Raw genomic sequence first — 55,934 nt, 5'->3', positions numbered from 1 at the left:
TATGTCCGCAAATCGTGCAATAATGAATATGCCGCTTGACATCAACGAGCGCTTTGGCAAACTCAAGCACGGTGTCTTCTTTCATCGCCAGCACATGAAATGCAAGGCGGGCAGCCGTTTTCGGGCCGATGCCGGGCAGTTTCATAAAACTGTCAATCAACTTCGATAGCGGTTCTGGATAATGCATACGCCCCCCCTAGAACAACCCTGGAATGTTAAGTCCTTTCGTAAACTGCCCCATCATTTCATTAGCCAACTCATCCGCTTTTTTCAACGCATCGTTTGTCGCTGCCAAAATCAAATCTTGCAGCATTTCAATATCGTCTGGGTCGACGACTTCCTCTTTAATTTTTACTTCCAAAATTTGTTTATGACCGTTAGCGACAACGGTCACCATGCCTCCGCCCGCCGTGCCTTCCACCGTTTTTTCCGCCAACTCTTCCTGCGCTTTTTGCATTTCTTTTTGCATTTTTTGCATTTGTTTTAACATTTTTTGCATATTGCCCATTCCGCCACGCATCATCTTGGCATCCTCCTTTAAACGGTTTATTCTTTAATTTCGATCAGCTCTTCGCCAAACAGCCGCTTCGCTTCGGCGATTAACGGATCTTCTTCGCTTTTTTCCACCATGGCGTCCTTATTGCGGATGAACTCTTCTCTTATTTTTCCCCATTCTCCCTCCGGAATGGCTACCATTTCAAAGCGGCGGTTTGTCAGCTCAAACAAAATCGCTTCGACGTTTTCTTTGACCGAACTTGTGGGATCGGTCGCCATTTTGCAGTGGATTTCGTATTTGAATTTTAATACAAACGCTGAGGCGCTCGCTGCAACCGGCTCGCTCTCTTGCAGCAAGGCAGCGTGCGACACTTTATGCTGCCGTTTCAACGTGTCGAGCACATCCGCCCAGCATCCTTTCACCAAAGCTAAATCTTCATGCGTCGCCTGTTTCAACAGCTCGTAAATGCGGCCAACCGGGGCTTTATATCCCCCCGTTTTCATCGGTTTGGACAGTTTTTTCACCGGCGCGGCGGTCGACGGAGGGGCAGGCGGTTGTTCCTTCAGGCGCCGCAATTCCGCCTCCAGCGTTTCAATCCGCTTTATCAACGGTTCCAACTCGGAAGCCGACAGCGACGGGGCGGCGGCTGATGGATGGCAAAGTTTCACAAGCGCCACTTCCAACAGAAGGCGCGGGTGGTTTGTCCACTTCATCTCTTGCTGGCTTTTGTTCAGCAACTCGATGGCCTCGTATAAATTGGAAACCGGAATCATTTCCGACAGTGAAGTGAACGCTTCGTCAACGACAGCAATTTGAATCGCTCCCTCCACATAGGGAGCGGTTTTGTACAGCAATAAATCGCGATAGTACAAAATCAAGTCTTCAACCAAACGATGCGGATCTTTCCCTTGCGCCATCATCGTTTCCAACTGCTGAAGAACCGCCGCTGTATCTTTGCGGTGGATGGCTTCGATGAAGCTCGATAAGGCGGCAAATGATGCAGCCCCGGTCATCGCCAGCACGTCGTCGAGCCGAAGTTTCCCGTCGCTGAACGAAATGGCTTGATCAAGCAAGCTGAGCGCATCGCGCATCCCCCCGTCTGCAGCACGGGCGATGGCGGACAATGCCTCATCGGACGCCTCGACACCTTGGGCGCTTGCGACATACTTTAGCCGTGAAACGATCGCCGGAAGCGGGATGCGGCGAAAATCGAACCGTTGGCAGCGGGAAATGATCGTCGTCGGAATTTTGTGCGGCTCGGTCGTGGCCAAAATGAAAATGACGTGTTTCGGCGGCTCCTCCAACGTTTTCAACAGCGCGTTAAACGCACCGATCGACAGCATATGCACCTCGTCAATGATATACACTTTGTAGCGGGCCGACGTCGGCGCAAATTTCACCTTCTCACGGATATCACGAATTTCATCGACGCGGTTGTTGGAAGCAGCGTCAATTTCCAGCACATCGGGAACCGTTCCATTCGTAATGCCGAGGCAAGCTGGACACTCATTGCATGGCTCCGCCGCTGGCGCCTGTTCACAGTTGACCGCCTTGGCGAAAATTTTCGCTGCGCTCGTTTTTCCTGTACCGCGCGGGCCGGAAAATAAGTAAGCGTGCGATATTTTATGTTGAAGCAGGGCGCTTTGCAACGTCTTGGTCACGTGTTCTTGGCCGACCATGTCCGCAAAGCGCTGCGGCCGAAACACGCGATATAACGCTTGGTATGCCACGGAAAACGGCCCTCCTCTTTCTCTTGTCCTATCTATTATATAACTTCCTATTGCAATTTGAAATAACAAAAAACCCACTCGCCATGAGTGGGTTTTGTTCCCTATCGCTATGTAAGGCCGTGCACCTTCTGTCGATTAGCTGCCCCGAGCGTTGCTCAAGCAGTTAGCTCAGCCCAGGCGTCCCCGCGGCACATGGGAGCATCCGCTTACTGCTGCTTCCTTCCGGACCTGACAGGGTTCACGGAATCCCATTGCGCGGGACCCAGACGTCAACACCACTTGCTTGAGACAGGCCTCGCAACAGACTAACCTCGAGAAGGAATTCAGCCTCGCTAGAGCGGATTGCGAGTACAGGGCACCGCTACCTCCCCGCTTAGCACGGCACTATCAGTATAGCTCGTTAGCGGAAAAAATGCAATGTCAATCGACGGAATTTTCGTTGGCACTCCCGCCAACATTTCTCTTTTGTTCGCGCAATCGTCGAAAAAATTGGCTCAACAGCGAACCGCACTCGTCAGCAAGCACCCCGCTTACCACCTTAACCTGATGGTTAAATCGGCTTTCCTGCAATAAGTTCATCAATGTCCCAGCGCACCCTCCCTTTGGGTCAAACGCGCCAAATACAACCCGTTCGATGCGGGAAAGAACAATGGCGCCTGCGCACATGGCGCACGGCTCAAGCGTTACGTACAACGTCGCCCGCTCAAGCCGCCATGAACCGGTTGCCCGGCATGCTTCATCGATTGCCAAAATTTCTGCATGAGCGATGGCGCGTTGTTCGGTTTCCCGCAAATTATGAGCGCGGGCGATGACGCGGCCGTCTTGAACGATGACAGCGCCGATCGGCACTTCGCCGATCTGCTCCGCTTTTTTTGCTTCTTCCATTGCCAATCGCATGTAGTACTCGTCGGTGTTCATCGTATACCCCTTCACACAAACGGTCATTTCTCCTTTCTTTTCATCATAGAATATGGAGAATAAAGACGCAACTAGGAGGTCAAGTATGCAAATCCACGTAGTGCAGAGTGGACAAACGTTAAGTGGAATTGCTGAGGCATACGGGACCACGGCGGAAGACATTGTCCGGGCCAACAAGCTTCCAAACCCTGATAAACTCGTTGTCGGTCAGGCGCTCGTGATCCCGATCGTCGGTCGTTTTTACTGGGTGCAGCGCGGCGACACGTTATGGTCGATTGCACGCCGATTTTCGATTCCGATGCAGCGGCTTGCCGAAGTGAATCGCCTCTCCTTAAACGCTCCGCTTAAGGTCGGGCAGCGGCTTTATATACCGCCCGGCGCCAAGCGAAGAGCGGAGTTTAACGCCTATATTGAACCGCGCGGCGCGACTGTCAGCCCAGCGCTGGAGGCGAGCGCTCGCGAAGCCGCTCCGTATTTGACTTATTTGAGTCCTTTTTATTTTGCGATCCGACGCGACGCGACATTGCAAGAGCCGCCGCTTGACGACTTTCCGGATATTGCCCGCGCCAACCGCGTCACGCTCGTTATGGTTGTCGCCAACATTGAAAACGGGCAGTTCAGCGACGAGCTCGGCGCGCTTATGTTAACAAACGAAACGCTGCAAAATCGTCTGCTCGACAACATTGTCGCGACCGCTAGACGGTATGGCTTCCGCGACATCCATTTTGATTTTGAATATTTGCGCCCGGAAGACCGTGAGGCGTATAATGCGTTTTTGCGCAAAGCGAAACGGCGGTTTGCACGAGAAGGGTGGATGATGTCGACCGCCTTGGCGCCGAAAACGAGCGCGACCCAGCGCGGACGTTGGTACGAAGCACACGACTACCGCGCCCATGGACAAATTGTCGACTTTGTCGTGATCATGACGTATGAATGGGGCTACAGCGGCGGGCCGCCGATGCCGGTGTCCCCGATCGGTCCGGTCCGCCGCGTTCTCGAGTACGCCATCTCTGAAATGCCAGCCGGAAAAATTTTGATGGGGCAAAACTTGTATGGCTACGACTGGACGCTGCCATATGTACCCGGCGGCCCGTACGCCCAGGCCATCAGCCCGCAGCAAGCCATCGCCCTCGCCGCAAAGTATAACGTTGCCATCGAATACGATACGGAGGCGCAGGCACCGCATTTTCGCTATCGCGACGAAAACGGACGCGAGCATGAAGTATGGTTTGAGGACGCCCGCTCCATTCAAGCAAAATTTAATCTCGTGAAGGAACTTGGTTTGCGCGGGGTCAGCTATTGGAAACTTGGCATTGATTTTCCACAAAACTGGCTGCTGATCGCTGATCAATTTACTGTTGTAAAAAAATAAAGGCATAAAAAACCCGCCGGTCAACGGCGGGTTTTTTTATGATGGGAAACGGCTTTCGGCGGTCAGCCGTTTCAGATGACAATCTCCTCTTATGCGCGTCAGTCCTCTTCATCATCGTCTTGGCCAAGAACAAGACTTCTTGTTCCTCATTGCCAACGTCATTCACTATAACACGGCAGTCGGGAAAAGTCAACCAACGATTTGCCTCAAGCACCTTTTTTTCAGCGAATGACGTCCCGATTCCCCATGTAAGGACGAAGCGCTTCCGGAACGATGACCGAGCCGTCTTCTTGCTGGTAGTTTTCCAAAATGGCGGCGACCGTCCGCCCAATGGCTAGCCCCGAACCGTTTAATGTATGCACGTACTCCGGTTTCGCTTTTGGATCCCGACGGAAGCGGATGTTGGCACGGCGCGCTTGAAACGCCTCAAAGTTGCTGCACGACGAAATTTCCCGGTACGTTCCGTAACTTGGCAGCCAAACTTCAATATCGTACGTTTTCGCCGCCGAGAATCCAAGGTCTCCGGTGCACAAGGCGACAACGCGGTACGGAAGCCCGAGCCGCTGCAAAATCGTTTCCGCCTGCCGTGTCAATTTTTCCAGTTCCTCGTATGAATCTTCCGGTTTGACAAACTTAACAAGCTCCACTTTGTTGAACTGATGCTGACGGATGAGCCCTCTTGTGTCGCGGCCGGCCGAACCAGCTTCAGCGCGGAAACAGGCGCTGTACGCTGCATAGTAAAGCGGCAAATCATCTGCAGATAAAATTTCATCGCGATGCAAGTTCGTCACCGGCACTTCCGCTGTCGGAATGAGAAAATAGTCTTCGCTGTCCAAATGAAACGCATCCTCGGCAAATTTCGGCAATTGCCCGGTTCCAATCATGCTTGCCCGGTTCACCAAATAGGGGGGCAGCACTTCTTCATAGCCGAATTCATCGAGATGGATGTCAAGCATAAAGTTGATTAACGCCCGCTCAAGCCGAGCGCCCAACCCTTTATAAAACACAAACCGGCTTCCTGCCACTTTAGCCGCCCGCTCAAAATCAAGCAGACCAAGCTGGTCGGCGATATCCCAATGCGGTTTCGGTTCAAACGAAAACGAACGCGGCTCCCCCCATCTCCGCACTTCGACATTGTCCTCTTCCGACTGGCCGACCGGTACGGATTCATGCGGAATATTTGGAATCGATAACAACAGGGCGTTGAGTTCCTCTTCCAGTTGGCGAATGTGCTCATCCATTTGCTTAATGCGGTCGCCGACTTCGCGCATTTGGACGATCAGCGGCTCCGCATCCTTTTTCTCGCGCTTTAGGACAGCGATTTGCTGCGACACATCATTGCGTTTGCTTTTTAGCTCTTCCACCTCAGCAATCAAACGGCGGCGTTCTTTGTCCAACTGTTCAAACCGGTCGATGTTCGCCAAATCTCCGCCGCGCTGCATTAGTTTTTCTTTCACTTCTTCAAACTGGGCGCGCAATATTTTCACATCCAGCATGGCTTTTACCTCCTTTTCCATTCAATATTATACATAAAAAAGCCCCCGTCCCCAAAAGGGACGGGAGCGACCCCGCGGTGCCACCCTTATTGAAGGTTTGCGATGCCTTCCCTTTTTGCCGTTCACGGCGGCTGCCGAAAACGCCTACTGACCCGCTTTGGCGTTCAACGTTTTGCTCGAGGATGGATTCACAGGCGCTTCCTGCCGGTTTGCACCACCCACCGGCTCTCTGAAAGAAAGGGGGTCTGCTGCTTGTTCCTCTCATCGCTTTCGCTTGATCACTTTACTTAAGGCTTGACGTCATTTTCGCTTCTTTGACCATGTTGAGAAAGTATTGCATCAATCGATGATCGTCGGTCAGCTCTGGATGGAACGAGCAACCAAGAAACTGGCCTTGCCGGGCCGCGACAATGCGGTCATTGTATGTCGCGAGGACATCGACCCCGTCGCCGACCTCGACAATGTGCGGAGCACGGATGAAGACGCCGACAAACCCGTCGCCAACCCCCTTGATCGACAGCTCCGCCTCAAAGCTTTCCCGCTGCCGCCCAAACGAGTTCCGCTCGACCGTAATATCCATCAGGCCTAAGTGCGGCTCATCATACCCGACGATTCGTTTCGCCAGCAAAATGAGCCCGGCGCATGTCCCAAACATCGGCTTGCCATCAGCGGCAAATTGCTTGAGCGGCTCCATCAGCCCATAGCGGTCGATGAGCCGCCGCATTGTTGTGCTTTCGCCGCCCGGGAGCACGAGTCCGTCGAGTCCCGAAAGCTGCTCCGGTTTCTTCACGACGACCGCCTCGGCGCCGCACGCCTCGATGGCGCGGACATGTTCCTGCACAGCTCCTTGCAGTCCAAGTACACCTATTTTCATTGTGATCTTGCTCCTTTGTCCGGCTTACCAGCCTCGTTCTTGCATCCGATGCTCCGGCAACAATGTCGCGACATCGATGCCGCGCATTGCGCCGCCCAGCCCTTTCGATAGATGGGCGATCAGCTCATAGTCTTCATAATGAGTCGTCGCTTCAACGATCGCACGAGCGTATTTTTCCGGATTTTCCGATTTAAAAATGCCCGAACCGACGAAGACACCGTCGGCGCCTAAGTGCATCATGAGCGCGGCGTCAGCTGGTGTCGCGACACCGCCAGCGGCAAAGTTGACGACCGGCAGGCGGCCAAGCCGTTTGATTTCACGCAGCACTTCAACCGGAGCCCCAAGCTGTTTCGCCTCGGCGACAAGTTCGTCTTCGCTCATGCTGACAACTTTGCGGATTTGCGCGTTGACTTTGCGCATATGGCGAACGGCCTCGACGATGTTTCCTGTCCCTGGCTCCCCTTTTGTCCGCAACATCGATGCCCCTTCAGCAATGCGGCGGGCGGCCTCTCCTAAGTCGCGGCAACCGCATACAAATGGGACCGTAAACTGCCGTTTGTCAATATGGAACTCTTCATCAGCCGGCGTCAATACTTCACTTTCGTCAATATAGTCGACGCCGAGCGCCTCAAGGACGCGCGCTTCCACATAATGCCCGATGCGCACTTTTGCCATGACTGGGATTGATACAGCGTTCATCACTTCTTCAATGATCGTCGGATCAGCCATGCGCGCGACACCGCCAGCGGCGCGAATGTCTGCCGGGACGCGCTCGAGCGCCATGACTGCGACAGCCCCTGCCGCCTCAGCAATCTTCGCTTGCTCCGCATTGACGACGTCCATAATGACGCCGCCTTTTTGCATTTCCGCCATGCCGCGTTTGACGCGGTCTGTACCTGTCAATGCCAACGTTGATTCCCCCTGTTCCTATCCTTATGCTTTGCTATATACGCAAAAGGATGATTCCACTGTTTTATTTTACCTCAATTTTTACAAAAATCACAATGGAAAAAAGCTCCCCATCAAGGGGAGTCGATTTTACAGCCAGCCTTTCACTGTTTTGGCGACGCTTGTCCATAAATCAACAAACAGTCCGCCGACCGCGCGCATCGAAAGAACAAACCAATTGGCTTTTTCGACTTCAGCTGTTGTGACAAGCGGCACACGGATGTTTTTTTGCATGTCTGGGCTTAAGAAGGCAAGGGAGTCGTCCCCTTTATATTCGAGCGTCATATATCCAACCGTTTCCCCTTTTTTCAAAGGGGCGACTAGCTTTCCTTCTTTTGTCATTTTTTTCTTGTCCAACACATATACAGGTTTGTATTGTTTTTCCTCGCCGTTTTTCACAAGCAGATCCAGATTCTTTCCTGTCGCGACACGAACCTCTTTTTCTTTCCCTTTCACGACCGGAAGTGTTTCTTTTCCTTTCAGCTGGTACCCTTTTGGATAAAGCGTCTCGAGGGAGTATTGGTTGAATCCGTAGTTAAATAGTTTTTCTGTCTCTTTAAAGCGCGCCTCTTTTGTTGTTTTCCCACTCGCATCTTTCGCGTTCATGACAACCGAAATCAAGCGGACGCCGTTTCGTTTCGCCGTCCCGGTGAAACAGTTGCCGGCAAATTCCGTATAGCCGGTTTTCAACCCGTCTACACCTTCGTATCCGTACACAAGCCCAGGCAGCATCCAATTCCAGTTGTCCATTTTGATTTCATCTTTTGTTCCTTCCCGGAATACTTTATGAGGAATGCTCGCTGTTTTCAGCACTTCGGGATGATCTTTCAGCAACCGGTAGGCAAGCATCGCCATCGCACGTGCGGACATGACGTTTTCCTCATTTGTGCTTGTCCCTTCCGGATGGAATCCTTTTAAATCCTTATTGCTCAACCCTGTGGCATTGACAAACTTATAATCTTTCAGCCCAAGCTCTTTCGCTTTGTCGTTCATCATTTTCACAAAATTTTTCTCCGATCCAGCGATGATCTCAGCAATTGCGACCGTTGCCCCGTTCGCCGAATAAATGGCCATTGCCTCGTACAGCTCACGCACCGTATACTTGCCATCTTTTCGCAACGGGACATTGGACAGCGCCCGGTCTTGCGACAGCCGGTACACGTAATCGCTTGGCGTGTACATTTGATCCCATTTGACGCGCTTCGCCTTAATGGCGTCAAGAAGCAAATACTCGGTCATCATTTTCGTCATGCTGGCAATCCCAAGCACCGTATCGATATTTTTTTCATACAAAATTCTTCCCGTTTGTGCATCCACTAAAATCGCAGCGTCCGCCCGGATGTCAAGCGGGGCGCTTTCCGCCTTCACCGTCTGTTGAAACGGACCAAACGTTAAACAAAGGCAAATCGACAGCAACCAAAACAACCAGTTTTGTTTTCTCCTCCTCACAATGACACCCTCCTCACACAACCGTTATTGTAACATACCGTCGGCCAAAAAAATAGACGGAGGACATGTCTCCGTCAAAGTTGAGCCGATCGGCGCAACTCCGATCAAAAAGCAGAGTAGTTCGGCGCTTCTTTCGTAATTTGCACGTCATGCGGATGGCTTTCACGAAGCCCCGCGCTCGTCATGCGGATAAACTGCGTTTTTTCGCGCAGCTCTTCCAAATTGCGGGTTCCACAATAACCCATGCCGGCGCGCAACCCACCGACAAGCTGATAAATCGTGTCGGCAAGCGGCCCTTTGTATGGAACGCGTCCCTCGATGCCTTCCGGGACAAACTTTTTCGCATCTTCTTGAAAATAGCGGTCTTTGCTGCCGCGCTCCATGGCTGCGACCGATCCCATGCCCCGGTACACCTTAAAGCGGCGGCCTTGGTAAATTTCCGTCTCACCCGGGCTTTCGGAAACACCAGCAAGCAAGCTGCCGAGCATAACCGCATGCGCCCCAGCCGCGATCGCCTTCACAATGTCGCCGGAATATTTGATCCCGCCGTCAGCGATGACCGGGACGCCATGTTTGCGCGCCTCAGTCGCACAGTCGTAGATCGCCGTAATTTGCGGCACACCAACCCCGGCGACAACCCGGGTCGTGCAGATGGACCCCGGACCGATTCCGACTTTAATAATGTTCGCCCCAGCCTCAATCAAGTCGCGCGTCCCTTCAGCTGTCGCGACATTGCCGGCGATGATGTTCAAGTCCGGGTATTGGCGTCGGATGTTGGCCACCGTCTCTAGGACGCCTTTCGAATGGCCGTGCGCCGTGTCAACGACAATGACATCAACCCCTGCCTCAACAAGCTTTTTGACGCGAATCATCGTGTCCGCCGTCACCCCGACGGCCGCCCCGACAATCAGCCTCCCTTTCGCATCTTTCGCCGAATTCGGGAACTCAATGACCTTTTCAATATCCTTGATCGTAATTAATCCCTTCAGCACACCGTTTTCATCAACAAGAGGCAGTTTTTCGACCTTGTGTCGCTGCAAAATTTTCTCTGCTTCCTCCAACGTTGTCCCCACCGGAGCAGTGATCAAGTTTTCCTTCGTCATTACCTCGGAAATTTTAATCGAATAGTCTTGAATGAAACGCAAGTCACGGTTCGTAATAATGCCGACCAATTTTTGCTCCTCGGGGTTGTTGACGATCGGCACCCCCGAGATCCGATATTTACTCATTAAGTGTTCTGCATCATACACTTGATGATCCGGCGTTAGGAAAAACGGGTCCGTAATGACGCCTCGTTCCGACCGTTTCACCTTGTCGACCTGCTCGGCCTGCTGTTCGATCGACATATTTTTGTGAATGATGCCAAGGCCTCCCTGACGCGCCATCGCAATTGCCATCTCCGCTTCGGTGACCGTATCCATCCCAGCGCTGAGAATCGGGATGTTCAACTGCAGCGTATCGCTCAACTTCGTGGTTACATCAACATCGCGCGGCAATACGTCCGACTTCGCTGGGATGAGAAGAACGTCATCAAACGTCAATCCTTCCTTGGCGAATTTCGCTTCCCACATGTTTTCTCCCCCTTGTCCGGAAATATTATTAGTAGCTTAACAACTGGTTAAACTACTGTCAAGGAATCAAGAAAATGTCCAACTTTTCAGTTATTTCAAGACAATTCTATGTAAGGGGGGTAAAAATGTTCGGAAATCACGGTCAACTGTTTCGCCTTTCTGTTTTCCGCTCGGCCGATACTGCGCAGCAATTTTTGCGGCAATGCTATCAACAGCTGCAGCGGGATGACGCCGTCCAACGCAGTTATGCAAACTGTTACCCATTTTTATATTATCTGGAACACGGGCAAAACTTTTACGCCGCTGCCCAGCAGGCGCCGCTGTCCATCAAGCCAGTTCTCTTGTTTTACGGCATGGTGCAGCTCTTAAAAGCATGCCTGCTCACTGTCGACCCCGACTACCCGGAATCAACATCGGTCTTGGCCCATGGTGTATCAGCAAGAAAACGAAAAAAACAGGGCTACGAATTTTTAGATGATGAAGTGAAAATACAAAAAAACGGTTTATTCGCACATTTTTCTGAAAAAATGTTTCATGTGAAACAAGAAGCTGGGGAAAAATTTCGCATGGGCACGCTGTTGCAACGAATTGGCGAGTTGCATGAAACGTTTTTTCTTCTAAGCGGGCGAAAAAAACCGTTATCCTTGCCTGTTGTACATACTGCTTCGCCGCCGATGCTCGCCATCCCAAAAGTGATTTTGGACCACTACCATATGTCGTTGTCCCGCTTTGTCCAATATCTCTGTGAAGAAGGACAAGGAAAGCGGCTTTCGTTCGCCAAAGAAGAAGGAGAATTTCTGTATTTTCATATAGAATCGCCGCTGTCGCCGGCCGGAGAAGGTCCGTTTTTATTCCATCTTGACGGTACACTCCGAATTCCAGTCAAGAAAGAGAAAACATTCTCTCTTCCAGAAATACACGCCCATTACTTGTTGCTGTATAACTTGAGCATGATTTCGCGCTATGAGACGGAATGGTGGAGCGAGCTTCTCCATTCTTACCCAAGCAAGGCATACACTTTTATTCTTGAGTTTCTCTCCGTGTCGGCGGAAAAAGTGCCGTTGCTGCTTCATGAATACTTAATGCGGAAATTTTTGGGTTGAATCAAATCAAAAATCCCCTGCTGTATATACAGCAGGGGATTTTCGCCTAGCAACGACCTACTCTTGCAGGGGCGCTGGCCCCAACTACCATCGGCGCTGGAGGGCTTAACTTCCGTGTTCGGGATGGGAACGGGTGTTTCCCCTCCGCCATAGCCACTAGGCAATGATGATCATCTTGGACAGTAATTATTATATCCATCCTGTTGGATTTGTCAACAGGATGTTCATTCCCTCAAAACTAGATAACCGTTGGAAGAAGCCGCTCGCCTGCGCTTTTCGCATTGTCCAGCTCCGGCTCGCCGCCGCTCGGGGTCAAATAACCTTCGCCTTCGGGATCGGAAATCCCTGCAGGCGAAGAACATTTGCCCGTCGCGGCGACCCGCTCGCCTGCGCTTTTCTTGGTTAAGCCCTCGATCGATTAGTATCCGTCAGCTCCACGTGTCGCCACGCTTCCACCTCGGACCTATCGACCTCGTCATCTTCGAGGGATCTTACCCGCTTTGCGCGGTGGGAAATCTCATCTTGAGGGGGGCTTCACGCTTAGATGCTTTCAGCGCTTATCCCGTCCGCACATAGCTACCCAGCGGTGCCCCTGGCGGGACAACTGGTACACCAGCGGTGCGTCCATCCCGGTCCTCTCGTACTAAGGACAGCTCCTCTCAAATTTCCTCCGCCCGCGACGGATAGGGACCGAACTGTCTCACGACGTTCTGAACCCAGCTCGCGTACCGCTTTAATGGGCGAACAGCCCAACCCTTGGGACCGACTACAGCCCCAGGATGCGATGAGCCGACATCGAGGTGCCAAACCTCCCCGTCGATGTGGACTCTTGGGGGAGATCAGCCTGTTATCCCCGGGGTAGCTTTTATCCGTTGAGCGATGGCCCTTCCATGCGGAACCACCGGATCACTAAGCCCGACTTTCGTCCCTGCTCGACCTGTCCGTCTCGCAGTCAAGCTCCCTTGTGCCTTTGCACTCTCCGAATGATTTCCAACCATTCTGAGGGAACCTTTGGGCGCCTCCGTTACCTTTTGGGAGGCGACCGCCCCAGTCAAACTGCCCACCTGACACTGTCTCCCACCCCGCTAAGGGGTGCGGGTTAGAATTTCAATACCGCCAGGGTGGTATCCCACCGTCGCCTCCACCGAAGCTGGCGCTCCGGCTTCCCAGGCTCCCACCTATCCTGTACAAGCGATACCAAAATTCCATATCAGGCTGCAGTAAAGCTCCACGGGGTCTTTCCGTCCTGTCGCGGGTAACCTGCATCTTCACAGGTAGTATAATTTCACCGGGTCTCTCGTTGAGACAGCGCCCAAGTCGTTACACCTTTCGTGCGGGTCGGAACTTACCCGACAAGGAATTTCGCTACCTTAGGACCGTTATAGTTACGGCCGCCGTTTACTGGGGCTTCGGTTCGCACCTTCGCTTCCGCTAAGCGCTCCCCTTAACCTTCCAGCACCGGGCAGGTGTCAGCCCCTATACGTCGCCTTTCGGCTTCGCAGAGACCTGTGTTTTTGATAAACAGTCGCTTGGGCCTTTTCACTGCGGCTCTTCAGGGCTCTTCACCCCAAAGAGCACCCCTTCTCCCGAAGTTACGGGGTCATTTTGCCGAGTTCCTTAACGAGAGTTCTCCCGCGCGCCTTAGGATTCTCTCCTCGCCTACCTGTGTCGGTTTGCGGTACGGGCACCTCTTCCCTCGCTAGAGGCTTTTCTTGGCAGTGTGAAATCGGGGACTTCCGGATCACTCCGTCGCCGTCACCGCTTAGCCTTATGATCCGCGGATTTGCCTGCGGATCAGCCTCACGGCTTGGACAGGCTCTTCCAGCCGCCTGCTCGCCCTATCCTCCTGCGTCCCCCCATCGCTCAAACGGGAAGAAGGTGGTACAGGAATCTCAACCTGTTGTCCATCACCTACGCCTTTCGGCCTCGGCTTAGGTCCCGACTAACCCTGAGCGGACGAACCTTCCTCAGGAACCCTTAGGCTTTCGGCGCAGAGGATTCTCACCTCTGTTTTCGCTACTCATACCGGCATTCTCACTTCTAAGCGCTCCACCAGTCCTTCCGGTCTGGCTTCTCTGCCCTTAGAACGCTCCCCTACCGATGACCAACGGTCATCCCGCAGCTTCGGCGGCACGTTTAGCCCCGGTACATTTTCGGCGCAGAGTCACTCGACCAGTGAGCTATTACGCACTCTTTAAATGGTGGCTGCTTCTAAGCCAACATCCTGGTTGTCTCGGCAACTCCACATCCTTTTCCACTGAACGTGCACTTCGGGGCCTTAGCTGGCGGTCTGGGCTGTTCCCCTCTCGACCACGGATCTTATCACTCGCAGTCTGACTCCCGGGCATAAGTCGTTGGCATTCGGAGTTTGACTGGGTTCGGTAACCCGTTTGGGGCCCCTAGCCCAATCAGTGCTCTACCTCCAAGACTCTCAAACCCGAGGCTAGCCCTAAAGCTATTTCGGGGAGAACCAGCTATCTCCAAGTTCGATTGGCATTTCACCCCTACCCACACCTCATCCCCGCACTTTTCAACGTTCGTGGGTTCGGGCCTCCAGCCGGTGTTACCCGGCCTTCACCCTGGACATGGGTAGATCACCTGGTTTCGGGTCGACGACGACGTACTCACACGCCCTGTTCAGACTCGCTTTCGCTGCGGCTCCGCCTCTTCGGCTTAACCTCGCACGCCATCGTCACTCGCCGGTTCATTCTACAAAAGGCACGCCATCACCCATCAACGGGCTCTGACTACTTGTAGGCACACGGTTTCAGGTTCTCTTTCACTCCCCTCCCGGGGTGCTTTTCACCTTTCCCTCACGGTACTGGTGCACTATCGGTCACTAGGGAGTATTTAGCCTTGGGAGATGGTCCTCCCTGCTTCCGACGGGATTCCTCGTGTCCCGCCGTACTCAGGATCCGCTCGGGAGGGAACGAAGTTTCGACTACAGGGCTCTCACCTTCTCTGGCCGGCCGTTCCAGACCGGTTCGTCTACCCCGTCCCTTTCTCACTCCCATCGTGAGCGGTCCTACAACCCCAAGAGGACACGCCTCTTGGTTTGGGCTGTTCCCGTTTCGCTCGCCGCTACTCAGGGAATCGCGGTTGCTTTCTTCTCCTCCGGGTACTAAGATGTTTCAGTTCCCCGGGTGTGCCCTCCATGCCCTATGGATTCAGGCATGGATACTGCCCCATTACGGACAGTGGGTTCCCCCATTCGGACATCTCCGGATCAACGCTTGCTTACAGCTCCCCGAAGCGTTTCGGCGTTTGCCCCGTCCTTCATCGGCTCCTAGTGCCAAGGCATCCACCGTGCGCCCTTTCCAGCTTAACCTATTGCGCTCTCGGCTTCTTCCTTTGCTTTATCGGTTATCTAGTTTTCAAGGAACGAAGCTGCTGCCTTGAGTCTGCTTCTTTGCAGCTTTGCGCCGAGGAATCCAGCTTCTCTGAATTCACTTGTAGACGCAAAGCGACTTCTTTGAACAAACTTCCTTGCGGCTTTGTGCCGAGGAATCTTGCTCCCTGAACCTGCTAGCAGACGCAGGCACAGACGCAAAGTAGCTCCTTTGAATTCGCTTCTTCGCTGGTTTGCGTCGAGGAATTCGGCTTCTCCGAATCCGCTTGTAGACGCAGACGCAAAGCAACTACGTTGAAACCTCTTACCTTGATATGGTGGAGCCTATCGGGATCGAACCGATGACCTCCTGCTTGCAAAGCAGGCGCTCTCCCAGCTGAGCTAAGGCCCCATCCAATGGGCCTAAGTGGACTTGAACCACCGACCTCACGCTTATCAGGCGTGCGCTCTGACCAGCTGAGCTATAGGCCCATATACACATTGCAAGGAACAATAAGTTCCCTCAAAACTAAACAAAACAGCAAGCGTCATTATAATCAAACCATTCGATTTTGTCAATAACATCCTTAGAAAGGAGGTGATCCAGCCGCACCTTCCGGTACGGCTACCTTGTTACGACTTCACCCCAATCACTTGCCCCACCTTCGGCGGCTGGCTCCCTTGCGGGTTACCTCACCGACTTCGGGTGTTGCAAGCTCTCGTGGTGTGACGGGCGGTGTGTACAAGGCCCGGGAACGTATTCACCGCGGCATGCTGATCCGCGATTACTAGCGATTCCGGCTTCATGCAGGCGAGTTGCAGCCTGCAATCCGAACTGAGAGCGGCTTTTTGGGATTCGCTCCCCCTCGCGGGTTCGCAGCCCTTTGTACCGCCCATTGTAGCACGTGTGTAGCCCAGGTCATAAGGGGCATGATGATTTGACGTCATCCCCACCTTCCTCCGACTTGTCGCCGGCAGTCCCTCTAGAGTGCCCACCTTCGTGCTGGCAACTAGAGGCGAGGGTTGCGCTCGTTGCGGGACTTAACCCAACATCTCACGACACGAGCTGACGACAACCATGCACCACCTGTCACCCTGTCCCCCCGAAGGGGGAACGCCCAATCTCTTGGGTTGTCAGGGGATGTCAAGACCTGGTAAGGTTCTTCGCGTTGCTTCGAATTAAACCACATGCTCCACCGCTTGTGCGGGCCCCCGTCAATTCCTTTGAGTTTCAGCCTTGCGGCCGTACTCCCCAGGCGGAGTGCTTATCGCGTTAGCTGCAGCACTAAAGGGTGTGACCCCTCTAACACTTAGCACTCATCGTTTACGGCGTGGACTACCAGGGTATCTAATCCTGTTTGCTCCCCACGCTTTCGCGCCTCAGCGTCAGTTGCAGGCCAGAGAGCCGCCTTCGCCACTGGTGTTCCTCCACATCTCTACGCATTTCACCGCTACACGTGGAATTCCGCTCTCCTCTCCTGCACTCAAGTCCCCCAGTTTCCAATGACCCTCCACGGTTGAGCCGTGGGCTTTCACATCAGACTTAAGGAACCGCCTGCGCGCGCTTTACGCCCAATAATTCCGGACAACGCTCGCCCCCTACGTATTACCGCGGCTGCTGGCACGTAGTTAGCCGGGGCTTCCTCGTGAGGTACCGTCACCGCGCCGCCCTCTTCGAACGGCGCTCCTTCGTCCCTCACAACAGAGCTTTACGACCCGAAGGCCTTCTTCGCTCACGCGGCGTCGCTCCGTCAGGCTTTCGCCCATTGCGGAAGATTCCCTACTGCTGCCTCCCGTAGGAGTCTGGGCCGTGTCTCAGTCCCAGTGTGGCCGGTCACCCTCTCAGGCCGGCTACGCATCGTCGCCTTGGTGAGCCGTTACCTCACCAACTAGCTAATGCGCCGCGGGCCCATCCGCAAGTGACAGCCAAAGGCCGCCTTTCAACCAAAGACCATGCGGTCTTCGGTGTTATCCGGTATTAGCTCCGGTTTCCCGGAGTTATCCCGGTCTTGCGGGCAGGTTGCCCACGTGTTACTCACCCGTCCGCCGCTGACCAAATCAGAGCAAGCTCCGATTTGGTCCGCTCGACTTGCATGTATTAGGCACGCCGCCAGCGTTCGTCCTGAGCCAGGATCAAACTCTCCAAAGAAAGTTGATTGGCTTTTCGCATTGTCCAGCTTCGGCCCGCCGCCTCTCGGGGTCAAATAACCTTCGCCTTCGGGATTGTAAATCCCTGCAGGCGAAGAACATTTGCCCATCGCGGCGACCCGCGAGCCTCAGCTTTTCTTATGACGCTTGCGTTTTGTTTAGTTTTCAAGGAGCTTTTTCGCTGTCCCTTAATGATGACAGCTATTAAATAATAACCCATGGACAACGAAAAGTCAACAACTTTTTTATTTCTTTACCGTCACAAGCAATGTTGATTGTATCATGTGGATGTTGTTTAGGCAATAGTATTTTTTGGAACTGACACTGATCAACCTTGCACCATTTCCTCGATATATATGTCCCGCTGAACGCTTAGTGACAGCAACTGTCCGGTTTCGATGATCTTGACGATTGGCCGGGCTGGCTCGTCCGAAGGAATAAACATAACTTCAGCCATTTCGCCGTTGGAGAGTTTGACGACGGCTCCTGTTTGTAGGCCGATGAGATTGTTCACCAGCGCGGCGACAGCTTCTGTACTCAGTTTGCCGAACTGCTCCCTTTGCATCGTTTCAATGGCCCGAAACGGCGACTGTTTGCGACGGTATAACCGTTCTGAAGTCATGGCATGGTAGACATCAGCGACGGCAACGATCTGGCTGTAAGGGTGAATTCTTTCTGCTTTTACTCCGAGCGGGTAGCCGCTGCCGTCATTTCGTTCATGATGTTGCAACACAGCAAGTTTTGCCCCATGGTTTAGCGCAGGGATTTTTTGCACCATGCGGTAGCTGAAGACAGGGTGCTGCTTTACTTCATTGAACTCGGCTTCAGTGAGCGCTGACGGATTTGTCAAAATTCTCTTACTTACTTTCGCCATGCCACAGTCTGCTAGCACACCGGCAAGGGCGATTTGGTGGCATTCCCCTTCGCTGTATCCAAGCTGCATGGCCAAAAAGCCCGCGAGCAGCCCGACGCTGACGGCATGATGGTGCAAATATTCGTCCTTTGTTGCGTAATGATGCAACATAAGCAACTCCCGTTTTTGGCCCGCCATTCGTTCAAAAAGCGAAATGATGACCCCTCTGATTTCGCCGATATCAACCGGCAAACCGGCTTGCCACGATTGAAACCATGTTTTGTATCGTTGGACCGCCTCTAAGTAGAAGGCCATCGGCTGTTTGGCAACCGCCGTTGATGCGGAATCGACGTTGGGAAATGGTTCACCGTTAGCAAGCAATGGTTCAACGTCCACTTCCTCAACGAGGAATTTTTCAAGTACGAGTAGCAACGGTTTCGTGATCACGGTGTTTTTCGGTATAATTGGACGTTTCGTCTTGCCGAGCACATCTTCAGCGAGCACGCATCCTTCGCGAAGCTGGGAGCGTTTCACACGGACCATCGATTAGTGCCCCCTTTGTCTTTTTTTCTCTGTATTTCTATCGTAACATGATTTTGGCCGCGATGGCAGGCTTTTGAAACAGAAAAACGACGCCCCGCGCCTATAGGCGAAGCGCCGTTTCCGTTAGGCTGAATGATCTTCTTCTTTATTCCTCGTCCCTTTCTTCCTCAGGCACTTTCGCCACCGTAGCGACGCACTCATGCCCATCTTCGCCAGAGAGGCGAATGAGCTTAACGCCTTGGGCGATTCTTCCCGTCCGAGAAATATCGCTGACGGCAATGCGAATGAGCACGCCGCCGGTCGTGATCACCATGACGTCTTCATTGCCGACGACGGTTGTCACCGCAACGACAGGACCGTTTTTATCCGTGACGTTGCACGTTTTCAATCCTTTGCCCCCGCGGCTTTGCACGCGGTATTCCGAGGCCGGAGTGCGCTTGCCGAACCCTTTTTTCGTGACGACAAGCACATCATGATGGTCTTCTAAAATTTCCATGCCAACTACTTCATCCCCGTCATCAAGCGTGATCGCTTTGACTCCAGTCGCGCTGCGGCCCATCGCCCGCACGTCGGTTTCCGGAAAACGGATGAGCATGCCGTTTTTCGTACCGATGATCAAATGCTTTTTGCCATCCGTCAGCCGGACAGAAATCAGTTCATCCCCTTCGCGCAAATGGATGGCGATAAGCCCGTTGTTGCGAATATGGGCGAACGCTGAAAGCGGGGAACGTTTGGCAATTCCTTGCTTTGTCGCAAACACGAGGTAGCGTTCATCGCTAAACTCGCTTTCAATCGGAATCATGGCGTTGATCCACTCATCTTTATCGAGCTCAAGCAAGTTGATGATCGGCAGCCCTTTGGCTGTGCGGCCGAATTCCGGAATCTCGTAGCCTTTTGCCTGATATACTTTCCCTTTATTCGTGAAAAACAGCACGGTGTCATGAGTCGACGTAATGAGCAAATGTTCGACAAAATCGTCTTCCGCCGTATGCATGCCTTGCACGCCCCGTCCGCCGCGTTTTTGGCTCCGGTACGTCGATAAAGGCAAGCGCTTGATGTAGCCTTTATGAGTAAGCGTGATGACGACATGCTCTTGCGGAATTAAATCCTCGTCATCGAACTGCTCAACGGCTCCTGAAACGATTTCCGTGCGCCGCTCATCGTTGAACCGCTCCTTAATTTCGCTCAGTTCATCGCGAATGATTTGCAATACTTTCTCTTCGTCGGCCAATACGCCTCTCAGTTCTGCGATCAGACGGACAAGGTCTTGGTATTCTTGTTCGATTTTTTCCCGCTCAAGGCCGGTTAACCGTTGCAGGCGCATATCCAAAATCGCCTGCGCTTGCCGTTCACTGAGTGAGAACCGCGCCATCAGCCCTTCGCGCGCCGCCTCCGTTGTCTGTGAGCGGCGGATGAGGTCGATCACTTCATCCAAATGGTCAAGGGCGATGCGCAACCCTTCCAGAATGTGAGCACGCGCCTCGGCTTTTTTCAGCTCAAACGCCGTCCGCCGGCGGATGACGGTTTTTTGATGGTTTAAATAATGCTCCAAACACTCTTTTAAGTTCAGCACTTTCGGCTCGCCGTTTACCAAAGCAAGCATGTTGATGCCAAAACTCGTTTGCAATGCCGTATGTTTGTACAAATTGTTCAACACAACCTTCGCGTTGGCATCGCGCCGCACTTCGATAACGATGCGCATGCCGCTCCGATCCGACTCGTCGCGCAAGTCGGTGATGCCGTCAATTTTTTTGTCGCGCACAAGTTCGGCGATCCGCTCGATCAGTTTCGCCTTGTTTACTTGGTAAGGGAGCTCGGTCACAATGATCGTTTCCTTGCCGTTTGGCTGCTGCTCGATTTCGGCCTTGGCGCGCAATGTAATGGAGCCGCGACCCGTTTCGTACGCCTTGCGGATGCCGCTGCGGCCGATAATTTGTCCAGCGGTTGGAAAGTCAGGTCCTGGGATGTATTCCATCAAATCGGCAACCGTCATCTCCGGATTTTGGCTTAATGCCAACAAGGCATCAATCACTTCGCCAAGCTGGTGCGGCGGAATGTTCGTCGCCATTCCGACAGCGATGCCGGATGAACCGTTGACAAGCAAATTAGGAAACCGGGACGGCAGCACGACCGGTTCTTTTTCCGAACCGTCATAGTTGTCTTGATAGTCAATCGTGTCTTTGTTGATATCACGCAAAAGCTCCATGGCGATTTTCGACATGCGCGCTTCCGTGTAGCGCATCGCTGCTGCCGCGTCGCCGTCAATCGATCCGAAGTTGCCATGTCCGTCGACAAGCATGTAGCGGTAGTTGAAATCTTGCGCCATGCGCACCATCGTGTCATACACGGCGGCATCCCCGTGCGGATGATATTTCCCGATCACTTCGCCGACGATGCGAGCCGACTTTTTATACGGTTTATCGGCAGTCATGCCGAGGTCGTGCATGGCATATAAAATGCGGCGATGCACCGGCTTCAGCCCGTCGCGCACGTCCGGCAGGGCGCGCGAAACGATGACGCTCATCGCATAGTCAAGAAACGAAGAACGCATTTCCTGGCTGATGTTCACTTCGCGGATGCGCGGTTGTTCGTGTTCTGCCATTCGTTCAAACCTCCCTTTGAAACCTCCTCCAGTCCGGACCGCCCGGCCAGGCGGACGCGGACGGACGGCGGGCGCCGCTTCGCTCGCGCGCCGGGTGTCCCCGTCGGCAAGGTGAAGCGAGGAGGGCGGCTGATTCCCTCTTTTTTTATCCTAAATGTCCAAGTTTTTCACATAACGGGCATTTTCTTCGATGAACTGGCGGCGCGGCTCAACTTTATCGCCCATTAAAATTTCAAACGTTTCATCTGCGTCAATGGCGTCTTGCAAGCTCACTTGCAGCAACGTTCTCGTTTCCGGATTCATCGTCGTTTCCCAAAGTTGCTCCGGATTCATTTCGCCCAATCCTTTATAGCGTTGAATCGTCGGTTTTGGCTGGTCCGGCAGCTCGGCAAGGATTTTCTCAAGCTGGCGGTCGTTGTAAGCGTAACGCACCTGTTTTCCCTGCTCGATTTTATACAGCGGCGGCTGAGCGATATAAATGTAGCCGTGTTCAATCAATTCCCGCATATAACGGTAAAAAAATGTTAAAAGAAGCGTGCGAATATGGGCCCCGTCAACATCGGCGTCGGTCATGATGATGACCTTATGGTAACGCGCCTTTGAGATGTCAAACTCTTCGCCAATGCCCGTGCCAAGGGCGGTAATAATCGCCCGCACCTCATTGTTCGACAAAATTTTGTCCAAGCGCGCTTTTTCCACGTTAAGGATTTTCCCGCGCAGCGGCAAAATCGCTTGGAAATGGCGGTCGCGCCCTTGTTTCGCGGAGCCGCCGGCCGAATCGCCCTCGACGACATACAGCTCGCTGATCGACGGGTCTCTTGACGAACAGTCAGCCAGTTTGCCCGGCAAATTGGAAATTTCAAGCGCACTTTTGCGCCGCGTCAGTTCGCGCGCTTTTTTCGCCGCCAGCCGCGCCCGCGCCGCCATCATGCCTTTTTCGACGATTTTTCGGGCAATCGTCGGATTTTCAAGCAAAAACGTTTCAAATTGTTCGGAAAAGACAGCGTCGGTCACCGTGCGCGCATCGCTGTTGCCGAGCTTCGTTTTCGTTTGCCCTTCAAACTGCGGCGATGGATGCTTGATCGACACGATGGCCGTCAGCCCTTCGCGCACATCTTCGCCAGTCAAATTCGCGTCGTTTTCTTTAAAAATTTGCTGCTTGCGAGCGTAATCATTGATAATGCGCGTCAGCGCCATTTTAAAGCCAGATTCATGTGTGCCGCCTTCATGCGTATGAATGTTGTTGACAAACGAATAAATATTGCTCGTATAGCCGTCGTTGTACTGCAAGGCGATTTCTACGGCAATGCCGTCACGCTCGCCAGCGATATAAATTGGCTCTTCGTGCAGCACTTCTCGTGTTCGGTTCAAATGACGGACGTATGAACGAATGCCGCCTTCGTAAACATATTCGTTTTTTCGGCTGTCAACCCGTTCGTCCGTCAGCGTGATTTTTAAGCCGCGATTTAGAAAGGCGAGCTCACGCAACCGAGTGGCCAGCGTTTCATAGTCAAATTCGGTCGTCTCAGTGAAAATTTCCGGGTCCGGCTTAAAACGGGTCGTCGTTCCGGTCCGGTCTGTCTCGCCGATGACTTGCAAGTCGGTGCACGGTTCTCCGCGCTCGTACCGCTGGTAATGGATTTTTCCATCCCGATAGACGTAAACTTCGAGCCATTCCGATAAGGCGTTGACGACCGAAGCGCCAACGCCGTGCAAGCCGCCGGACACTTTATAGCCCCCTCCGCCAAATTTCCCACCGGCATGAAGGACGGTCATAATGACTTCGACGGCGGGACGCCCGGTCGCCTCGTGAATGTCAACCGGAATGCCACGCCCGTTGTCGGCGACGGTGATGCTGTTGTCTTTGCCGATCGTCACATCGATGTTTGTGCAATAGCCCGCCAACGCCTCGTCGATGCTGTTGTCGACGATTTCCCAAACGAGATGGTGCAGTCCTTTCGGCCCCGTCGAGCCGATGTACATCCCCGGGCGCTTGCGGACCGCTTCAAGGCCTTCAAGCACTTGGATTTGGCTTGCATCGTACGTCTGCTCAACCCGTTGTTCCATTGTCATGCCTGATCACCTACGCTTTCTTTGCAAACGTTCAACGGTCTCGCGGTCAAGAAGGAGCGGTTACCGAACCAGAATGGACTCGATAAATAGCCGCTTCTTGAATGATATCGTGCTTAATGCCGTCAATACTTGTTGTTGTGACAAAAGTTTGCACTTTTTTCCGGATGGCATCAAGGAGGTGGGTTTGCCGAAAGTCATCAAGTTCTGACAACACATCATCCAGCAATAAAATGGGGTAATCGCCTAACTCGGAAAAGATGAGCTCAAGTTCTGCCAGCTTGACCGCTAGCGCGGTTGTACGTTGTTGCCCCTGGGAACCGAAAGTTTGCACGTTTTTTCCATTCACGAAAAACGCGATGTCATCACGATGCGGGCCGACCAGCGTTGTTCCCCGCTGAACTTCCCGTTCCCTCATGGCGGCGAACGTTTCACTGTATGCTTCTACTATTCTCGACAATTCCGCCTTTTCTGATACGTCGACCGACGGTTCGTATCGGATGCAAAGCTGTTCGGCGCCGCGGCTGATTTCATAGTGGATTGGCATCGCCCATTGCTCAAGCAGCGACAAAAACTGGCGGCGCCGCAGCGTAATTTTGGCCGCCAGCAATACAAGCTGCTCAGTTAACACATCAAGAACCGCCTCATCGCTCCGCTCGCGCGCCTGCATCATTTTTAAGTAATGATTGCGTTGTTGCAGCAGCTTTTGGTATTGGCTCAAATCATGTATATACACAGGCGACACTTGCCCGATTTCCATATCGACAAATCGGCGCCGCACTTGCGGACTTCCCTTGACTAAATTCAAGTCTTCGGGAGCAAACATGACGACATTCAAATGGCCGACGTATTGGCTGAGCCGCTGCTGTTCAATATGGTTGCATCTTGCTTTTTTTCCTTTTTTTGAAATAAGCAACTCAAGCGTTAACGACCCGCTTCGTTTTTCCGCTCTTCCTTCTATTTTAGCATACTCTTCATTCCAACGGATAAGGTCTTTATCGTTGGACGTGCGGTGCGACTTCGCCATAGCCAAAACATAAATGGCCTCCATCATGTTCGTCTTTCCTTGGGCATTTTCTCCTAAGATGACGTTCACGCCCTCACCAAAATTCAGCGTTTCATACTCATAATTCCGGTAATTCGTCAACGTTAAGTTGGTCAAAAACACCGAACCTTCACCTACTCCGCTTTTACGACGACGAACGTGCCAAACGGTTCAATGTCGATCCGGTCGCCGTCTCTCAGCTTTCGCCCGCGCCGGTTTTCCCGTTCTCCATTGACAAGCACGTGATGTTCCTGCAAAAACCATTTGGCCGCACCGCCAGTATCGATCAATCGCACAAGTTTCAAAAGCTGCCCCAGCGTAATCGTTTCCGTTGTAATCGTCACCCGTTGTTCCATCCGTGTCATCGCTCGCTTTCCTTCAAACTGCCTATTCTTTTATTTTACCGAAAAATCCGCCCACTCGCAAAGAAAGCCGATGGGAAGGATGGGCATAGATGTTGCCCGCCTTCTCATCGGACTTGAGAAAAAGCAGCGTTGTCGGGTGGCTTTTGCCCTTGAAGCTGAATGGTTTTCGCCAATAGGAGGGCGGTGGGTCAATATGTTCTCACCGGCAAAATGAGCTGAAGCATCGAATCGGTATGAAGCGGGCGCAACAGGAACGGCCGCATGGCCCCAGTGAAGCTGATTTGAATGTCTGTTCCATCAAGCGCCCGCAACGCGTCCATCATATATTTCGCGCTGAACGAAATGTTCAACTCTTCCCCTTCAAGAGACTCCGTTTGCAGCTGCTCCGTCACTTTCCCGATCTCCGGAGAAATCGAAGAAATTTCGAGCATTCCTCCAGGAAGCGTCGTTAGTTTCACAACGTTGTTCCTTCCTTCTCGAGCAAGCAAGGACGCTCGGTCGATTGCCTGCAGAAACTCTTTTGTATTGACGATCATGGTCGTTTTGCTTTCTGTTGGAATCAAGCGGGCCGTCTCCGGATAGTTGCCGTCAAGCAGCCGGGAAAAGAAGAGAAGGTGCTCGGCCTTAAATAGCACTTGATTGGCTGTCATGACGATGTCCACCGGGTGGTTGCCGTCATCCAAAATTTTGCTGAGCTCATTAAGACTTTTTCCAGGGATGACGACGTTGTATGATACTTCATTTTCCGACTCAATTTTCACTTTGCGCATGGCTAAGCGATGACTGTCGGTCGCTGTGCAGACAAGCTCGCCATGTTCAACTTTCCAGTTGACACCTGTCAAGATTGGGCGCGTTTCCGATGTAGAAACGGCGAACACCGTTTGCCGAATCACGGTTTTCAATAAATCAGCCGGGATTTGAAACACGTTTTCTTCTTCAATTTGCGGCAGGCGCGGATATTCGTCGGCGTTTAGCCCATTGAGGCGGAATTCTGAGTGCCCCGAGCGGATGATCGTCAAAAAGTTGTCTTCCGTTTCGATTTCCACCGTTTGTTGCGGCAGTTTTTTCACGATTTCAGAGAAAAAGCGCGCCTGCAGTACGATGCTCCCCGGTCTTTTCACGTCAACGAGCAACTTGCCTTCTTTTTCAAGCGGAATAAACGATTCAATTGAAATGTCGGAATCGCTTCCGGTCAGCGTTACTCCCGAGGCGGTTGCTGTTAGTTTGATTCCGGTCAAAATCGGAATCGTCGTTCTTGTCGATACGGCTTTCATCACGTCTTGGACGCTCTTGGCCAACGCTTCGCGGTCAATGGAAATGTTCACGTTGCTGTTCCTCCCCGTTTCTTTAGATCGTCGGAAATAAATTATAAAAATATAAAAACAAAAACCGTAGTACTAGTCGTATGGCTTGTTAGTATGTGGATAAACAAAAAAAGCGAAGCAAGCACAGCCTGTCCACATGTGGATAAGCTGTGCATAAAACCGAGACAGTTGTTCACAGTTGCTTCAGCTTTTCTTGAATCTCTTGTATATGCCTTTGCAGCTGCGTATCGGTTTGCAAAAGCTTTGATATTTTTTCATGGGCGTGGATGACGGTTGTATGATCGCGTCCCCCAAATTCATCGCCGATTTTCGGCAACGAACAGTCGGTCAGTTCGCGGGAGAGATACATGGCAATTTGCCGAGGGAACGCGACCGATTTTGTTCGCTTTTTCGCTTTAAAATCTTCCATCTTGATGTTGAAATGCTGTCCAACAACGCGCTGAATGTCTTGAATCGTGATTACCTTCGGCTTTGCGCTCGGGATGATGTCTTTCAATGCCTCTGCTGCCAAGTCAGCGGTGATCTCTTTGTTGATGAGCGACGAATAAGCGACGACGCGAATGAGAGCGCCCTCAAGCTCGCGGATGTTCGAGTCAATTTGATTGGCGATATAAAGCATTACCTCGTTTGGAATGTCAAACCCCTCCGCCTTCGCCTTTTTGCGGAGGATAGCGATCCGCGTCTCCAAATCAGGCGGCGTAATGTCGGTGATGAGCCCCCACTCAAAGCGCGAACGCAAGCGGTCTTCGAGTGTTGGGATTTCTTTCGGCGGTCGATCGCTTGAGATGACGATTTGCTTGCTCTCCTCGTGCAGCGTATTAAACGTATGGAAAAATTCTTCTTGCGTTTGTTCTTTTCCGGCCAAAAACTGAATATCATCGATCAGTAGGACGTCAACGTTCCGATACTTGTTGCGAAAGTCGTCAGGGCGGTTGTCTCGGATGGCGTTAATAAACTCATTCGTAAATTTCTCTGAAGATAAATAGACCACTTTCGCCGATGGGTTATGTTCAATCACGTAATGGCCGATCGCGTGCATTAAGTGTGTTTTTCCAAGTCCGACGCCGCCATAGATAAACAAGGGGTTGTATGCTTTGGCCGGAGCCTCAGCGACCGCCAGTGAAGCGGCATGGGCGAACCGGTTGCCGGAGCCGATGACAAACGTATCGAACGTGTATTTCGGATTTAACATGCTTTGTGGGAAATCGTTTGTCTCTTCATACGGTTTCCGTTGCTTTTTCTTAGATGACTGGAACTCTAGTTCTTCATCATCCTGATTTGGCGGAATGATAAACTTGACGGCCAATTCTTCGCCCGTGATGGTGTAGATCGTTTCCGCAATCAAATGAGAGTAGCGAGAATCAAGCCAATCTCTAGCAAACTCGTTCGGGGCTACGATGACGAGCGTGTCACCTCGTAAAGAGTGGGCTTTTGTTGACTTGAGCCAAGTTTCAAAGCTCGGCTTGCTGATTTTTTGTTCAATCTCCGCGAGCACGCGATCCCATAAGTCATGGATATTTTCCACCCGTTGCCCCTCCCTTAAGTCAGAGGATGATCGTTTGTTTAAAAAAATAAGTTTGTGGAAAAAGCATATTAAGGAAATAAAGAAGCTTTTCGACAAAATCCACCATCTGTGGGTAACATTATTAACGCGTTGTGAAAAAACTATCCACAATCTATCCACAAAATGTGGATAGACTCCTCTTATCCACATAATTATCCATAGTGAAAACACAATAATAATAGCAAATAAAGCGGCTTGTTGCAACGGGATTTTTTTGATTATCCACAAAATGGATAGGGTGTGAAAAAATCATTATCCACACCATTGAACATGTGAAAAAAATGTCGATAAATGTTGTGGATTGTTGATAGGGAGAAAAAATTTATCCACAGCGCTGATCAGAGTTGGAAAAACGAAGAGGCGGTTGACATTTGCTAAGATTGTTCAATATAATGAGAAAGACTGCCCGTAACTGTTATTCCCTAGGGAGGTGTCATAGATGAAACGGACGTATCAACCGAATAGACGGAAACGAAGCAAAGTGCACGGATTCCGCGCGCGCATGAGCACGAGAAACGGCAGAAAAGTGTTGGCGCGCCGCCGCCGCAAAGGAAGAAAAGTTTTGTCTGCATAATAGGCCACTGAAGTTTCAGTGGTCTTTTTTCTCAATATTTTGCCGCCGGGAAATTAGGCAAATGGAGTGTTTGGGGAGAATGAAAAAAAAGTATCGGATCAAGAAAAACGAAGAGTTCCAGGAAGTGTTTCAGAGGGGCGCTTCAACGGCCAACCGCCAGTTTGTCATCTACACGCTTGACCGCCCGGAGCAGCCTTATTTTCGCATCGGGCTGTCTGTCAGCAAAAAACTTGGCAAGGCTGTCGTCCGAAATCGAATCAAGCGCTACATCCGCCAATGCTTCCTCGAATTGAAAGAGGAGATTGCCCCTGGCAAAGACTATGTCGTTATCGCTAGGCAGCCGGTGGCGGAGATGAATTATGCGGAAGTAAAAAAAAGTTTAATCCATGTGCTCCGGAAATCCGGAGGGCTGAAAAAAGGAGGCCAACCGTCGCATTCGGCTTGAAAAAATGCTCCACGCGGCAAAAAAAATGGTAAAATACATACGTGAACTTGTATATGTGGGAGGAAAAAGAAGGTGAAAAGGCGAATCAGATTCATCATTTTGTTCGGTGCGTTAGCGGCTGTGCTGGCCGGATGCACGGAAATTCACAAACCGATCACCCCGGAAAGCAAGGGGTTTTGGAACGAGTATATCGTTTATCCGCTTTCTTGGCTGATCAAATATGTCGCCGGGCTGCTCGGCGGAAGCTTTGGGTTGTCCATCATTGTCGTCACCATTTTGATCCGCTTATTGATTTTGCCGCTGATGATTCAACAGACGCGCAACGCGAAGGCGATGCAAGCGCTTCAGCCGGAAATGGAAGCGCTCCGCAAAAAATACAGCTCAAAAGACGCGCAAACTCAACAAAAGCTCCAGCAAGAGATGATGCTCTTATTCCAAAAGCACGGCGTCAACCCAATGGCCGGCTGCTTCCCGATTTTGATCCAGATGCCGATTTTAATTGGATTTTACCATGCCATCATGCGGACGAGAGAAATTGCCCAACATAATTTTTTATGGTTTGACCTTGGCGAAAAAGACCCGTACTACATTTTGCCGGTCATTGCCGGCGTGACGACGTTCATCCAGCAGAAAATCATGATGGCCGGCTCCGCTCAGCAAAATCCACAAATGGCGATGATGCTTTGGATGATGCCGATTATGATCGTCATTTTCGCGATCAACTTCCCAGCTGCTTTGTCGCTTTACTGGGTCGTCGGAAATATTTTCTCCATTGTGCAAACGTATCTCATTAAAGGGCCGGAGATTGCCGCCCATTCAGGAGGAGCGAAAAAGTGAAAGAAGTGACCGCGACTGCCCGGACAGTCGAAGAGGCGGTGCAGTTGGCGCTCGCGCAGCTTGGCGTGCCTCGAGAGCGTGCGGTTATTGTTGTGCTCGATGAAGGGAAAAGAGGTTGGTTTGGCTTGTTTGGCGGCCGGCCGGCGGTTGTGAAAGCCGTGCTGAAAATCGACCCGGTTGAGGAGACGGTTCGCTTTTTGCAGCAAGTCATCGCGCAAATGGGGGCGGAAGGGGCAAGCATCGAAGCCGTCCGCCGCGGCAAGCAGGTGACGCTTCATGTGCACGGGGGGCCGGTCGGTCTATTGATCGGCAAGCACGGGCAAACGTTAAACGCTCTTCAGTTTTTGGCGCAGCTCGTCGCCAACCGCCATGCTGACGAATACGTGTCGATTGCCGTCGATGTCGAAAATTACCGCGAACGAAGGGAAAAGGCGCTGATCGAACTGGCGCACAAGCTGGCCGCCCGGGCGGTGAAGACGGGAAAAGAAGTAAGGTTGGAGCCGTTGCCGGCGCATGAACGGAAGATCATCCATGCAGCGCTGGCTGACAACAAGCACGTCTTGACCTATTCCGTTGGCGTTGATCCGCACCGTTCGATTGTCGTCGCTCCGAAAACAGGCAAAATGTCGCCGAAAAAAGAGGCGCCTCGCTAAACTGTAGAGAGGCGGCCTCTTTTTTTACGGTATTGGCGCCGCCTGGAAGATTGGCGATGGAAATGGGGGAACGCTCCAGCAAGAGCTTCTTCAAATGGGGAAACAGCGCAGCAACGGTCTTTTTTGCCTATCCGTCCAGATGATTGTGAAGCAATCACTAGTTTCCACCAACTTTTTTTTTTGACGGCCGCCGCTTATATTTTTCAACAACCGCGTTGAGCGCGCCGTATTGTTATTCACATGTGGATAAGTTAAAATTGAACTAAGTGAATATGCACAAGGAAAAAAAGCGGCCAAAACGGGCTGTGGATATAGAGAAAGCGGAGCAAAGAGAGGTGAACAGCTTTGACGGAATTTGATACGATCGCCGCCATTTCGACGCCGATGGGCGAAGGGGCGATTGCCATCGTTCGGTTGAGCGGAGATCAAGCGGTTGAGATCGCTGACCGGCTTTTCCGCAGCCCGAGCGGAAAGCGGCTCAAAGACGTTCCATCACACACGATCCACTACGGGCATATCATCGATCCGAAAAGCGGACGGGTCGTTGAAGAAGTAATGGTATCAGTTATGCGCGCACCGAAGACGTTTACGCGCGAGGACGTGGTCGAGATCAACTGCCATGGCGGGTTTGTTTCCGTCAATCGGGTGCTGCAGCTCGTGCTGGCAAACGGGGCGCGGCTCGCCGAGCCGGGGGAGTTTACGAAGCGGGCGTTTTTAAATGGGCGCATCGATTTATCTCAAGCTGAGGCAGTCATCGACCTGATCCGCGCCAAAACCGACCGGGCGATGAACGTCGCCCTACAGCAAATGGAAGGGCGCCTGTCAAAATTGATTCGCGAGTTGCGGCAGACGATTTTGGAGACGCTGGCACATGTTGAAGTCAATATCGATTATCCGGAATACGATGATGTCGAAGAAATGACGCCGCGCCTTTTGCGGGAAAAGGCGGAATATGTGCGCGGGCAAATTGAAAAGCTGCTGTCGACCGCCGCGCAAGGAAAAATATTGCGCGAAGGGCTGGCAACGGTCATCATCGGGCGGCCGAACGTCGGCAAATCGTCGCTTTTGAATGCGCTCGCCCATGAAAATCGGGCGATCGTCACCGATATTCCGGGGACGACGCGCGACGTCATCGAGGAATATGTCAACGTCCGGGGCGTACCGCTTCGCTTGATCGATACGGCTGGCATCCGCGAAACCGAAGATGTCGTCGAACGGATCGGCGTCGAGCGCTCGCAGCAAATGTTGAAGCGGGCCGACTTAATTTTGCTCGTTTTGAATTATCATGAACCGCTGACGGAAGAGGACGAGCGGCTGTTTGCCATGATCGAGGGAATGGACGCCATCGTCATTGTGAATAAAACCGATTTGCCTCGGCGGATCGATATGGAGCGAGTCAAGGAACTGGCGGCCGGCCGGCCGGTCGTGGCGACATCGCTGTTGCATGAACAAGGAATTGATGAACTGGAAAAAGCGATTGCTGACCTGTTTTTTGGGGGTGAGCTGGAGGCCGGCGATTTGACGTACGTTTCTAACTCCCGCCATATCGCCTTGCTCGAGCAGGCGAAAACAGCGATTGAAGACGCGTTGGCCGGCATTGACGCCGGCATGCCGGTCGATCTCGTCCAAATCGATTTGCGCCGGGCATGGGAGCTGCTTGGTGAAATCATCGGTGATACGATCCATGAAAGCTTGATTGACCAGTTGTTTTCTCAATTTTGTTTAGGAAAATAATCAAGGAGGATATCGAAAAATGGATTACCATGGAGGAACGTATGACGTCATCGTCGTCGGCGCCGGCCATGCCGGCTGCGAAGCGGCATTAGCTTCGGCGCGCATCGGGGCGAAAACGCTTGTCATTACGCTCAACCTCGATATGATCGCGTTCATGCCGTGCAACCCGTCGATCGGCGGCCCGGCGAAAGGAATCGTCGTGCGCGAAATCGACGCTCTCGGCGGGGAAATGGCGAAAAACATTGACAAAACATACATTCAAATGCGGATGCTAAACACCGGCAAAGGGCCAGCCGTCCGCGCGCTTCGGGCGCAAGCCGATAAAGTGCTGTACCAGCGGGAAATGAAAAAAACACTCGAAAATCAAGAAAATTTGACGCTTCTGCAAGGAAAAGTCGAGCGGCTGATCGTCGAAGACGGCGTTTGCAAAGGTGTCATCACTCACACGGGGGCGCATTATTACGCTAAAGCGGTCGTCATTACGACCGGGACGTTTTTGCGCGGGGAAATCATCATCGGAGACATTAAATATTCGAGCGGCCCGAACAACCAGCAGCCGTCGATTAAGCTGTCCGAGCATTTAGAAGAGCTCGGGTTTGAACTTGTTCGCTTCAAAACGGGCACGCCGCCGCGCGTCAACAGCCGGACGATCGACTACAGCAAAACCGAGATCCAGCCGGGAGACAAGGAGCCGCGGGCGTTTTCGTACGAAACGACGACGTACATCACCGATCAGCTGCCGTGCTGGCTGACGTATACGACGGAGGAAACGCATCGCATCATCGATGAAAACTTGCACTTGTCGCCGATGTACTCCGGTATGATCAAAGGAACCGGCCCGCGCTATTGCCCATCGATCGAAGATAAAGTCGTCCGGTTCCATGATAAGCCGCGCCATCAAATTTTCCTTGAGCCAGAAGGGCGGGAAACGGAAGAAGTGTACGTGCAAGGGTTGTCGACAAGCTTGCCGGAACATATCCAGCGCAAGCTGCTCGAGACGATCCCGGGGCTTGAGAAGGCGCAGCTCATGCGGGCCGGCTACGCGATCGAGTACGATGCCATCGTGCCGACGCAACTATGGCCGACGTTGGAAACGAAGCTCGTGAAAAACTTGTATACGGCGGGGCAAATCAACGGCACGTCCGGCTATGAAGAAGCGGCGGGCCAAGGCATTATGGCCGGCATTAATGCCGCCCACCGCGCGCTCGGCCGCGAAGAAATCATTTTAAGCCGTTCGGATGCCTATATCGGCGTTTTGATCGACGACTTGGTGACGAAAGGGACGAATGAGCCATACCGCCTGCTGACGTCGCGTGCCGAGTACCGGCTTTTGCTTCGCCATGACAACGCCGATTTGCGCCTGACCGAGCTCGGCTATCGGATCGGTCTCATTTCCGAAGAGCGGTATCAAAAATTTTTAGCGAAAAAAGAGGCGATCGAACGAGAGAAAAAGCGGCTGCAAACGGTGATCATCAAACCGACGCCGGAAGTGCAGGAAGTCATCCGTGAAGCGGGGGGAAGCGAGCTGAAAGACGGCATTCGCGCCGCCGATTTGCTCCGACGCCCGGAGATGACGTACGAGCACATCCGAAAACTGGCGCCGGCTGACGAGGAGATCGCTCCGGAAGTGGCTGAGCAAGTCGAAATTCAAATCAAGTACGAGGGCTACATCCAAAAATCGTTGCAAGAAGTCGAACGGCTCAAAAAAATGGAAAACAAAAAAATCCCGGAAGATATCGATTACGACGCCATCCAAGGGCTTGCAACCGAGGCGCGGCAGAAGCTCAAACAAGTGCGCCCGCTCTCGATCGCCCAGGCGTCGCGCATTTCCGGCGTCAATCCGGCCGATATTTCGATATTATTAGTGTATTTGGAACAAGGAAGAATCGCGCGCGTGTCGAATGAATAAACAATGAGGGAAAGGATTGGCTTATGGAGGCGACACAATTTCAAGCCATGCTCGAAGAGAGGGGAATTTCCCTCTCTTCCCGGGCGCTTGCGCAGTTTGAGCGCTATTACGAACTGCTCGTTGAGTGGAACGAGAAAATGAATTTGACCGCTATTACGGACAAGCCCGGCGTCTATGTGAAGCACTTTTTCGACTCGGTGTCCCCGGCTTTTTACTACGACTTTTCAGCGCCGCTTGCGCTTTGCGACGTCGGCTCCGGGGCGGGATTTCCGAGCCTTCCGCTCAAAATTTGTTTTCCGCATTTGCGCGTTTCCATCGTTGATTCGCTGCAAAAACGCATCCGTTTTTTAGAGCATCTGATCACCGAGCTCGGGCTTGCGGACGTGGCGCTTTACCACGAACGCGCTGAGACGTTCGCCCGTCAAAAGGGGATGCGCGAATCATTTGACGTCGTCACGGCCAGAGCGGTGGCGCGCATGCCAGTGCTTGTCGAACTTTGCCTTCCGCTCGTGAAAATGGGCGGGACATTCATTGCGATGAAAGCTGCTTCGGCGCTCGAGGAGCTGAAAGAGGGAAACAAGGCGATTTCTGTGCTTGGCGGAGAAGTGACGGCGACGGAAACGTTCACGTTGCCGTTTGACGAAGGCGAACGAACGATCATTTTCATCCAAAAAATGAGAAAAACGCCGAACCAATACCCGCGCAAACCGGGAACGCCGAACAAACAACCGATTCAGTAGCGTCTTTGCGGGCGGGGGAGGGCTTTGCCGGCTGAAAGAGAGAAACAAGCTGTTTCGCTCCCCGCCTTCGTCCCGCGCCAAAAAACCGACCGTAAGGCGGCGTATGCCGGGCGAGACAGAGACATTTTGGCCAAGTATGTCCAAAGGTGGTGTAGGGGGATGAAGCATCCATTTTCGCGCTTGTTCAGCTTTGGAGAAAAAGAACAGGAAGAAATGGAGGAAAAGCAAGAGCGGGAGGAAGTTCGCCACATTCCGGTCAAAAGCATTATTCCGAACCGCTTTCAGCCGCGCACGATGTTTGATGAAGAGAAGATCGACGAGTTGGCGCTGACGATCCGTACGCACGGCATCATCCAGCCGATCGTCGTCCGCGAATGCGGGAACGGACGGTTTGAAATCATCGCCGGCGAGCGGAGATGGAGAGCGGTGCAAAAGCTTGGCTGGACGGAAATCCCCGCGATCATCAAAAACTTAAATGACAAAGAAACCGCCTCCGTCGCCCTCATTGAAAACTTACAGCGCGAAGAGTTGACGCCGATTGAAGAGGCGATGGCGTACGCCAAATTGATCGAGCTCCATGATTTGACGCAAGAAGCGCTCGCTCAGCGGCTCGGCAAAGGACAGTCGACGATCGCCAATAAGCTGCGTCTGCTGAAACTCCCGCAAGAGGTGCAAGAGGCGCTCTTGCAACGGGCGATTACGGAACGTCATGCGCGCGCGTTGATTGCCTTGAAAGATAAAGAAAAACAGCTGAAACTGCTGCAAGAAATCATCGACAAACAGTTGAATGTCAAGCAGACGGAAGATCGGGTGTTAAAGCTGCTCGAGGCGGGGGAACGGAAGCCAAAACCGAAGCGAAAGGCGTTCAGCCGCGATATGCGCATCGCCGTCAACACGATCCGCCAGTCGCTTTCCATGGTCGAAAGCAGCGGGGTGTCCGTTCAATCGGAAGAAGAAGAATTCGATGACTACTATCAAATTACGATTCGAATCGCGAAAAAATAACGAAAGTCACCTTTTGCCTCATCAAGCACTGCTGATGGGGTTTTTTCTTTCAGAAAACAAAGTCATTTTCCTGTTTTCGTGCTAAAATAAAATGGATTGAGGAAGAGATAGAGGTAGGTGGCATCGTGGGAAAAGTCATTGCTATTGCAAACCAAAAAGGCGGAGTTGGAAAAACGACGACGGCGGTCAATTTATCGGCATGTTTGGCGCATCTTGGAAAAAAAGTGCTGCTTGTTGACGCCGATCCGCAAGGAAATGCGACGAGCGGCATCGGCATTGAGCGAGGCGATGTGGACGAATGCATTTACAATGTCATCATTGGCGACATGAAAGCAAAAGATGTCATTCGACCGACGGACATCGAAAATTTATACGCCATTCCAGCGACGATCCAGCTCGCCGGCGCAGAAATTGAGCTCGTCTCGGTCATTTCCCGCGAAATCCGGCTGAGAAACGCGATCGAGCCGCTGAAAGACAAATACGACTTCATTATTATCGATTGTCCTCCTTCGCTCGGCTTGCTGACGCTCAACGCGTTGACAGCGGCCAATTCTGTGCTCATCCCTGTCCAATGCGAATATTATGCGTTAGAAGGGCTCAGCCAGCTGCTTAACACGATCCGGCTTGTGCAGCGGCACTTAAACTATGATTTGCGCCTCGAAGGCGTTCTGTTGACGATGCTTGATGCAAGGACGAATCTAGGCTTGCAGGTCATTCAAGAAGTCAAAAAGTATTTCCGCGAAAAGGTGTACCAGACGATCATCCCGCGAAACGTGCGGCTGAGTGAGGCGCCAAGCCATGGCAAGCCGATCATTTTGTACGATGTGAAATCGCGGGGGGCGGAAGTGTATTTGGAACTGGCGAAGGAGGTGCTTGAACGTGGCTAAAGGTCTCGGCAAAGGCATCAGTGCGCTGTTTGACAACCTTTCTCTCAATGAACTTAATGGGAAAGAGGAAACGGTGCGGGAAGTAAGCATTCACGACCTTCATCCAAACCCGTACCAGCCGCGGAAAACGTTTCAGCCTGAGGCGATTGAGGAGTTGAAGCAATCGATTTTGCAGCACGGCATTTTGCAGCCGCTCATCGTCCGCCGTGTACCGAACGGATTTGAAATCGTCGTTGGTGAACGGCGCTATCGGGCGGCCAAAGAGGCGAATTTGCCGTCAGTGCCGGTCGTGGTGCGCGAGTTGACTGATGAGCAAATGATGGAGTTCGCCCTTCTTGAAAACTTGCAGCGCGAGGATTTGAACCCGATCGAGGAAGCGATGGCGTACAAAATGTTGATGGACAAGCTGCACTTAACCCAGGAGGAAGTCGCGAGCCGTGTTGGGAAGAGCCGTCCGCACATCGCTAATCATTTGCGTTTGTTGTCCCTCCCTTCAGATGTGCAAAAGCTGCTCATTGATGGCACACTTTCGATGGGACATGGCCGCGCGCTTTTAGGGCTGAAACAAAAAAGCAAAATGAAATCGATCGTGGAACGGACGATTCGCGAAGGGTTGAACGTCCGCCAGCTTGAAAAACTGATCCAACAAGCGAACGAAAATGTTTCACGTGAAACATCGAAGCGGAAACCGCCGGAAAAAAGCGTGTTTATTCGGGAAAGCGAATCGTTGCTGCGCGAAAAATTCGGGACGAACGTCACGATTAAACAAACGAGGAAAAGAGGAAAAATTGAAATTGAGTTTTTTTCTCCGGAAGATTTAGAGAGAATATTAGAACTGCTCGATGTGCGGTTCGACGAGTAAGTCGGCCCTTTGATCAAGGCCGGTTTATTTTTTTGCAAGAGAGGGTTGGACATCATGGTGTTGTTAGGAACGATTGTCAATGGAGTGAGCATTATCGCCGGGGCGTTGATTGGAAAATGGCTTCATCGCATCCCCGAGCGAGTGAAGGAAACGGTGATGGGGGGGATTGGGCTTGCGGTGGCGCTGCTTGGCATACAAATGGGAATGAAAAGCGAACAGTTTCTCGTTGTTATTTTCAGCCTTGTTTTCGGCGGCATTCTCGGGGAGTGGTGGAACTGGGAGGAAAAGCTGAACCGGCTCGGTCAATGGCTCGAGGTGAAAGTGAGCGGAAACGGGCAAGGAAGCATCGCTAAAGGGTTTGTCAGCGCAACGTTGTTGTTTGTCATCGGGGCGATGGCCATCGTCGGAGCGCTTGACAGCGGGCTGCGCGGCGACCATAGCGTCTTGTATACGAAATCGATTTTAGACGGCTTTGCCAGTGTCATTTTGACGACGACGCTCGGCATCGGCGTCATCTTCTCCGCCTTGCCGGTCGTTGTTTATGAGGGGAGCATCGCGCTGTTGGCGACGCAAATCGAACGGTTTGTGCCGAAGGAAGTGCTCGATTCGTTCATCGCCGAATCAACGGCGACCGGAGGCATTTTAATTATGGCCATTGGACTCAATATGCTCGGTTTGACGAACATTCGCGTGGCCAATTTGCTGCCGAGCATTCTCATTACGGCAGCCGCCGTTTTCATTCTTTCACTCGTTTAACGACCGGTTGTTTTGGCCGGACAGAAAAGAAATCCCCTCCTTGAACAGCTGACCAAGAGGGGGATTTGCTGCCTACCATAATGAATGCCGGTCTGTTGAGAGCGGAGGGGCAGCGAGCCGCTCTTTTCGGAGGATGAACCGCTCCGCTTCGTAAATGCCATTGGCGATCGTTTTCGCCATATTCATGACAAGATGGAGGCGCGTATTTTGCAGGACGAAAAACTCCATAAACCCGCTGACATTGACAACCCCAGTAATATGGGCGTCGCCGACGGGAAGGAGCTGTTTGTTGACCCCAGCCCCAGGGCGGACGGGTCCTTTGGCAATCGTGATGGCGCCGACGCTTTTCAGCCGCCCGAGGCAGGCATCGACCGCGATCATGAACGGATCGTTATGAATGAGTCGAATGGCTTCTACCTTTTCTTCCAAATTAACGGCATGGATTGGTTCTTCGAGTGTTCCGTACACGTGGAAGCGAGCCAACGGCTTCTCTTTGAGCATCGTGCCGACGAGCGGTCCAAGCGAATCGCCGGTCGAGCGGTCTGTGCCGATGCAAACGATAGCGACCGGCTGAGCGAGCGGGTCGGGAAGCAGTGAGGCGACCCGCCAAGCGATCGACGACACCGCCCCTTGCTCATCGTAAAACACGCGGTCCCTTTCCTCCTTGGATGAGTAAAATATCGATGGTATGCTCATTCGCTTCACTCCTACTTTCGTTTCAAAAGTATTAACAGTATACGGAAAATAAAAGAATGATATACATTTCATTGTTCGTTTTCTTGCCTTTTCTTCGCGATAACGGGATATCGGGCTACAAATCAGCGGCCGGTCTTGTTAAAATAAAAGCGCAGAACAAGAAAAAAGATTGAGGTGTCGCCAACGTTGAACACGATGGAAAAAACGATGAGCCGATTGTTCGCATTTTTGATAGATGAGAAATTGTGGCTCCAGATCGGAAAAGGGACGCTGAAGATTGTTCTTATCCTACTCATATGCGCCATTGCGGTGAAAGTGTTGAAAATTGCCGTTCATAACATGTTCAAAGTGCGACAGAAGGCGCCGATCCGCATTTCCGAACGGCGGGAGGCGACGCTCGTTCGGCTGCTCGACAACGTCATTACGTACGTACTATATTTTATTGCGCTCTTGATGATTTTAGATACGTTTGGCGTTCCCGTCAAAGCGCTGCTCGCCGGGGCTGGGGTCGTCGGGCTGGCCGTGGGTTTTGGCGCACAAAGCTTAGTGAAAGACATCATCACTGGATTTTTCATCATTTTTGAAGACCAGTTTGCGGTCGGCGATTATGTGCGCATTGGCAATTTTGAAGGGTATGTTGAAACGATTGGGCTTCGGGTGACGAAAATTAAAAGTTGGACCGGGGAAGTGCACATTTTGCCAAACGGCAGCATCACTCAAGTGACGAACTATTCACTGCACAACAGCCTCGCTGTCGTTGACGTCAGCATCGCCTATGAAGAAGACATTGAAGAGGCGGAGGAAGCCATCCGCGAGCTTCTTCCGCAGCTGCCGGCGAAGTATGAAGACATGGTCGCCCCGCCGGAATTGCTTGGCGTGCAAAATTTAGCCAGCTCGGAAGTCATATTGCGCATCACGTGCGAAACGAAGCCGATGCGCCATCTGGCGGTCGCTCGGGCGATCCGCAAGGAAGTAAAGCTGCTGTTGGACGAACGGGGAATCGAAATCCCATACCCACGGCTTGTGCTGCATCGCCGCGACGAACAAGAGCAGCCCGAGGCAAAGCCGCAACGGGAGCAATCGTTGTCATAGGGAGGTGGATCGATGGAAGAGAAACAGTTCGGCCTATACGATATCGTCGAAATGAAAAAGCCGCACCCATGTGGAACGAATCGTTGGAAAGTGATTCGCTTGGGCGCTGACATCCGCATTAAATGCGAAGGGTGCGCCCATAGCGTTTTGTTGCCGCGCAAAGAGTTTATCCGCAAAATGAAAAAAGTGCTCGTCAAGCATGAAGAATAAGCAAATGAATCATGGTGGCGAGGCCATGCTCTTTTGTTGCGAAGGGGAAGGGAGAAAATGACGGAAACGACGCATGTAACATCATGTCCGCTCAACTGCTGGGACGTATGCGGGCTGAAGGTGACGGTGAACGAGGGGAAAGTCGTACGGGTTGACGGCGACGAACACCATCCCATCACGAAAGGGAACATTTGCGGACGCGGGCGGATGTTGAAAGAGCGGGTAAACGCCAAAGAACGCCTTCTCTATCCGTTGAAAAAAGTAAGCGGGCAGTTCGTTCGCATTTCTTGGGAAGAGGCGCTTGATGACATCGCCGGGAAAATGCGGAAGTTGAAAGAACAATTTGGGCCGACAGCCGTGCTTCACAGCCATGATTACGCCAACAACGGGCTGCTGAAAAACCTGGACCGCCGTTTTTTTAATTGTTATGGTGGGGCAACAGAGCTTATCGGCAGCCTTTGCTGGGGCGCGGGCATTGAGGCGCAGACATGGGATTTTGGCAACGCCTACAGCCATGCGCCAGAAGATATCGACAACAGCCGCCACATCGTCATTTGGGGGCGAAACGTCGCCCGCACGAACATGCATTTATTCGAGCGGTTGCTTGCCGCGAAAAAACGCGGGGCGACAATTGTGGTCATCGATCCGCTGTTTGGCCCGACGGCGCGCATCGCCGATCAGTACGTATGCATCAAGCCGGGAATGGACGCTTTTTTGGCGATGGGCATTATGAAAGAGCTGCTTCGACTCGGGTTGGAGGACCGGGCCTTTATCAAGCAACACACAATTGGGTTTGATGATGTCAAACAACTATTGCAGACAATTTCGTTGGCGGAGATTGAGCGGCATACCGGTGTTAGCCGCGATCAAATGACGGAGCTGGCCCGGCTTTACGGGGACCGGCCGACCGCAACGTATCTTGGCCTTGGCATGCAACGCTATGCGAACGGCGGCAATACAATCCGATGGATCGATGCCCTTGTCGCCGCAAGCGGCAACGTTGGCATTCCGGGTGGAGGGGCGAATTTTGGCAACTTGCAGGTGGGCGAGTGTTTTGATAAAGCCGCATTGACGCTCCCAGAGCGGAAAACGGCATCGCGCACATGGACGATGATGAAGCAGGGAGAAGAGATATTGCGGGCGAATGATCCTCCGATCGGCATGGTGATCGTCACGTGCGGCAACCCGCTCGCTCAAGTGCCGAACACGAACTTGATGAAAAAAGCGTTCGCTTCCGTTGAAACGGTGGTTGTGTTTGAGCAGTTCATGACCGATACGGCTGCAATGGCTGATTATGTTTTGCCAGTAGCGGCTTCGTTTGAAGAGGAAGACGTCTATTGTTCATCGATGTACCATGCGTATTTGAACTACGGGCCGAAGCTTGTCGACCCGCCGGGTGAGGCGAAGCCGGACTTGTGGATTTGGACGGAGCTGGCAAAAAGGCTCGGGTTTGGGGATGATTTTGCCTATACGCGTGAGCAGTTTCTTGCGATGGCGCTCCGGCCGTTGGAGCATCACGGCATTACGCTGAAGCGATTGAAAACAGAACACCGCGTCCTTTTGCCTGTCGAACCGGTGCCATGGCGCGACCGCCGGTTTCAAACGCCAAGCGGAAAATACGAATTTACGTCAACCATCGCCAAGAAAAAAGGGATGGATGGCCGGCTGCAAATCATGTATCCGGCCGAATCGGAGGAGTCCAATCCGGCACTAGCCGCCAAATATCCGTATCGGCTGTTGACGATCCATCCGCTCCGTTCGAATCATTCGCAACATTATCCGCTCATCCCAGCGCTTCAGACAGTCCGCATTGAGGTAGCGGCTGATGTTGCTGCGGCAAAGGGTCTTGCCGATGGCGACCGGGCGCGTGTTTACAACGACCGTGGATCGCTCGTGGGAACGGTCAAGGTGCTTGATGGCGCCTATCCAGGCACGATCAACATTGACGAAGGACAATGGGGAGTGTTCGGCGGGCCGGTCAACGTCCTCACGTCCGATTTGGAGTCGGATAACGGCTGCGGCAGCACGCTGTATGACTGTTTGGTCAATATTGAAAAAGTCACGTCGGAAGCAAAGTAAGCGGTTCACAGTTGCTTCGGATCAGTAGAAAAAAGATATTGTCGATGACAAAATGCGGTTTGAGGCTGTTGATCCGAAAAGATGATTTTGTCATCCAAGTGTTGGGAAAAGGGCGCAAACTTCCGCCTTTTTTGAAGCGGGTGGGAGAGGAAACATTCCCCGCTTGCGGCTCGCTTGTCATTTTCTGCGCCAGCCCATATAATGAGGAAAGATGTGAACGGGAAAGAGGAGTGGAACGAATGGGATTGACAGCAGGAATCGTCGGATTGCCGAACGTCGGCAAATCGACGCTGTTTAACGCCATTACAAAAGCAGGTGCTGAGTCAGCCAACTATCCGTTTTGCACAATTGAGCCGAACGTCGGTGTCGTCGAAGTGCCCGATGAGCGGCTCGATGTATTGACGGAAATGTTTCGGCCGAAGCGGACGGTGCCGACTGTTTTTGAATTTACCGATATCGCGGGCATCGTCAAAGGGGCGAGCAAAGGAGAGGGGCTTGGCAACAAGTTTTTGTCTCACATCCGGCAAGTCGATGCAATTTGCCAAGTCGTCCGCTGCTTCAGTGATGAAAACATCACCCACGTGGCGGGCAAAGTCGACCCGCTCGCCGATATCGAAACGATCAATTTGGAGCTCGTGTTGGCTGATTTAGAAACGATTGACAAACGAATCGAGCGGGTCGGCAAAATCGCCAAGCAAAAGGATAAAGAGGCGGCGTTTGAATACGACATTTTGCGGCGGTTGAAGGAGACGCTCGAAGACGGCAAGCCGGCGCGCACACTCGAGTTCACTGATGAAGAGATGAAAGTCGTCAAGCAGCTGCATTTGTTGACGATAAAGCCGATGCTTTACGTCGCCAATGTCGGCGAGGAAGATATCGCTGACCCTAGCGGCAATCCGTTTGTCAAGGACGTGCGCGAGTTTGCGAAGCGCGACAACGCTGAAGTCATTGTTGTCTGCGCCAAAATCGAAGAGGAAATCGCTGAGTTCAGCGATGAGGAAAAACGGCAATTTTTACAGGAGCTCGGCATCGAGCAGTCTGGCCTTGACCAGCTTATCCGCGCCGCTTACAGCTTGCTCGGATTGGCGACGTTTTTCACCGCCGGCGAGCAGGAGGTGCGGGCGTGGACGTTCCGCAAAGGGATGAAAGCGCCGCAATGCGCCGGCATCATCCATTCCGACTTTGAGCGAGGGTTTATTCGCGCGGAAACGGTGTCGTACGATGACCTTGTCGCGGCTGGATCGATGGCGGCGGCGCGCGAAGCCGGAAAAGTGCGCTTGGAGGGAAAAGACTACGAAGTGCAAGACGGCGACATTATGCATTTCCGGTTCAACGTGTAACCATCGGTTCGAGGGCAGGGCGGATGCAGCAGGTCACGGCATGGGGCCGTTTTTGGCTTGGTCATACGGATGGAAGATGTTTGCGCCGACGGAATGCGGCAAACTGCCTTGCTTATCGTTGTCGGTCATGGTATAATCAACAAATGTGAGTAATGGTGATTGCTCCTTGCTCTTCGAATGGAAGGGCCGCTTAGACCAAAAGGAGGTGACGAGCGTGAGAAAGTACGAAATCATGTACATCATCCGCCCGAACATGGACGATGAAGCGAGACAAGCTCTCGTGGAACGGTTCAACAACGTGTTGAAAGAAAACGGCGCGGAGATTACGAACGTGACGGATTGGGGCAAGCGCCGCTTAGCCTATGAAATTCAAAAATACCGCGACGGCTATTACATGATCGTCAATGTCGTATCGGAGCCGAAAGCGGTGCAAGAATTCGACCGCTTAGCGCGCATCAGCGAAGACATCATCCGTCATATCGTCGTCAAAGAAGAAGAATAATCTTTTCGACATGATTAAGAGGTGGTTCTGATGATTAACCGCGTCATTTTGGTCGGCAGGTTAACGAGAGATCCGGAGTTGCGTTACACTCCAAGCGGAGTGGCTGTTGCCACGTTTACGCTCGCGGTCAACCGTCCGTTTACAAATCAGCAGGGCGAGCGGGAAACGGATTTTATTCAATGTGTCGTTTGGCGCCGCCAGGCGGAAAACGTCGCCAACTTTTTGAAAAAGGGGAGCTTGGCTGGTGTCGATGGCCGACTGCAAACCCGCAGCTATGAAAATCAAGAAGGTCGGCGCGTGTACGTGACGGAAGTGGTGGCTGATAGCGTCCAATTTCTTGAGCCGAAAGGAACGAGCGAGCAGCGAGGGGCAACAGCAGGCGGCTACTATGGGGATCCATTCCCATTCGGGCAAGATCAGAACCACCAATATCCGAACGAAAAAGGGTTTGGCCGCATCGATGACGATCCTTTCGCCAATGACGGCCAGCCGATCGATATTTCTGATGATGATTTGCCGTTTTAATAAACAAGTCGCTTGAAGCCCCTGTCTCTAAACAACGCGCAGGCAGCGGGCCATTCCACCGATGAGGAAACGATGGCAACGGAAAGGAGGAAATAGCATGGCAGGACGGAAAGGCGGCCGCGGCAAACGCCGCAAAGTATGTTACTTCACGGCGAACAACATTACGCATATCGACTACAAAGATGTCGATTTGCTGAAAAAGTTCATTTCTGAACGTGGTAAAATTTTGCCGCGCCGTGTAACGGGAACGAGCGCGAAATATCAGCGCAAATTGACGGTCGCGATCAAACGCGCGCGCCAAATGGCGCTTCTGCCGTACGTTGCGGACGAGTGAGCCGAAAGCAAGCAGTAAGGGGGGATCCTTACTGCTTTTTTTATCTCCTCTGACTGAGCGGACTCCCACTCCCAAGCAGAGTGAAAGTGGGGAAGGAGGTCAAATCACCAAAAAACAAAGAAAGGGGAACGTCCATTGCGAAAAACGCACGCCCTCACCGAAGCGGCGATTGAGCTCGCACTGTTTGCTGTTTTGTTTTTGCTTGCGCTGTACGCGCCGGTCATTGGGATTGTCGCCGCTTTGTTTTTAGCGCTTCCGTTTATGGTGTTTACGATGCGCCATGGGTGGATTCCAGCTATGTTGCTGCTGGCGGCGGCCCTTGTCATCTCCGGTTTGATCGGCTCGCTTTTGTCGCTGCCGATGGCGCTTATGTTCGGCACCGTCGGCATGGCAGTCGGCGCGATGCTTTCGAAACAGAAAAACCGTTATCTTGTTCTTCTTGTCGGCGCGCTTGTATTTTTGGCGAATATCGTGCTTGATTACATCATCTCGATTCAATTTTTGCACGTCGATATGATCCAAGATACGCTTGCGCTCGTGCGAGAATCGTTTGACACGGCAATGAATCTAATGAAGGGAATGGGACAAGCGCCGCCTTTGGAGATGCAAAGGCAGTTCGAACAAGGGCTGAAGCTGATCGGCTATATGGTTCCGACGCTGTTTGTCATCGCTTCGTTTGCGCTGGCGTACGCGACGATCATCGTCTCGCTGCCGGTGATGAAGAGGCTGAAGCTGCCGGTCGGTTCATGGCCGCCGTTTCGCGAGCTTATGTGGCCGAAAACTGTATTGTGGTTGTATGTCTTTGTGCTCCTTCTCTCCTTGTTCCCGTTCAAAGAAGGATCGTTTGCCTATATCGCCGTGTTGAACTTATCGTATGTGTTGCAGCTGGCGATGATTGTGCAAGGATTTTCGTTTCTTTACTACGCCGCTTACAAAAAAGGGGTTGGCAAAGGTGTGGTGGCGGCAGGGACGGTCGTTTGCTTATTCCTGCCTTTTCTACTTTATCTTGTGGCGATATTCGGTATAATTGATTTAGGATTTGATTTGCGCCGCCGCATATGATAATTGGATAAGGCGAGTCATTTCTTCAGTGTAGGAGCTGACTTGAATGTCCCATTTTTATGAAAGGAAAGCGTATCGCTATCCGTTATATGCGTTAGCCGCCCTGGCGGTGCTTATGGCGATTGGCTTGTTTTACTTCCAATGGCTGCTTGGCCTCGTCGCCCTTCTTGGCGTCGGGTTTGTGCTTTATTATGTCATTGGGGCGCAACGCTCCTTGCATAAAGAGTTGGAGCACTATATTTCCAATTTGTCGCACCGGGTGAAAAAAGTAGGCGAGGAAGCGTTGATGCAAATGCCGATCGGCATTATGCTCATCGATGAAGGGGGAGAAATCGAGTGGTCGAACCGTTTTTTGGCCGCCTGCTTTAAGGAACAGACGCTTGTCGGCCGCTCTCTCGCCGAGCTTTCCGAATCGTTGGCCGCTTTTGTGAAAAGGGGAAAAACGGACGAAGAGATCGTCGAATTGAACGGAAAGCAGCTGAAAGTGGTCATTCGCCGCCCTGAACGGCTTCTTTACTTTTTTGATGTTACTGAGCATTTGGAATTGAAGCGGCAGTACGAAGCGGAACGGCTGGTGCTCGCCATTATTTTTCTTGACAATTATGATGAAATTACGCAAGGGATGGACGATCAGGCAAAAAGCCAACTAAACAGCCTCGTCACTTCCGTGTTGAACCGGTGGGCGAACGACTATGGCATTTTTTTGAAGCGGACGTCATCCGACCGATTTATTGCCGTATTGAACGAACATATTCTTGGGCGGCTCGAGAAAAGCAAATTTTCCATTCTCGACGAAGTGCGAGAGCAGACGGCAAAACATCATGCCCAGCTGACGCTGAGCATCGGCATCGGCGCCGGCGTGTCCCAGCTCCCGGAGCTCGGGGCGCTCGCTCAATCAAGCTTGGACTTAGCGTTGGGGCGCGGGGGCGATCAAGTCGCGATTAAGCAAGGAAATGGAAAAGTGAAGTTTTACGGCGGCAAAACGAACCCGATGGAAAAGCGGACGCGCGTCCGCGCCCGCGTTATTTCCCATGCGCTTCGCGAACTGATTGCAGGAAGCGACAAAGTGCTCATCATGGGCCATAAATATCCCGATATGGACGCCATGGGAGCGGCGATCGGCGTTTTAAAAGTCGTCCAATCGAACCAAAAGGAAGGGTTTATCGTCGTCGATCCGGCCAAAACGGATGCCGGGGCGCAACGGTTGCTTGAGGAAATGAAAAAACATGCTGAATTATGGTCAAGATGCCTAAAGCCGGAGCAGGCGCTTGAGCTCGTCACCGAGGATACGCTTTTGATCGTCGTCGATACGCATCGTCCGTCGCTCGTCATTGAAGAGCGGCTATTGTATCGCACCGACCATATCGTCGTCATTGATCACCATCGCCGCGGCGAAGAGTTCATTGAGGCGCCGATTCTCGTCTATATGGAGCCTTATGCTTCTTCGACATCGGAACTCGTCACCGAGCTGTTAGAGTACCAACCGAAACGGATGAAGCTGACGATGCTCGAAGCGACCGCCCTGCTTGCCGGCATCGTCGTCGACACGAAAAGCTTTACGCTCCGCACCGGCTCGCGGACGTTCGACGCCGCGTCATACTTGCGCGCCCAAGGAGCGGATACGGTGCTTGTGCAAAAATTGCTGCGGGAAAGCATCGCCAACTACATCAAACGGGCGAAATTGATCGAACGGGCGGTGATCGATGAGCATGGCATCGCCATCGCCAAAGGGGGCGAGAACGAGGTGCACGACCAAGTGTTGATTGCGCAAACGGCCGATACGCTTCTCACTTTAAGCAGCGTCGTTGCTTCGTTCGTCATTTCCAAGCGGTCCGACGGGACGGTCGGCATCAGCGCCCGCTCGCTCGGCGATGTCAACGTGCAAGTCATTATGGAACGGCTTGGTGGAGGCGGACATTTGACAAACGCCGCTGCCCAATTGTCCGAAGTGACGGTGGAAGAGGCGGAGCGGCAGCTGCGTGAAGCCATTCATGACTATTTCGAGGGGGGGAAGCCATCATGAAAGTCATTTTTTTAAAAGATGTGAAAGGAAAAGGGAAAAAAGGGGAAATCAAAGACGTCGCCGACGGTTACGCAAACAACTTTTTGTTCAAACAAGGGCTCGCCATTGAAGCGACGCCGGCGAACATCAAAGCGCTCGAGGCGCAAAAACAAAAAGAGCAGCGCCAAGCGGCGGAAGAACTGGCCAATGCGAAAAAACTGAAAGAAGAGCTCGAGAAGCTGACGGTGGAAATTCCGGCGAAAGCGGGCGAGGGAGGCCGTTTGTTTGGTTCAATCACGAGCAAGCAAATCGCTGAGGCGCTTCAGGCCCAGCACGGCTTGAAGCTTGACAAACGGAAAATCGAGCTTGCTGATGCCATTCGCTCCCTCGGATATACGAATGTGCCGGTGAAGCTCCATCCGGAAGTGACAGCGACCTTAAAAGTGCACGTCAAGGAACAAAAATAACGGCAGCAATGATGCCCCCGCCCGCTATGGCGGGGGCATTATCGACGGAGATGAAACGGGGGAAAGGCGGTGAGACGATGAGCGAACTTTTTTCAGAACGAATTCCTCCGCAAAGCATTGAAGCCGAGCAGGCCGTGCTTGGCGCTGTGTTTTTGGATCCCACTGCGCTGACGCTCGCCTCGGAACGATTAATTCCCGAAGACTTCTACCGCGCGGCCCATCAAAAAATTTTCCACGCCATGCTTCGCGTCGCTGATAAAGGCGAGCCGGTCGATTTAGTGACGGTGACGGCGGAACTGGCCGCTTTGGAGCAGCTGGAGGAAGTGGGCGGTGTCTCCTACTTAAGCGAGCTTGCCGATTCTGTGCCGACAGCGGCCAACGTCGAATACTACGCCCGCATTGTTGAAGAAAAATCATTGCTTCGCCGCCTCATTCGCACGGCGACATCGATTGCCCAAGATGGCTATACAAGGGAAGATGAAATTGACGTTTTGCTCGATGAAGCGGAACGGAAAATTATGGAGGTTTCCCAACGGAAACATTCAGGCGCCTTTAAAAATATTAAAGATGTTCTCGTACAGACGTATGACAACATTGAAATGCTCCATAACCGGAACGGGGACATCACCGGCATCCCGACCGGATTCACTGAACTCGACCGGATGACGTCCGGATTTCAGCGCAGCGACTTGATTATCGTCGCCGCCCGGCCATCGGTCGGGAAGACGGCATTCGCATTAAACATCGCCCAAAATGTGGCGACGAAGACGAACGAAAATGTCGCGATTTTCAGCTTGGAAATGAGCGCCCAGCAGCTTGTGATGCGGATGCTTTGCGCCGAAGGCAACATCAACGCCCAAAACTTGCGCACTGGCAAGCTGACGCCGGAAGATTGGGGCAAGCTGACGATGGCGATGGGCAGTTTGTCAAACGCCGGCATTTATATTGACGATACGCCGAGCATCCGCGTCAGCGACATTCGCGCCAAATGCCGCCGCTTGAAACAGGAAAGCGGCCTCGGCATGGTGGTGATCGATTATTTGCAGCTCATTCAAGGAAGTGGGCGCAACCGGGAAAACCGCCAGCAGGAAGTGTCGGAAATCTCCCGTTCGTTAAAGGCGCTCGCCCGCGAGCTCGAAGTGCCGGTCATCGCTTTGTCACAGCTGTCGCGCAGCGTTGAGCAGCGCCAGGACAAGCGGCCGATGATGTCCGATCTTCGCGAATCGGGGAGCATTGAGCAAGACGCTGATATCGTTGCCTTTTTGTATCGCGACGACTACTACAACAAAGATTCCGAGAACAAAAACATCATCGAAATCATTATCGCCAAACAGCGGAACGGCCCGGTCGGGACGGTGCAGCTCGCCTTTATTAAAGAGTACAATAAATTCGTCAACTTAGAGCGCCGTTTCGATGAGGCGCAAATTCCACCGGGGGCGTAAGACGGACCGCGCTGCCGGCGGCGGGCGCCTTTTTGTTCTTTTGGCCTTTGACTATTTCCTCGTTTACACCCGCGGCGTTAAAGAGGGAGCCTTCCTGATCATTGATAAACGAATAAAAAAGACGATATTTTCTTTTAATGTTCGTGTTTCATTGACTTTATGGCTGAAAACTGGTACACTGACAATGTTTAGACCGAGGAAACTGGAGGTGCTCGCCATGTCGTCAGTCGTTGTTGTCGGCACGCAATGGGGCGATGAAGGGAAAGGGAAAATTACGGACTTTTTATCGGAAAATGCGGAAGTGATTGCCCGGTATCAAGGGGGAAACAATGCCGGACACACGATCGTGTTCAACGGGGAAAAGTATAAGCTGCACTTGATCCCGTCGGGCATTTTTTATAAAGATAAAATTTGCGTCATCGGCAATGGGATGGTCGTCGATCCGAAGGCGCTCGTTGCGGAGCTTTCGTATTTGCACGAGCGCGGCATTTCGACTGATAATTTGCGCATCAGCAACCGCGCTCATGTCATTTTGCCGTATCATTTGAAATTGGACGAGCTTGAGGAAGAGCGGAAAGGGGCAAACAAAATCGGCACGACAAAAAAAGGAATTGGGCCGGCGTACATGGACAAGGCGGCGCGCATCGGCATCCGCATTGTTGATTTGCTTGACCGCGACGTGTTTGCCGAAAAGCTGGAGCGCAACTTGAGGGAGAAAAATACGCTGCTTGAAAAAGTGTACGGGGTCGAAGGCTTCCGGTTGGAGGACATTTTTGAGGAGTATTACGAGTACGGCCAGCACATCGCCAAATACGTCTGCGACACATCGGTCGTATTGAACAATGCGCTCGATGAAGGGCGCCGCGTCTTGTTCGAAGGAGCGCAAGGCGTCATGCTTGACATTGACCAAGGAACGTATCCGTTTGTCACGTCGTCGAATCCAGTCGCTGGCGGGGTAACGATCGGCGCCGGTGTCGGGCCGACGAAAATCAAGCATGTCGTCGGGGTGGCGAAAGCCTATACGACGCGCGTCGGCGACGGGCCGTTCCCGACAGAGCTGCACGATGAAATCGGCGACCGCATTCGCGAAGTCGGCCGCGAGTATGGGACGACGACCGGCCGTCCGCGCCGCGTCGGTTGGTTTGACAGTGTTGTTGTCCGTCATGCCCGCCGGGTGAGCGGCATTACGGACTTGTCGCTTAACTCGATCGATGTGTTGACCGGCATTGAAACGTTGAAAATTTGCGTCGCCTATCGCTACCGCGGCCAAGTGCTCGAAGAATTTCCAGCCAGCTTAAAAGTGTTGGCCGAATGCGAGCCGATTTATGAAGAACTTCCTGGCTGGACGGAAGATATCACCGGGGTGAAAAGTCTAGACGAGCTGCCGGCGAACGCCCGCCATTACGTCGAGCGCATTTCCCAGCTCACCGGCATCCCTCTTTCGATTTTCTCCGTCGGACCGGACCGTTCGCAAACGAACGTCGTCCGCAGCGTCTACGCGTAAGCGGCAACAGTGGACGGTGGCAGGCAGCGTATAAACAAGGCAAACGACAGGCATAGATGCGCGCGCGTCTATGCTTTTTTCTTTGATAGGCTCCTCAAAATGGCAATCGGCAAAGGATGATTTCATGTTCATAACATGGTAAATTAGTAATGATAGGATTCCATCGCAAAAGGAAGGATGTGAGCGAGATGGAAAAACGCATTTTAGTCGTTGATGATGAAAAACCGATTGCCGATATTTTGCAATTTAATTTGCAAAAAGAAGGATATGAAGTCATTTGCGCCTACGACGGCGAAGAAGCGCTGCAAAAAGTTGAAGAAACGATGCCGGACTTGATTTTATTGGATATTATGTTGCCGTTAAAAGATGGCATGGAAGTATGCCGTGAAGTGCGGAAAAAGTATGATATGCCGATCATTATGCTGACAGCGAAAGATTCCGAGATTGATAAAGTGCTTGGGTTGGAGCTTGGTGCGGACGATTATGTGACAAAGCCGTTCAGCACGCGCGAGCTCCTGGCGCGGGTGAAGGCAAACTTGCGCCGCCATGCGCAAACGGCCAACCAAGAAGAAGGAGAAAACGAAACAAATGAAATCGTCATTGGCCCGCTCGTCATCCGTCCGGACGCGTATGTCGTGCAAAAGCGGGGGGAAACAATTGAACTGACCCACCGCGAATTTGAACTGCTTCATTACTTAGCGAAGCATATCGGCCAAGTGATGACGCGCGAGCATTTGCTGCAAACCGTCTGGGGCTACGATTACTATGGCGATGTGCGCACCGTGGACGTGACGGTAAGACGTCTGCGTGAAAAAATTGAGGACAACCCTTCCCACCCGAATTGGATCGTCACAAGACGGGGAGTCGGCTATTACTTGCGCAATCCGGAACAGGAGTCATGAGCCAGCATGAAAAAAGTAGGTCCATTCCGTTCGATTCATTTTAAGTTTGTCATCATTTATGTATTACTGATTCTCGTCGCCATGCAAATCATCGGCGTGTACTTCGTTCGCAAGCTGGAAACGGAGCTTGTGCAGAACTTTAAAAACTCATTAAACGAACGGGTGACCTTGCTCGCCTATAACGTCGAGCAGGCGATGAATCGGGAGCGCGATGAAAAAAGCCCGACATTGGAAGAAGACATCCGTTCGCTTCTTCATGATTTCGTTTCCCAAGACATTTCCGAAGTGCGCGTCATCGATGAGAAAGGGAAAGTGCTTGCGACATCCAATCCGTATATGCAAAACATCGTCGGAAAGCGGACGACCGAGATTTATGTAAAACGTTCCCTCGTCACCGGCGAAATCGTCGACCGGATGCTGCTCGATTCGAAAACAGGTCATCGCATGTACATTTCGTCGACTCCGATCAAAACGAGCGGCGAAATCAAAGGTGTCATTTACGTCATCGCCTCGATGGAAAACGTCTTTTCGCAAATGCGGCAAATCAATATGATTTTGGCGACCGGGACGGGGATCGCTCTCGCCATTACCGCCGTGCTCGGCATTTTTTTGTCCCGCACGATCACCCGGCCGATTTCCGATATGCGCCGGCAAGCGCTGGCGATGACGAGGGGAGATTTCTCCCGCAAGGTCAAAGTGTACGGCTATGATGAAATCGGCCAATTGGCGATGACGTTCAATAATCTGACCAAAAAACTGCAGGAAGCGCAGGCGACGACGGAAGGGGAACGGCGCAAGCTCGAGTCCGTCTTGACGCATATGACTGATGGCGTCATTGCGACCGACCGTCGCGGGCGCGTCATTCTCATTAACGATGCAGCGTTAAACATTTTGAATGTTTCACGTGAAACAGTGCTGTCGAGTTCGATCGTCGACGTGCTTGGCATTGCCGACCAGTATACGTTTGAAACGCTGCTTGAGGAGCGCGATTCGCTCATTTTAGATTTCAGCACGGATGAGGAACTGTATATTTTGCGCGCGTCGTTATCGGTGATTCAAAAAGAGGGCGGATTTGTCAACGGGTTGATCGTCGTTTTGCACGACATTACCGAACAGGAAAAAATCGACCGCGAGCGGCGGCAGTTTGTCGCCAATGTGTCGCATGAATTGCGCACGCCGCTCACCACGATGAAAAGCTACTTAGAAGCGCTCGCTGACGGCGCTTGGCAAGATAAAGACATCGCGCCGAGGTTCATTCAAGTCGTGCAAAATGAAACGGAACGGATGATTCGGCTTGTCAACGACTTGCTCCATCTGTCCAAGCTCGACAGCAAAGACTACAAGCTGAAGAAAACGTGGATCAATTTTTCAGCCTATTTCCATAAAGTCATTGACCGATTTGAGTTGACGAAAAGCGACAACATCCGGTTCGTTCGCAAAATTCCGCGCGAGGCGATTTTTATTGAAGTTGATGAAGATAAAATTACGCAAGTGTTAGACAACATTATTTCGAACGCTTTGAAGTACTCTCCGCAAGGAGGGACGATTACATTTCGCGTCCGCAAACTTGCTGATGAAATTATTGTCAGCGTCAGCGACGAAGGAGTCGGCATTCCGAAAGCCGACTTGGCAAAAATTTTCGAACGGTTTTACCGGGTCGACAAGGCCAGGTCGCGCAAATTGGGCGGTACGGGGCTTGGGCTGGCCATTGCCAAAGAAGTCGTTCTTGCCCATGGCGGGACGATTTGGGCAGAAAGCAAGGAGCATAAAGGAACGACGATTTATTTTACGCTGCCGCTAGAACGCGAGCAAAAGGATGACTGGTGCGATGTATGAAACGATCAAAACCATCGTGTTGACGTTGCTTGTGCTCATCAGCATTACCTTAACGTTTGCCTTATGGACATATCATCCGAAATACGACGTGCTGCAAAACGACGAATACATTCAACACGTCTCCGTGAGCAATACGCAAGTGGATACAGCGATGGTCGTGCAGCCAAAGCAGATTCTCATTCATAAAAACGGCGTCCCCTATGCTGTGACGAAAGACGAAGAGAAAAATGAAGTGCTGAAAGAAATGAGAAGATGGACGCTTGATGATTTCGAAGATGTTTCGTCTTCTGTTCCGCAAGGGAAGTTTTTATCGTTTTTAAACGGCAAAGAGCGGCTTGAGATCATTTACCCCGATGAGGTGCCGATCGACATATACCGATTGATTTTCACGATCGATGACAGGGGGCTCGACGGCTTGGCGTTTGACCGCCTGCTCGTCCCGCTCGGCGGGAAGGACGAGTTCCCCATCTACTTCATCGCGACCGACAAGCGCAAAATTTACAAGGCGATTGCCAGCGATGCCTCCTTATCGGCGATCGGCCGGCTGGCGAAAGAAGCGAGCCATTTTCCGCGTTATTTCGCTTATCCGGTCAGCGAAACGAAGCAGTTGTATTTGCCGGAAAAAGAAGTGGTGCTCAGCAGTCTGCAATATTATACCGACGAGCTGGACGCAGACAAGTTTAAAGAAGCGCTCTTTAGCGATCCAAGCTTTGTCAAAAAAGATTTGATTCCGTTTGGCGAAGAATATACAGACGGTTCGCGGCTGATGGACGTCGATTTTCTTCAACGGATGCTGCTGTATGTGAATCCAGCGGCGCGCGTCTCGAATATGGGACAAACGGAGCAAGAAACCCATATCATCCAAAAAAGCATTGATTTCGTCAATGAGCATGGCGGTTGGACGGATCTGTATCATTTCGCCCGCTGGAGCGAGGAGGATCGAAAAGTCACGTTCCGGCTTGTCGTCAACGGCTATCCAGTCTTTAATGAATACGGCATGTCAGAAATCGTGGAGACGTGGGGAGCGTCCGATTTGATGAAATACCAGCGTCCGCTCTTCCGCCTTGAAATCGCGGATCGCAACCGCACACCAAAAACGCTGCCGTCCGGCCATGAGGTCGTCAACTGGTTCGAACAGACGAAAGGCGTTCGCAAATCGCTCATCAAAGATATCGCCATCGGCTATGAGCTCATCAAAGATCCGGAGCGGGAAAAAGTCATCCGCCTTGAACCGGCATGGTTCTACTTGTACGGACAAACGTGGAAAAAGGTAAACATGGGCGATGAGGCGGGAGGAGGGGGAACAAATGGACTGGAGTAAAACGAAGACGATTTTTATTATCGTGTTCCTCATCCTCGACTGCTTTTTAGGCTATCAGTTTATGGAAAAACGAAACAGCAGCCAGCTCGATGTCATTTTGGAAACGACGATTGAAGAGCAGCTTGAGGCGAACGGCATTACGTATGTGGATCTGCCTAAAGAAGTGACGAAAGCGGCGTATGTCAGCGGCAAAAGCCGCTCATTCACCATGGCGGATGTAAAAAAGCTGCCCGGGCAAAAAGTGAAAATCGAAGGAGAAACGAAAGTCAAAGGGACGTTCATCGATCCGGTTGCGCTGCCGATTGACGATCCATACCAGCTGCGTGAGTTTTTGCAGCGCTACATCATCGGCGGCGGGCAATATGCCTTTTGGTCGTTTGATGAAAAACAAGGAATCTTGACCTGCTACCAAATGTAT

46 protein-coding genes, 2 tRNA genes, 3 rRNA genes, 1 other RNA gene and 1 other annotated feature (2 of these 53 only partly in view) are annotated in these 55,934 nt (G+C 52.2%); of the genes, 29 read left to right on the top strand and 23 right to left on the bottom strand.

Going from position 1 to position 55,934, the window contains the following annotated elements:
• From recR to tadA, 5 genes are all read right to left on the bottom strand, one after another.
• Nucleotides 1-187, bottom strand: partial view of a recombination mediator RecR gene (gene recR, locus DI44_RS15675; protein ID WP_011229535.1) — the 5' portion only. The gene continues 410 nt to the left of window position 1, outside the view; 187 of the gene's 597 nt are visible here — the first part of the coding sequence; it begins with the start codon at nt 185-187; the stop codon falls past the left edge of the window.
• A gap of 9 nt (nt 188-196) precedes the next feature.
• On the bottom strand, nt 197-523 hold the full coding sequence (locus DI44_RS15680) for a YbaB/EbfC family nucleoid-associated protein (protein WP_011229534.1): 327 nt from the start codon (nt 521-523) through the stop codon (nt 197-199).
• Between the two features lie 23 nt (nt 524-546).
• Nucleotides 547-2,226, bottom strand: coding sequence for a DNA polymerase III subunit gamma/tau (dnaX, locus tag DI44_RS15685; protein ID WP_011229533.1), 1,680 nt, complete (start codon nt 2,224-2,226; stop codon nt 547-549).
• Between the two features lie 117 nt (nt 2,227-2,343).
• Nucleotides 2,344-2,608, bottom strand: an RNA gene (gene ffs, locus DI44_RS17650) — signal recognition particle sRNA large type.
• 38 nt (nt 2,609-2,646) lie between these two features.
• Nucleotides 2,647-3,144, bottom strand: a complete 498-nt coding sequence (gene tadA, locus DI44_RS15690; RefSeq protein ID WP_011229532.1) for a tRNA adenosine(34) deaminase TadA — start codon at nt 3,142-3,144, stop codon at nt 2,647-2,649.
• Nucleotides 3,145-3,229: 85 nt separating this feature from the next.
• On the opposite strand from tadA, the gene DI44_RS15695 reads away from it, so the two are divergent.
• On the top strand, nt 3,230-4,516 hold the full coding sequence (locus DI44_RS15695) for a glycoside hydrolase family 18 protein (RefSeq protein WP_014194557.1): 1,287 nt from the start codon (nt 3,230-3,232) through the stop codon (nt 4,514-4,516).
• Nucleotides 4,517-4,737: 221 nt separating this feature from the next.
• Here the strand turns inward: DI44_RS15695 and serS are convergent, their stop codons facing one another.
• The 5 genes from serS to guaB form a co-directional block, all read right to left on the bottom strand.
• Nucleotides 4,738-6,012: a serine--tRNA ligase gene (gene serS / locus DI44_RS15705; protein ID WP_033024490.1), complete on the bottom strand. Its 1,275-nt coding sequence runs from the start codon at nt 6,010-6,012 to the stop codon at nt 4,738-4,740.
• Nucleotides 6,013-6,065: 53 nt separating this feature from the next.
• Nucleotides 6,066-6,286, bottom strand: a binding site (T-box leader).
• A 9-nt stretch (nt 6,287-6,295) separates the two neighbouring features.
• The gene (gene pdxT, locus DI44_RS15710; RefSeq protein ID WP_033024489.1) at nt 6,296-6,886 is read right to left on the bottom strand and encodes a pyridoxal 5'-phosphate synthase glutaminase subunit PdxT; all 591 of its coding nucleotides are present in this window, start codon (nt 6,884-6,886) and stop codon (nt 6,296-6,298) included.
• Nucleotides 6,887-6,910: 24 nt separating this feature from the next.
• A complete protein-coding gene (pdxS, locus tag DI44_RS15715) occupies nt 6,911-7,795 on the bottom strand; it encodes a pyridoxal 5'-phosphate synthase lyase subunit PdxS (protein ID WP_033008824.1) in 885 nt (294 codons plus the stop codon).
• Between the two features lie 129 nt (nt 7,796-7,924).
• Complete coding sequence (locus DI44_RS15720) at nt 7,925-9,283, bottom strand: serine hydrolase (protein ID WP_011229526.1); 1,359 nt, start codon at nt 9,281-9,283, stop codon at nt 7,925-7,927.
• Between the two features lie 104 nt (nt 9,284-9,387).
• A complete protein-coding gene (guaB, locus tag DI44_RS15725) occupies nt 9,388-10,854 on the bottom strand; it encodes an IMP dehydrogenase (protein WP_033024488.1) in 1,467 nt (488 codons plus the stop codon).
• Nucleotides 10,855-10,979: 125 nt separating this feature from the next.
• Here guaB and DI44_RS15730 point away from each other — a divergent pair, with 125 nt between their 5' ends.
• Entirely contained in the window at nt 10,980-11,957 is a 978-nt protein-coding gene (locus DI44_RS15730) for a YaaC family protein (protein ID WP_012820422.1), read from the top strand.
• Nucleotides 11,958-12,001: 44 nt separating this feature from the next.
• Here DI44_RS15730 and rrf read toward each other — a convergent pair.
• The 12 genes from rrf to dnaA form a co-directional block, all read right to left on the bottom strand.
• Nucleotides 12,002-12,118, bottom strand: a 5S ribosomal RNA gene (rrf, locus tag DI44_RS15735).
• A 237-nt stretch (nt 12,119-12,355) separates the two neighbouring features.
• Nucleotides 12,356-15,285: ribosomal RNA gene (locus tag DI44_RS15740) — 23S ribosomal RNA — on the bottom strand.
• A 336-nt stretch (nt 15,286-15,621) separates the two neighbouring features.
• Nucleotides 15,622-15,697 (bottom strand) — tRNA-Ala (locus DI44_RS15745).
• A 6-nt stretch (nt 15,698-15,703) separates the two neighbouring features.
• Nucleotides 15,704-15,777: transfer RNA gene (locus tag DI44_RS15750), tRNA-Ile, on the bottom strand.
• Nucleotides 15,778-15,876: 99 nt separating this feature from the next.
• Nucleotides 15,877-17,434, bottom strand: a 16S ribosomal RNA gene (locus DI44_RS15755).
• The 16S, 23S and 5S rRNA genes sit together here with 2 tRNA genes alongside, the layout of an rRNA operon.
• 327 nt (nt 17,435-17,761) lie before the next feature.
• A complete protein-coding gene (locus DI44_RS15760; protein WP_014194554.1) occupies nt 17,762-18,829 on the bottom strand; it encodes an HD-GYP domain-containing protein in 1,068 nt (355 codons plus the stop codon).
• A 145-nt stretch (nt 18,830-18,974) separates the two neighbouring features.
• Nucleotides 18,975-21,431, bottom strand: coding sequence for a DNA gyrase subunit A (gyrA, locus tag DI44_RS15765; protein ID WP_011229522.1), 2,457 nt, complete (start codon nt 21,429-21,431; stop codon nt 18,975-18,977).
• Between the two features lie 150 nt (nt 21,432-21,581).
• Entirely contained in the window at nt 21,582-23,498 is a 1,917-nt protein-coding gene (gene gyrB / locus DI44_RS15770; protein WP_013143951.1) for a DNA topoisomerase (ATP-hydrolyzing) subunit B, read from the bottom strand.
• A 52-nt stretch (nt 23,499-23,550) separates the two neighbouring features.
• Nucleotides 23,551-24,669 (bottom strand): DNA replication/repair protein RecF, encoded by a 1,119-nt coding sequence (recF, locus tag DI44_RS15775; RefSeq protein ID WP_011229520.1) that lies wholly within the window; start codon nt 24,667-24,669, stop codon nt 23,551-23,553.
• Nucleotides 24,670-24,680: 11 nt separating this feature from the next.
• On the bottom strand, nt 24,681-24,911 hold the full coding sequence (gene yaaA / locus DI44_RS15780) for a S4 domain-containing protein YaaA (protein WP_012820418.1): 231 nt from the start codon (nt 24,909-24,911) through the stop codon (nt 24,681-24,683).
• A 188-nt stretch (nt 24,912-25,099) separates the two neighbouring features.
• A complete protein-coding gene (gene dnaN / locus DI44_RS15785; protein WP_011229518.1) occupies nt 25,100-26,236 on the bottom strand; it encodes a DNA polymerase III subunit beta in 1,137 nt (378 codons plus the stop codon).
• Between the two features lie 172 nt (nt 26,237-26,408).
• Complete coding sequence (dnaA, locus tag DI44_RS15790; RefSeq protein ID WP_011229517.1) at nt 26,409-27,761, bottom strand: chromosomal replication initiator protein DnaA; 1,353 nt, start codon at nt 27,759-27,761, stop codon at nt 26,409-26,411.
• Nucleotides 27,762-28,239: 478 nt separating this feature from the next.
• Between dnaA and rpmH the strand changes: the two genes are divergently transcribed.
• The 11 genes from rpmH (at nt 28,240) to DI44_RS15845 (ending at nt 38,202) form a co-directional block, all read left to right on the top strand.
• The gene (gene rpmH / locus DI44_RS15795; protein WP_003253900.1) at nt 28,240-28,374 is read left to right on the top strand and encodes a 50S ribosomal protein L34; all 135 of its coding nucleotides are present in this window, start codon (nt 28,240-28,242) and stop codon (nt 28,372-28,374) included.
• A gap of 79 nt (nt 28,375-28,453) precedes the next feature.
• Nucleotides 28,454-28,819, top strand: coding sequence for a ribonuclease P protein component (gene rnpA / locus DI44_RS15800; protein WP_011232960.1), 366 nt, complete (start codon nt 28,454-28,456; stop codon nt 28,817-28,819).
• A 72-nt stretch (nt 28,820-28,891) separates the two neighbouring features.
• Entirely contained in the window at nt 28,892-29,656 is a 765-nt protein-coding gene (gene spoIIIJ / locus DI44_RS15805) for a YidC family membrane integrase SpoIIIJ (protein WP_033024487.1), read from the top strand.
• The gene (gene jag / locus DI44_RS15810) at nt 29,653-30,309 is read left to right on the top strand and encodes an RNA-binding cell elongation regulator Jag/EloR (RefSeq protein WP_011232958.1); all 657 of its coding nucleotides are present in this window, start codon (nt 29,653-29,655) and stop codon (nt 30,307-30,309) included. Before spoIIIJ ends, jag begins: the two co-directional genes overlap by 4 nt.
• 345 nt (nt 30,310-30,654) lie before the next feature.
• Nucleotides 30,655-32,043 carry a tRNA uridine-5-carboxymethylaminomethyl(34) synthesis GTPase MnmE gene (gene mnmE, locus DI44_RS15815; protein WP_033024486.1) on the top strand — a complete coding sequence of 463 codons (1,389 nt, stop codon included), beginning with the start codon at nt 30,655-30,657 and terminating at the stop codon, nt 32,041-32,043.
• A gap of 19 nt (nt 32,044-32,062) precedes the next feature.
• Nucleotides 32,063-33,952, top strand: coding sequence for a tRNA uridine-5-carboxymethylaminomethyl(34) synthesis enzyme MnmG (mnmG, locus tag DI44_RS15820; RefSeq protein WP_033024485.1), 1,890 nt, complete (start codon nt 32,063-32,065; stop codon nt 33,950-33,952).
• A gap of 23 nt (nt 33,953-33,975) precedes the next feature.
• On the top strand, nt 33,976-34,692 hold the full coding sequence (gene rsmG, locus DI44_RS15825; RefSeq protein ID WP_033024484.1) for a 16S rRNA (guanine(527)-N(7))-methyltransferase RsmG: 717 nt from the start codon (nt 33,976-33,978) through the stop codon (nt 34,690-34,692).
• Between the two features lie 159 nt (nt 34,693-34,851).
• On the top strand, nt 34,852-35,697 hold the full coding sequence (noc, locus tag DI44_RS15830) for a nucleoid occlusion protein (protein WP_011232954.1): 846 nt from the start codon (nt 34,852-34,854) through the stop codon (nt 35,695-35,697).
• 125 nt (nt 35,698-35,822) lie between these two features.
• Nucleotides 35,823-36,584 carry an AAA family ATPase gene (locus tag DI44_RS15835; RefSeq protein WP_033024483.1) on the top strand — a complete coding sequence of 254 codons (762 nt, stop codon included), beginning with the start codon at nt 35,823-35,825 and terminating at the stop codon, nt 36,582-36,584.
• Nucleotides 36,577-37,446, top strand: a complete 870-nt coding sequence (locus tag DI44_RS15840) for a ParB/RepB/Spo0J family partition protein (RefSeq protein WP_011232952.1) — start codon at nt 36,577-36,579, stop codon at nt 37,444-37,446. The genes DI44_RS15835 and DI44_RS15840 overlap by 8 nt, the downstream gene beginning before the upstream one ends.
• Nucleotides 37,447-37,500: 54 nt before the next feature.
• Entirely contained in the window at nt 37,501-38,202 is a 702-nt protein-coding gene (locus DI44_RS15845) for a DUF554 domain-containing protein (protein ID WP_011232951.1), read from the top strand.
• A gap of 72 nt (nt 38,203-38,274) precedes the next feature.
• Here DI44_RS15845 and yyaC read toward each other — a convergent pair whose 3' ends face one another.
• Nucleotides 38,275-38,898 (bottom strand): spore protease YyaC, encoded by a 624-nt coding sequence (yyaC, locus tag DI44_RS15850; RefSeq protein ID WP_011232950.1) that lies wholly within the window; start codon nt 38,896-38,898, stop codon nt 38,275-38,277.
• 186 nt (nt 38,899-39,084) lie between these two features.
• Between yyaC and DI44_RS15855 the strand changes: the two genes are divergently transcribed.
• The 16 genes from DI44_RS15855 to DI44_RS15930 form a co-directional block, all read left to right on the top strand.
• A complete protein-coding gene (locus DI44_RS15855; RefSeq protein ID WP_011232949.1) occupies nt 39,085-39,990 on the top strand; it encodes a mechanosensitive ion channel family protein in 906 nt (301 codons plus the stop codon).
• A gap of 12 nt (nt 39,991-40,002) precedes the next feature.
• Nucleotides 40,003-40,200 (top strand): DUF951 domain-containing protein, encoded by a 198-nt coding sequence (locus DI44_RS15860; protein ID WP_011232948.1) that lies wholly within the window; start codon nt 40,003-40,005, stop codon nt 40,198-40,200.
• A 57-nt stretch (nt 40,201-40,257) separates the two neighbouring features.
• The gene (locus DI44_RS15865; protein WP_033024482.1) at nt 40,258-42,279 is read left to right on the top strand and encodes a molybdopterin-dependent oxidoreductase; all 2,022 of its coding nucleotides are present in this window, start codon (nt 40,258-40,260) and stop codon (nt 42,277-42,279) included.
• Between the two features lie 239 nt (nt 42,280-42,518).
• Complete coding sequence (gene ychF / locus DI44_RS15870; protein WP_011232946.1) at nt 42,519-43,619, top strand: redox-regulated ATPase YchF; 1,101 nt, start codon at nt 42,519-42,521, stop codon at nt 43,617-43,619.
• A gap of 214 nt (nt 43,620-43,833) precedes the next feature.
• A complete protein-coding gene (gene rpsF / locus DI44_RS15875; RefSeq protein ID WP_011232945.1) occupies nt 43,834-44,121 on the top strand; it encodes a 30S ribosomal protein S6 in 288 nt (95 codons plus the stop codon).
• A 30-nt stretch (nt 44,122-44,151) separates the two neighbouring features.
• Nucleotides 44,152-44,646: a single-stranded DNA-binding protein gene (ssb, locus tag DI44_RS15880; protein ID WP_011232944.1), complete on the top strand. Its 495-nt coding sequence runs from the start codon at nt 44,152-44,154 to the stop codon at nt 44,644-44,646.
• Nucleotides 44,647-44,743: 97 nt separating this feature from the next.
• Nucleotides 44,744-44,980, top strand: coding sequence for a 30S ribosomal protein S18 (rpsR, locus tag DI44_RS15885; RefSeq protein ID WP_008880812.1), 237 nt, complete (start codon nt 44,744-44,746; stop codon nt 44,978-44,980).
• Nucleotides 44,981-45,115: 135 nt separating this feature from the next.
• Nucleotides 45,116-46,042, top strand: coding sequence for a YybS family protein (locus DI44_RS15890; protein WP_011232943.1), 927 nt, complete (start codon nt 45,116-45,118; stop codon nt 46,040-46,042).
• A gap of 46 nt (nt 46,043-46,088) precedes the next feature.
• Complete coding sequence (locus tag DI44_RS15895) at nt 46,089-48,065, top strand: DHH family phosphoesterase (protein WP_011232942.1); 1,977 nt, start codon at nt 46,089-46,091, stop codon at nt 48,063-48,065.
• Nucleotides 48,062-48,511 carry a 50S ribosomal protein L9 gene (gene rplI / locus DI44_RS15900; protein ID WP_011232941.1) on the top strand — a complete coding sequence of 150 codons (450 nt, stop codon included), beginning with the start codon at nt 48,062-48,064 and terminating at the stop codon, nt 48,509-48,511. The genes DI44_RS15895 and rplI overlap by 4 nt, the downstream gene beginning before the upstream one ends.
• A 77-nt stretch (nt 48,512-48,588) precedes the next feature.
• A complete protein-coding gene (gene dnaB / locus DI44_RS15905) occupies nt 48,589-49,953 on the top strand; it encodes a replicative DNA helicase (RefSeq protein WP_011232940.1) in 1,365 nt (454 codons plus the stop codon).
• 217 nt (nt 49,954-50,170) lie between these two features.
• Nucleotides 50,171-51,457, top strand: a complete 1,287-nt coding sequence (locus DI44_RS15910; protein WP_011232939.1) for an adenylosuccinate synthase — start codon at nt 50,171-50,173, stop codon at nt 51,455-51,457.
• A 188-nt stretch (nt 51,458-51,645) separates the two neighbouring features.
• Entirely contained in the window at nt 51,646-52,359 is a 714-nt protein-coding gene (yycF, locus tag DI44_RS15915) for a response regulator YycF (protein ID WP_011232938.1), read from the top strand.
• Between the two features lie 6 nt (nt 52,360-52,365).
• A complete protein-coding gene (gene walK, locus DI44_RS15920) occupies nt 52,366-54,195 on the top strand; it encodes a cell wall metabolism sensor histidine kinase WalK (RefSeq protein ID WP_011232937.1) in 1,830 nt (609 codons plus the stop codon).
• Nucleotides 54,188-55,516 (top strand): two-component system activity regulator YycH, encoded by a 1,329-nt coding sequence (gene yycH / locus DI44_RS15925; RefSeq protein ID WP_011232936.1) that lies wholly within the window; start codon nt 54,188-54,190, stop codon nt 55,514-55,516. Before walK ends, yycH begins: the two co-directional genes overlap by 8 nt.
• Nucleotides 55,503-55,934 carry the 5' portion of a two-component system regulatory protein YycI gene (locus tag DI44_RS15930; protein WP_011232935.1) on the top strand. It continues 351 nt past the right edge of the window, so only the first 432 of its 783 coding nucleotides appear in the window; it begins with the start codon at nt 55,503-55,505; the stop codon falls past the right edge of the window. Before yycH ends, DI44_RS15930 begins: the two co-directional genes overlap by 14 nt.

The organism is Geobacillus sp. CAMR5420, assembly GCF_000691465.1.
In the GTDB taxonomy this organism is placed as follows: Bacteria; Bacillota; Bacilli; order Bacillales; family Anoxybacillaceae; genus Geobacillus; species Geobacillus thermoleovorans.
Note: the sequence above shows the minus strand (reverse complement) of the source record. Positions and strands in the feature narration are given on the sequence as shown.

Excerpts from the sequence above, each read along its gene's own strand:
- DI44_RS15680 (WP_011229534.1), bottom strand. The coding sequence starts at position 523 with ATGATGCGTGGCGGAATGGGCAATATGCAAAAAATGTTAAAACAAATG.
- tadA (WP_011229532.1), bottom strand. The coding sequence starts at position 3,144 with ATGAACACCGACGAGTACTACATGCGATTGGCAATGGAAGAAGCAAAA.
- DI44_RS15695 (WP_014194557.1), top strand. The coding sequence starts at position 3,230 with ATGCAAATCCACGTAGTGCAGAGTGGACAAACGTTAAGTGGAATTGCT.
- serS (WP_033024490.1), bottom strand. The coding sequence starts at position 6,012 with ATGCTGGATGTGAAAATATTGCGCGCCCAGTTTGAAGAAGTGAAAGAA.
- pdxT (WP_033024489.1), bottom strand. The coding sequence starts at position 6,886 with ATGAAAATAGGTGTACTTGGACTGCAAGGAGCTGTGCAGGAACATGTC.
- guaB (WP_033024488.1), bottom strand. The coding sequence starts at position 10,854 with ATGTGGGAAGCGAAATTCGCCAAGGAAGGATTGACGTTTGATGACGTT.
- DI44_RS15730 (WP_012820422.1), top strand. The coding sequence starts at position 10,980 with ATGTTCGGAAATCACGGTCAACTGTTTCGCCTTTCTGTTTTCCGCTCG.
- DI44_RS15760 (WP_014194554.1), bottom strand. The coding sequence starts at position 18,829 with ATGGTCCGTGTGAAACGCTCCCAGCTTCGCGAAGGATGCGTGCTCGCT.
- gyrA (WP_011229522.1), bottom strand. The coding sequence starts at position 21,431 with ATGGCAGAACACGAACAACCGCGCATCCGCGAAGTGAACATCAGCCAG.
- gyrB (WP_013143951.1), bottom strand. The coding sequence starts at position 23,498 with ATGGAACAACGGGTTGAGCAGACGTACGATGCAAGCCAAATCCAAGTG.
- yaaA (WP_012820418.1), bottom strand. The coding sequence starts at position 24,911 with ATGACACGGATGGAACAACGGGTGACGATTACAACGGAAACGATTACG.
- rpmH (WP_003253900.1), top strand. The coding sequence starts at position 28,240 with ATGAAACGGACGTATCAACCGAATAGACGGAAACGAAGCAAAGTGCAC.
- rnpA (WP_011232960.1), top strand. The coding sequence starts at position 28,454 with ATGAAAAAAAAGTATCGGATCAAGAAAAACGAAGAGTTCCAGGAAGTG.
- mnmG (WP_033024485.1), top strand. The coding sequence starts at position 32,063 with ATGGATTACCATGGAGGAACGTATGACGTCATCGTCGTCGGCGCCGGC.
- rsmG (WP_033024484.1), top strand. The coding sequence starts at position 33,976 with ATGGAGGCGACACAATTTCAAGCCATGCTCGAAGAGAGGGGAATTTCC.
- noc (WP_011232954.1), top strand. The coding sequence starts at position 34,852 with ATGAAGCATCCATTTTCGCGCTTGTTCAGCTTTGGAGAAAAAGAACAG.
- DI44_RS15845 (WP_011232951.1), top strand. The coding sequence starts at position 37,501 with ATGGTGTTGTTAGGAACGATTGTCAATGGAGTGAGCATTATCGCCGGG.
- yyaC (WP_011232950.1), bottom strand. The coding sequence starts at position 38,898 with ATGAGCATACCATCGATATTTTACTCATCCAAGGAGGAAAGGGACCGC.
- DI44_RS15860 (WP_011232948.1), top strand. The coding sequence starts at position 40,003 with ATGGAAGAGAAACAGTTCGGCCTATACGATATCGTCGAAATGAAAAAG.
- DI44_RS15865 (WP_033024482.1), top strand. The coding sequence starts at position 40,258 with ATGACGGAAACGACGCATGTAACATCATGTCCGCTCAACTGCTGGGAC.
- ychF (WP_011232946.1), top strand. The coding sequence starts at position 42,519 with ATGGGATTGACAGCAGGAATCGTCGGATTGCCGAACGTCGGCAAATCG.
- ssb (WP_011232944.1), top strand. The coding sequence starts at position 44,152 with ATGATTAACCGCGTCATTTTGGTCGGCAGGTTAACGAGAGATCCGGAG.
- rpsR (WP_008880812.1), top strand. The coding sequence starts at position 44,744 with ATGGCAGGACGGAAAGGCGGCCGCGGCAAACGCCGCAAAGTATGTTAC.
- DI44_RS15895 (WP_011232942.1), top strand. The coding sequence starts at position 46,089 with ATGTCCCATTTTTATGAAAGGAAAGCGTATCGCTATCCGTTATATGCG.
- rplI (WP_011232941.1), top strand. The coding sequence starts at position 48,062 with ATGAAAGTCATTTTTTTAAAAGATGTGAAAGGAAAAGGGAAAAAAGGG.
- dnaB (WP_011232940.1), top strand. The coding sequence starts at position 48,589 with ATGAGCGAACTTTTTTCAGAACGAATTCCTCCGCAAAGCATTGAAGCC.
- DI44_RS15910 (WP_011232939.1), top strand. The coding sequence starts at position 50,171 with ATGTCGTCAGTCGTTGTTGTCGGCACGCAATGGGGCGATGAAGGGAAA.
- yycF (WP_011232938.1), top strand. The coding sequence starts at position 51,646 with ATGGAAAAACGCATTTTAGTCGTTGATGATGAAAAACCGATTGCCGAT.
- walK (WP_011232937.1), top strand. The coding sequence starts at position 52,366 with ATGAAAAAAGTAGGTCCATTCCGTTCGATTCATTTTAAGTTTGTCATC.
- yycH (WP_011232936.1), top strand. The coding sequence starts at position 54,188 with ATGTATGAAACGATCAAAACCATCGTGTTGACGTTGCTTGTGCTCATC.